The organism is Enterobacter cloacae complex sp. IR5412 (assembly GCF_049237385.1).
Classification (GTDB): Bacteria; Pseudomonadota; Gammaproteobacteria; order Enterobacterales; family Enterobacteriaceae; genus Enterobacter; species Enterobacter intestinihominis.
In genome coordinates this window covers 285,441-343,111 of record NZ_JBMKHQ010000001.1, presented here as the reverse complement: position 1 = coordinate 343,111, position 57,671 = coordinate 285,441, and the positions used below count along the sequence as shown (strand labels likewise).

Annotated in this window: 47 protein-coding genes, 4 tRNA genes, 2 pseudogenes and 1 other annotated feature; of the genes and pseudogenes, 23 read left to right on the top strand and 30 right to left on the bottom strand. The window is 56.6% G+C overall.

Annotated elements, in window-relative coordinates; translation table 11 throughout:
- Positions 1-7 precede the first annotated feature (7 nt).
- Positions 8-1,323 (top strand): annotated as a pseudogene (locus ACOTX2_RS01750) (IS4 family transposase).
- Positions 1,324-1,360: 37 nt separating this feature from the next.
- On the opposite strand, the gene ACOTX2_RS01745 reads toward ACOTX2_RS01750, so the two are convergent.
- The gene (locus ACOTX2_RS01745; protein WP_023300532.1) at positions 1,361-2,365 is read right to left on the bottom strand and encodes an NAD-dependent epimerase; all 1,005 of its coding nucleotides are present in this window, start codon (positions 2,363-2,365) and stop codon (positions 1,361-1,363) included.
- Between the two features lie 192 nt (positions 2,366-2,557).
- Between ACOTX2_RS01745 and wzzB the strand changes: the two genes are divergently transcribed.
- On the top strand, positions 2,558-3,538 hold the full coding sequence (gene wzzB, locus ACOTX2_RS01740) for an LPS O-antigen chain length determinant protein WzzB (RefSeq protein WP_063147739.1): 981 nt from the start codon (positions 2,558-2,560) through the stop codon (positions 3,536-3,538).
- 39 nt (positions 3,539-3,577) lie between these two features.
- Here the strand turns inward: wzzB and hisIE are convergent, their stop codons facing one another.
- From hisIE to hisL, 9 genes are all read right to left on the bottom strand, one after another.
- Entirely contained in the window at positions 3,578-4,189 is a 612-nt protein-coding gene (gene hisIE, locus ACOTX2_RS01735) for a bifunctional phosphoribosyl-AMP cyclohydrolase/phosphoribosyl-ATP diphosphatase HisIE (RefSeq protein WP_063147740.1), read from the bottom strand.
- Positions 4,183-4,959 (bottom strand): imidazole glycerol phosphate synthase subunit HisF, encoded by a 777-nt coding sequence (hisF, locus tag ACOTX2_RS01730; protein ID WP_063147741.1) that lies wholly within the window; start codon positions 4,957-4,959, stop codon positions 4,183-4,185. The genes hisIE and hisF overlap by 7 nt, the downstream gene beginning before the upstream one ends.
- Complete coding sequence (gene hisA, locus ACOTX2_RS01725) at positions 4,941-5,678, bottom strand: 1-(5-phosphoribosyl)-5-[(5-phosphoribosylamino)methylideneamino]imidazole-4-carboxamide isomerase (RefSeq protein ID WP_063147742.1); 738 nt, start codon at positions 5,676-5,678, stop codon at positions 4,941-4,943. The genes hisF and hisA overlap by 19 nt, the downstream gene beginning before the upstream one ends.
- On the bottom strand, positions 5,678-6,268 hold the full coding sequence (hisH, locus tag ACOTX2_RS01720) for an imidazole glycerol phosphate synthase subunit HisH (protein ID WP_003859485.1): 591 nt from the start codon (positions 6,266-6,268) through the stop codon (positions 5,678-5,680). Before hisH ends, hisA begins: the two co-directional genes overlap by 1 nt.
- Positions 6,268-7,335: a bifunctional histidinol-phosphatase/imidazoleglycerol-phosphate dehydratase HisB gene (hisB, locus tag ACOTX2_RS01715; protein WP_063147743.1), complete on the bottom strand. Its 1,068-nt coding sequence runs from the start codon at positions 7,333-7,335 to the stop codon at positions 6,268-6,270. The genes hisH and hisB overlap by 1 nt, the downstream gene beginning before the upstream one ends.
- On the bottom strand, positions 7,332-8,393 hold the full coding sequence (gene hisC, locus ACOTX2_RS01710) for a histidinol-phosphate transaminase (protein WP_022648605.1): 1,062 nt from the start codon (positions 8,391-8,393) through the stop codon (positions 7,332-7,334). Before hisC ends, hisB begins: the two co-directional genes overlap by 4 nt.
- Complete coding sequence (hisD, locus tag ACOTX2_RS01705; RefSeq protein ID WP_023300525.1) at positions 8,390-9,694, bottom strand: histidinol dehydrogenase; 1,305 nt, start codon at positions 9,692-9,694, stop codon at positions 8,390-8,392. Before hisD ends, hisC begins: the two co-directional genes overlap by 4 nt.
- Positions 9,695-9,699: 5 nt before the next feature.
- Positions 9,700-10,599 carry an ATP phosphoribosyltransferase gene (gene hisG, locus ACOTX2_RS01700; protein WP_032623983.1) on the bottom strand — a complete coding sequence of 300 codons (900 nt, stop codon included), beginning with the start codon at positions 10,597-10,599 and terminating at the stop codon, positions 9,700-9,702.
- Between the two features lie 45 nt (positions 10,600-10,644).
- Positions 10,645-10,768: a sequence feature (His leader region), on the bottom strand.
- Positions 10,744-10,794, bottom strand: a complete 51-nt coding sequence (gene hisL, locus ACOTX2_RS01695; protein WP_099516347.1) for a his operon leader peptide — start codon at positions 10,792-10,794, stop codon at positions 10,744-10,746. It overlaps the preceding feature by 25 nt.
- Before the next feature lie 172 nt (positions 10,795-10,966).
- Here hisL and ACOTX2_RS01690 point away from each other — a divergent pair, with 172 nt between their 5' ends.
- The 4 genes from ACOTX2_RS01690 (at position 10,967) to ACOTX2_RS01675 (ending at position 14,392) form a co-directional block, all read left to right on the top strand.
- Positions 10,967-11,791: an SDR family oxidoreductase gene (locus ACOTX2_RS01690; RefSeq protein ID WP_006811206.1), complete on the top strand. Its 825-nt coding sequence runs from the start codon at positions 10,967-10,969 to the stop codon at positions 11,789-11,791.
- 41 nt (positions 11,792-11,832) lie between these two features.
- Entirely contained in the window at positions 11,833-12,762 is a 930-nt protein-coding gene (locus ACOTX2_RS01685; protein WP_022648603.1) for a LysR substrate-binding domain-containing protein, read from the top strand.
- 219 nt (positions 12,763-12,981) lie between these two features.
- A complete protein-coding gene (gene yoeI, locus ACOTX2_RS01680) occupies positions 12,982-13,044 on the top strand; it encodes a membrane protein YoeI (RefSeq protein ID WP_099458931.1) in 63 nt (20 codons plus the stop codon).
- Positions 13,034-14,392 (top strand): APC family permease, encoded by a 1,359-nt coding sequence (locus ACOTX2_RS01675; RefSeq protein WP_022648602.1) that lies wholly within the window; start codon positions 13,034-13,036, stop codon positions 14,390-14,392. The genes yoeI and ACOTX2_RS01675 overlap by 11 nt, the downstream gene beginning before the upstream one ends.
- Before the next feature lie 129 nt (positions 14,393-14,521).
- Here the strand turns inward: ACOTX2_RS01675 and sbcB are convergent, their stop codons facing one another.
- Positions 14,522-15,958 (bottom strand): exodeoxyribonuclease I, encoded by a 1,437-nt coding sequence (sbcB, locus tag ACOTX2_RS01670; protein ID WP_400175058.1) that lies wholly within the window; start codon positions 15,956-15,958, stop codon positions 14,522-14,524.
- A gap of 191 nt (positions 15,959-16,149) precedes the next feature.
- On the opposite strand from sbcB, the gene dacD reads away from it, so the two are divergent.
- The 4 genes from dacD to ACOTX2_RS01650 all read left to right on the top strand — a co-directional run bounded on the left by dacD (position 16,150) and on the right by ACOTX2_RS01650 (position 19,547).
- A complete protein-coding gene (gene dacD, locus ACOTX2_RS01665) occupies positions 16,150-17,322 on the top strand; it encodes a serine-type D-Ala-D-Ala carboxypeptidase DacD (RefSeq protein ID WP_139153925.1) in 1,173 nt (390 codons plus the stop codon).
- 118 nt (positions 17,323-17,440) lie between these two features.
- A complete protein-coding gene (gene sbmC / locus ACOTX2_RS01660) occupies positions 17,441-17,914 on the top strand; it encodes a DNA gyrase inhibitor SbmC (protein ID WP_063146273.1) in 474 nt (157 codons plus the stop codon).
- Positions 17,915-18,005: 91 nt separating this feature from the next.
- Positions 18,006-19,064 (top strand): FUSC family protein, encoded by a 1,059-nt coding sequence (locus ACOTX2_RS01655; protein WP_022648598.1) that lies wholly within the window; start codon positions 18,006-18,008, stop codon positions 19,062-19,064.
- A gap of 147 nt (positions 19,065-19,211) precedes the next feature.
- Positions 19,212-19,547, top strand: a complete 336-nt coding sequence (locus ACOTX2_RS01650; RefSeq protein WP_000450410.1) for a DUF496 family protein — start codon at positions 19,212-19,214, stop codon at positions 19,545-19,547.
- Positions 19,548-19,683: 136 nt separating this feature from the next.
- Here ACOTX2_RS01650 and ACOTX2_RS01645 read toward each other — a convergent pair.
- Positions 19,684-19,759: transfer RNA gene (locus ACOTX2_RS01645), tRNA-Asn, on the bottom strand.
- Between the two features lie 226 nt (positions 19,760-19,985).
- Between ACOTX2_RS01645 and emmdR the strand changes: the two genes are divergently transcribed.
- On the top strand, positions 19,986-21,404 hold the full coding sequence (emmdR, locus tag ACOTX2_RS01640; protein WP_063147746.1) for a multidrug efflux MATE transporter EmmdR: 1,419 nt from the start codon (positions 19,986-19,988) through the stop codon (positions 21,402-21,404).
- Between the two features lie 103 nt (positions 21,405-21,507).
- Positions 21,508-21,583: transfer RNA gene (locus ACOTX2_RS01635), tRNA-Asn, on the top strand.
- A 143-nt stretch (positions 21,584-21,726) separates the two neighbouring features.
- On the opposite strand, the gene ACOTX2_RS01630 is transcribed toward ACOTX2_RS01635, so the two are convergent.
- From ACOTX2_RS01630 to shiA, 3 genes are all read right to left on the bottom strand, one after another.
- Positions 21,727-23,499 (bottom strand): aminopeptidase P family protein, encoded by a 1,773-nt coding sequence (locus tag ACOTX2_RS01630; protein WP_063147747.1) that lies wholly within the window; start codon positions 23,497-23,499, stop codon positions 21,727-21,729.
- Positions 23,500-23,514: 15 nt separating this feature from the next.
- Positions 23,515-24,969 (bottom strand): AMP nucleosidase, encoded by a 1,455-nt coding sequence (locus tag ACOTX2_RS01625; protein ID WP_022648595.1) that lies wholly within the window; start codon positions 24,967-24,969, stop codon positions 23,515-23,517.
- A 76-nt stretch (positions 24,970-25,045) separates the two neighbouring features.
- On the bottom strand, positions 25,046-26,362 hold the full coding sequence (gene shiA / locus ACOTX2_RS01620; RefSeq protein ID WP_063147748.1) for a shikimate transporter: 1,317 nt from the start codon (positions 26,360-26,362) through the stop codon (positions 25,046-25,048).
- Between the two features lie 256 nt (positions 26,363-26,618).
- Here shiA and pagP point away from each other — a divergent pair, with 256 nt between their 5' ends.
- Positions 26,619-27,194 (top strand): lipid IV(A) palmitoyltransferase PagP, encoded by a 576-nt coding sequence (gene pagP, locus ACOTX2_RS01615; RefSeq protein WP_023300518.1) that lies wholly within the window; start codon positions 26,619-26,621, stop codon positions 27,192-27,194.
- Here the strand turns inward: pagP and ACOTX2_RS01610 are convergent.
- From ACOTX2_RS01610 to ACOTX2_RS01600, 3 genes are read right to left on the bottom strand one after another with little or no spacing between them, the layout of a single operon-like run.
- Positions 27,191-28,114, bottom strand: coding sequence for an acyltransferase (locus ACOTX2_RS01610; protein ID WP_160863192.1), 924 nt, complete (start codon positions 28,112-28,114; stop codon positions 27,191-27,193). The genes pagP and ACOTX2_RS01610 overlap by 4 nt on opposite strands.
- Before the next feature lie 38 nt (positions 28,115-28,152).
- Positions 28,153-31,215, bottom strand: coding sequence for an efflux RND transporter permease subunit (locus ACOTX2_RS01605; RefSeq protein ID WP_063147749.1), 3,063 nt, complete (start codon positions 31,213-31,215; stop codon positions 28,153-28,155).
- Positions 31,215-32,300: an efflux RND transporter periplasmic adaptor subunit gene (locus tag ACOTX2_RS01600; protein WP_063147750.1), complete on the bottom strand. Its 1,086-nt coding sequence runs from the start codon at positions 32,298-32,300 to the stop codon at positions 31,215-31,217. Before ACOTX2_RS01600 ends, ACOTX2_RS01605 begins: the two co-directional genes overlap by 1 nt.
- Before the next feature lie 472 nt (positions 32,301-32,772).
- Here ACOTX2_RS01600 and ACOTX2_RS01595 point away from each other — a divergent pair, with 472 nt between their 5' ends.
- From ACOTX2_RS01595 to ldtA, 3 genes are all read left to right on the top strand, one after another.
- The gene (locus ACOTX2_RS01595) at positions 32,773-33,204 is read left to right on the top strand and encodes a universal stress protein (RefSeq protein WP_023300514.1); all 432 of its coding nucleotides are present in this window, start codon (positions 32,773-32,775) and stop codon (positions 33,202-33,204) included.
- Positions 33,205-33,251: 47 nt separating this feature from the next.
- On the top strand, positions 33,252-35,945 hold the full coding sequence (locus tag ACOTX2_RS01590; RefSeq protein WP_038416342.1) for a cation-transporting P-type ATPase: 2,694 nt from the start codon (positions 33,252-33,254) through the stop codon (positions 35,943-35,945).
- A 62-nt stretch (positions 35,946-36,007) separates the two neighbouring features.
- Positions 36,008-36,940, top strand: coding sequence for a L,D-transpeptidase (gene ldtA / locus ACOTX2_RS01585; RefSeq protein ID WP_063147751.1), 933 nt, complete (start codon positions 36,008-36,010; stop codon positions 36,938-36,940).
- Between the two features lie 83 nt (positions 36,941-37,023).
- On the opposite strand, the gene ACOTX2_RS01580 is transcribed toward ldtA, so the two are convergent.
- Positions 37,024-37,099, bottom strand: a tRNA-Asn gene (locus ACOTX2_RS01580).
- 320 nt (positions 37,100-37,419) lie between these two features.
- On the opposite strand from ACOTX2_RS01580, the gene nac reads away from it, so the two are divergent.
- From nac to ACOTX2_RS01560, 4 genes and pseudogenes are all read left to right on the top strand, one after another.
- On the top strand, positions 37,420-38,337 hold the full coding sequence (nac, locus tag ACOTX2_RS01575) for a nitrogen assimilation transcriptional regulator NAC (RefSeq protein WP_022648585.1): 918 nt from the start codon (positions 37,420-37,422) through the stop codon (positions 38,335-38,337).
- Between the two features lie 96 nt (positions 38,338-38,433).
- Complete coding sequence (gene cbl, locus ACOTX2_RS01570) at positions 38,434-39,384, top strand: HTH-type transcriptional regulator Cbl (protein ID WP_063147752.1); 951 nt, start codon at positions 38,434-38,436, stop codon at positions 39,382-39,384.
- Positions 39,385-39,569: 185 nt separating this feature from the next.
- Positions 39,570-39,922, top strand: a pseudogene (locus ACOTX2_RS01565) (type II toxin-antitoxin system RelE/ParE family toxin).
- Positions 39,923-39,926: 4 nt separating this feature from the next.
- Positions 39,927-40,229: a helix-turn-helix domain-containing protein gene (locus tag ACOTX2_RS01560; protein WP_017383313.1), complete on the top strand. Its 303-nt coding sequence runs from the start codon at positions 39,927-39,929 to the stop codon at positions 40,227-40,229.
- Positions 40,230-40,274: 45 nt separating this feature from the next.
- Here the strand turns inward: ACOTX2_RS01560 and ACOTX2_RS01555 are convergent.
- From ACOTX2_RS01555 to ACOTX2_RS01530, 6 genes are all read right to left on the bottom strand, one after another.
- Positions 40,275-40,350, bottom strand: a tRNA-Asn gene (locus ACOTX2_RS01555).
- 167 nt (positions 40,351-40,517) lie between these two features.
- Positions 40,518-42,707 carry a TonB-dependent siderophore receptor gene (locus ACOTX2_RS01550; protein WP_048966154.1) on the bottom strand — a complete coding sequence of 730 codons (2,190 nt, stop codon included), beginning with the start codon at positions 42,705-42,707 and terminating at the stop codon, positions 40,518-40,520.
- Positions 42,708-42,733: 26 nt separating this feature from the next.
- Positions 42,734-44,059, bottom strand: coding sequence for a lysine N(6)-hydroxylase/L-ornithine N(5)-oxygenase family protein (locus ACOTX2_RS01545; RefSeq protein ID WP_023306541.1), 1,326 nt, complete (start codon positions 44,057-44,059; stop codon positions 42,734-42,736).
- Positions 44,056-45,798 carry an IucA/IucC family protein gene (gene iucC / locus ACOTX2_RS01540; protein ID WP_074136340.1) on the bottom strand — a complete coding sequence of 581 codons (1,743 nt, stop codon included), beginning with the start codon at positions 45,796-45,798 and terminating at the stop codon, positions 44,056-44,058. Before iucC ends, ACOTX2_RS01545 begins: the two co-directional genes overlap by 4 nt.
- Entirely contained in the window at positions 45,795-46,742 is a 948-nt protein-coding gene (locus tag ACOTX2_RS01535; RefSeq protein WP_058646942.1) for a GNAT family N-acetyltransferase, read from the bottom strand. The genes iucC and ACOTX2_RS01535 overlap by 4 nt, the downstream gene beginning before the upstream one ends.
- Positions 46,742-48,484, bottom strand: a complete 1,743-nt coding sequence (locus ACOTX2_RS01530) for an IucA/IucC family protein (RefSeq protein ID WP_063147753.1) — start codon at positions 48,482-48,484, stop codon at positions 46,742-46,744. Before ACOTX2_RS01530 ends, ACOTX2_RS01535 begins: the two co-directional genes overlap by 1 nt.
- Positions 48,485-48,622: 138 nt before the next feature.
- Between ACOTX2_RS01530 and ACOTX2_RS01525 the strand changes: the two genes are divergently transcribed.
- Positions 48,623-49,831, top strand: coding sequence for an MFS transporter (locus tag ACOTX2_RS01525; RefSeq protein ID WP_022648579.1), 1,209 nt, complete (start codon positions 48,623-48,625; stop codon positions 49,829-49,831).
- Here the strand turns inward: ACOTX2_RS01525 and mtfA are convergent.
- Entirely contained in the window at positions 49,828-50,625 is a 798-nt protein-coding gene (gene mtfA / locus ACOTX2_RS01520; protein WP_063147754.1) for a DgsA anti-repressor MtfA, read from the bottom strand. The two genes, ACOTX2_RS01525 and mtfA, sit on opposite strands and share 4 nt — an antisense overlap.
- A 266-nt stretch (positions 50,626-50,891) precedes the next feature.
- On the opposite strand from mtfA, the gene ACOTX2_RS01515 reads away from it, so the two are divergent.
- A complete protein-coding gene (locus tag ACOTX2_RS01515; protein WP_023300505.1) occupies positions 50,892-51,794 on the top strand; it encodes a LysR family transcriptional regulator in 903 nt (300 codons plus the stop codon).
- On the opposite strand, the gene ACOTX2_RS01510 is transcribed toward ACOTX2_RS01515, so the two are convergent.
- The 3 genes from ACOTX2_RS01510 to ACOTX2_RS01500 all read right to left on the bottom strand — a co-directional run bounded on the left by ACOTX2_RS01510 (position 51,766) and on the right by ACOTX2_RS01500 (position 55,418).
- Positions 51,766-52,554 carry a substrate-binding domain-containing protein gene (locus ACOTX2_RS01510; protein ID WP_063147755.1) on the bottom strand — a complete coding sequence of 263 codons (789 nt, stop codon included), beginning with the start codon at positions 52,552-52,554 and terminating at the stop codon, positions 51,766-51,768. The genes ACOTX2_RS01515 and ACOTX2_RS01510 overlap by 29 nt on opposite strands.
- A 6-nt stretch (positions 52,555-52,560) precedes the next feature.
- Positions 52,561-53,862, bottom strand: coding sequence for an MFS transporter (locus tag ACOTX2_RS01505; RefSeq protein ID WP_023300503.1), 1,302 nt, complete (start codon positions 53,860-53,862; stop codon positions 52,561-52,563).
- Positions 53,863-54,122: 260 nt separating this feature from the next.
- On the bottom strand, positions 54,123-55,418 hold the full coding sequence (locus ACOTX2_RS01500) for a serine hydrolase domain-containing protein (RefSeq protein ID WP_063147756.1): 1,296 nt from the start codon (positions 55,416-55,418) through the stop codon (positions 54,123-54,125).
- 95 nt (positions 55,419-55,513) lie between these two features.
- On the opposite strand from ACOTX2_RS01500, the gene ACOTX2_RS01495 reads away from it, so the two are divergent.
- Positions 55,514-56,419: a LysR family transcriptional regulator gene (locus tag ACOTX2_RS01495; RefSeq protein ID WP_063147757.1), complete on the top strand. Its 906-nt coding sequence runs from the start codon at positions 55,514-55,516 to the stop codon at positions 56,417-56,419.
- Here ACOTX2_RS01495 and ACOTX2_RS01490 read toward each other — a convergent pair.
- A partial coding sequence (locus tag ACOTX2_RS01490) for a FumA C-terminus/TtdB family hydratase beta subunit (protein WP_421625869.1) occupies positions 56,408-57,671 on the bottom strand: 1,264 nt, incomplete at its 5' end. The genes ACOTX2_RS01495 and ACOTX2_RS01490 overlap by 12 nt on opposite strands.

The following is a 57,671-nucleotide window of genomic DNA, read 5'->3' as shown; positions in this document are numbered from 1 at the left end:
ATTTTTTATGCTTCTAAGTCAGGCTCTCAACACCGTTCATAATTTTACGCCGGTGGCGTTTTCTGCGCTTTCTGAACTACTCTCACCTGAACTTATTGATGAATGTCTCACTGATACCGGTATCGTCACTATCCGCAAACGTCGGCTTCCGCTGGAGATGATGGTCTGGGCTGTAACCGGGATGGCATTGTTTCGTTCCCTGTCCATGAACCAGATAGTCTCACGCCTCGATATTCTTCTTCCCGGTAAACGTCCCTTTGTGGTGCCCAGCGCCGTTGTTCAGGCTCGTCAGTGGCTGGGGGCTGATGTTATTCGCCGGGTCTTTGAAAAAACGCGCCAGCTCTGGTTTGAAAAAACACCCTTGTCACACTTGAATGGACTCACGCTGCTGGCAGTGGATGGAACGTTATGGCGAACCCCAGATACACCAGAAAATGATGCCGCCTTCGGACGCACGGCGAATGCCAGTTCCCGCTCTGAGTGGCCCCAGGTTCGCATGGTCTGCCAGATGGAAGTCACCAGCCACCTTCTGACGGGAACGGCTTTCGGCAGCGTATCGGCGACCAGCGTAATTGACCTTGCGGCACGGCTCGCGGAGCGAACGCCGGAACATACGCTGACGCTCATGGACAAAGGCTTTTACGCTCTGGGACTGATGCACCACTGGCAGTCATTGGGTGTGGAGAAACACTGGTTAATCCCGCTCAAAAAAGACGGCAGTATCAGGTAATACAGAAACAGGGCAAAGGGGATGACATCGTGGAGCTGAATGTATCTCCAAAGGCGAAACGCAAATGGGACGGCGTACCGCCAGTACTGACGGCGAGGCTGGTCAGTAAAGAGGTAAACGGGAAGATGGTGCGTATCCTGACGTCAATGAATGACCCGCTGAGATACCCTAAAGCAGACATTACCGAGCTGTACGGGCATCGTTGGGAAATAGAGCACGGGTTCAGGGAGATGAAGCAACATCTTCTGAATAATGAACAGGTGCTGAGAAGCCGGAAACCGGAACTGGTGGAGCAGGAACTGTGGGGCGTGGTGCTGGCCTATAACCTGCTGCGATTTATGATGGCGCAAATGATGTATAATCTGAAAGGGATAGAGCCATATCAGATAGATTTTAAGCAGGCGAGTCTGTATCTGTCGGCCCAGCTAAGTCTGTTACCAGCGGTCTCACCGGGTAAAATCCCGAAGATAATAAATGAGATACTGGCCATGGCGGAAAGTTTTGTGCTACCGGGACGCAGGAAGAGGCATTACCCACGAGCAGTAAAAAAGAAGCCGCAACGCTACGCGTTACGGCAATCTTCAAAAGCTTAACTGACAAGCATTAGGCAATCTGCCGGGTTTTTTGTTTTTAAACGTTATAGAAGTTGCGGTACCAGTCGACGAAGTTTTTCACGCCTTCTTTGACTGAGGTTTGTGGTTTAAACCCAATAACGTCATACAGCGCTTTGGTGTCCGCACTGGTCTCCAGCACGTCCCCCGGCTGGATCGGCATCATATTTTTCACCGCTTCTTTGCCCAGCGCCTCTTCAAGCGCAGTGATGTAATCCATCAGTTCGACAGGTGAACTGTTACCGATGTTATACACGCGATACGGGGCAGAGCTGGTTGCTGGCGAACCGGTTTCGACTGTCCAGTCTGCATCGGCCTGAGGAATGACGTCCTGTAGGCGAATAATCGCCTCCGCAATATCATCAATATAGGTGAAGTCGCGCTTCATCTTGCCGTAGTTGTAGACGTCGATGCTGTTGCCTTCAATCATGGCTTTGGTGAATTTGAACAGCGCCATGTCCGGGCGTCCCCATGGGCCATAGACGGTAAAGAAGCGCAGGCCAGTGGTCGGCAGATTGTACAGATGCGAATAGGTATGCGACATCAGCTCATTGGCTTTTTTGGTTGCCGCATACAGGGAAACCGGATGGTCTACGGAGTCGTCAGTAGAAAACGGCATCTTACGGTTGAGGCCGTAAACAGAGCTGGATGATGCATACAGAAGATGCTGAACCTTGTTGTGGCGACAGCCTTCCAGCACGTTCAGGTGACCTACCAGGTTCGCATCTGCATAGGCATGCGGGTTTTCCAGAGAGTAACGCACACCCGCCTGGGCGGCAAGATGGATCACGCGGTCAAATTTCTCCTCAGCGAAGAGCGCGGCCATGCCCTCACGGTCCGCTAAGTCCAGCTTGTGGAAGGTGAAACTCTCGGATTTGAGCAGATCGAGGCGAGCGAGCTTGAGGTTTGGGTCATAGTAATCATTCAGATTATCAATCCCAACAACTTCATGCCCTGCATCAAGCAGGCGCTTGCTGACATGAGAACCGATAAAGCCCGCCGCGCCCGTAACCAGAAATTTCATAGCTTCCCTCATTCACAGTGTTCTTGTTGATGTCCCAGGACATCAGAATCCGTCTATGATAGCGCGTCGCACTTCACTTACATAACCCATCTTTCCGATATAACTCATCGGATTCTTATAGAAAAATCGCCAGCAACAGATACACTAAGGAAACAAGATTATTTTTGCCCTTTTTCATCTGTTAGGGATAGTATGACGCAAAACAACAACAACCTGGTCACACGCAACAATGACCCGGAGCAAATTGATTTACTGGATTTAGTGCTACAGCTGTGGCGTGGAAAGTGGGTGATTGGGGCATTCGTTGCTGCTTTCATTGTTCTCGCCGTTGTTTACATCACTGTAGCTAAAGAAAAATGGACATCCTCTGCCATCATAGCCCAGCCTGATGCGGCACAAATCGCCACCTATTCCAATGCGTTGAATATCCTCTATGGTGGCGCAGCGCCTTCCATGCTGGATATTCAGAATCGTGCTATTGGTCGTTTTAATTCCTCTTTCTCGGCATTAGCACAGGCGCTGGAGAATCAGGAAGATCCGGAAAAACTGACTATTGAGCCTACCGTAAAAGGGCAAAGTTTACCTTTAACCGTAAGCTATCAGGGCGAATCCGCTGATGCAGCTCAAAAGCAATTAGCTCAGTATATTCAGCAGGTTGATGAGCAGACGGCTAAAGAACTGACGCTTGACCTCAGAGATAACCTCAAGCAGCAGATCACAACCCTGAACGACTCCCTTCAGAACCAGGAGAAAGTAGCACAGGAGCAGAAAGATCTGCGTATCAAACAGATCTCTGAAGCTTACAAGAATGCGGAAGCAGCTAAGATTAGTACTCCACAGCTCCAGCAAACGCAGGATGTCACTCAGGAAACCATGTTCCTGCTGGGTACCGTAGCGCTCAAGTCAATGATTGATAACGAAGCGTCACGTCCGCTGGTCTTTTCAGGCGCTTACTACCAGACCAAACAAAACTTACTGGATATTCAGAACCTCAACGTTAACCCAGACACTATTCACGTCTACCGTTACGTCATGAAGCCGAACCTACCTATCCGACGTGACAGCCCTAAAAAGGCCATCACCCTCATCCTTGCCGTTCTCCTCGGCGGGATCATCGGTTCTGCTGTCGTTCTTGGCCGTAACGCGCTGAGAAACTACAAACCAAGAGCCTGATTTACACACAAAAAAAGACCGGGTTTCCCCGGTCTTTTTTTATTTATGCCGTTTCCGGAGATTCTCAATCACCGTCGTTAAATCCAGCTCCTGATCCTGAAGCAGCACCAGCAGGTGATACATTAAATCCGACGCTTCGTTCGTCAGCTCCTCACGGTCATGCACGGTGGCCGCCAGCGCCGTTTCAACGCCTTCCTCACCCACCTTCTGCGCAATACGCTTGGTGCCGCTGGCGTACAGCTTCGCCGTGTACGAGCTCTCGGGATCCGCTGATTTACGCTCTGCCAGCAGCTGTTCCAGCTGATAGAGGAACAGCCACTGATGGCTCGCCTCGCCGAAGCAGCTGCTGGTGCCTCTGTGGCAGGTCGGCCCAATCGGGTTAACCAGCACCAGCAGGGTGTCGTTGTCGCAGTCAGGCGTAATGCTGACCACGTTCAGGAAGTGACCCGAGGTTTCCCCTTTTGTCCACAGGCGCTGTTTGGTGCGCGAGAAAAACGTCACCTTGCCGCTGTCGATCGTTTTCGCCAGCGCCTCCTGGTTCATGTATCCCAGCATCAGCACTTCGCCTGAAACGGCATGCTGTACAACTACCGGCAGTAATCCGTCAGTTTTTTCCCAGTCCAGCTGTGCCTGTTGTTGTTCTGTTAACATACCCTGATCTCCACGCCCTGGTCGGCCAGGTACGTTTTTAACTCACCAATATTGATAATCTGTTTGTGGAACACGGAAGCGGCCAGCGCGCCGTCCACGTTCGCATCGCAGAAGGCTTCAAGAAAGTGTTCCATGGTGCCCGCGCCGCCGGAGGCAATCAGCGGAACCTGGCAGACCGCGCGCACTTTTTTCAGCTGCTCGAGGTCGTAACCGTTACGAACGCCGTCCTGGTTCATCATGTTCAGAACGATTTCACCCGCACCGCGTTTTTGCACTTCCTGCACCCAGTCCAGCGTCTCCCATTGGGTGACGCGCGTGCGGCTTTCATCGCCGGTGTACTGGTTAACGTGATATTTTCCCGTTGCGGCATCAAACCAGGTGTCGATCCCCACGACAATGCACTGCACGCCAAAGCGATCCGCCAGACGCGTAATCAGCTCCGGGTCGGCCAGGGCAGGGGAGTTAATGGAAATTTTGTCCGCACCGAAAGAGAGAATCTTCGCCGCATCGTCAGCAGATTTAATCCCGCCCGCCACGCAGAAGGGAATATCAATCACCTCTGCCACGCGCGCCACCCAGCTTTTGTCCACCACGCGGCCATCGCTGGAGGCGGTGATATCGTAAAATACCAGTTCGTCTGCGCCTTCATCGGCATAGCGTTTAGCCAGGGGAACGATGTCGCCAATGATCTCGTGGTTGCGGAACTGCACGCCTTTTACAACCTGACCATCACGCACGTCCAGGCAGGGAATTATCCGTTTTGCCAGCATTGAATCGCCTCCTTCACCGTAAATTTGCCTTCCAGCAGCGCGCGACCCACGATCACGCCGCGTACACCGCTTCCGCGCAGAGCGGCGATATCCGCCAGGTCGCCGATGCCGCCAGAGGACTGAAACGCCACCTGCGGATAACGCGCGCAAACCTCTTCATACAGCGAGACGTTAGAGCCTGCGAGCGTACCATCGCGTGAAATATCCGTGCACAGCACATGCTTTAGCCCTACGGGGAGATACATCTCAATCAGCTCTTCCAGCGTTACGCCGGAGTTTTCCTGCCAGCCGCTGACCGCGACCTGCTTGTTACCCTGTTCGTCAATGCGCACATCCAGCGCCAGCACCAGCGCATCCGCGCCGAAGCGGCGGAACCAGCCCTTGACACTCTCAGGATCTTTCACAGCGGTCGAACCGACTACCACGCGCGCCACGCCCGCGTCCAGTAAGGCGGCAACATCGGCTTCCGTACGCACGCCGCCGCCCACCTGCACCGGGACGTCCACGCCAGCCACCAGTGTTTTAAGCAGCGGGATCTGGCGTTTGGCCGGATCTTTCGCGCCGGTCAGATCGACCAGGTGCAACACCTCAGCGCCCTCCGCGGCGTAAGCCTGTAACCGCGGCAGCGGGTCGTTGCCGTAGTCGCGCTGCTGTCCGTAATCGCCCTGGTGGAGACGAACAACCGTGCCGTCAATTAAATCTAAAGCGGGAATTATCATCACATCTCCAGGAAATTTTTCAGCAGCTGCGCGCCGGCGGCGCCGGAGCGTTCCGGGTGAAACTGCACGCCGTAAAAGTTATCTTTCTGCACTGCAGCGGTGAACGCCTCGCCGTAATTGCACTGGGCGATGGTGTAGGTGTTCACGGGCATGGCGTAGCTGTGGACGAAGTAGAAGTACGCGCCGTCTTCGATTCCCTGGAACAGCCTGTTGCCCGCCTTCGGATAAACGCGGTTCCAGCCCATATGCGGCAGCGGCAGGCCGTGGTCGGTCATTTTCGGCACGTCTTCTTCTATAATGCCCAGCAGATCGACGCCGTTGCTCTCTTCGCTGCGGCGGCCAAGCAGCTGCATGCCGAGGCAAATGCCCAGCACTGGTTGAGTACAGGCTTTGATGAGATCAACCAGCTCGCGCTCGTGGATCTGATCCATCGCCGCCTGGGCGGTGCCTACGCCCGGCAGAAAGAGTTTATCCGCGCGCAGCACCACGTCCGGATCGCGGCTCACCACCGGCTCGTAGCCGTGGCGCATAATCGCCGACTGTACGGAGTTCAGGTTGGCGCATCCGGTGTCCAGAATCACCACGTTCATTACAGCACTCCTTTCGACGAGGGCAGGGCGTCACCTTCCACGCGGATCGCCTGGCGCAGGGTACGGCCAAAGGCTTTGAACAGGCTCTCGACGCGGTGGTGATCGTTTTTGCCTTTGGTTTTCAGATGCAGCGTCAGGCCCATAGTGTAAGAAAGCGAGCGGAAGAAGTGCTCCACCATCTCGGTGCTGAGATCGCCCACGCGCTGGTAAGTAAAGTCGGCTTTATATTCCAGGTGCGGACGTCCGGAGATATCCATCGCGCAGCGCGCCAGGCACTCGTCCATCGGCAGAACAAAGCCGAAGCGGTTAATGCCGCGCTTGTCGCCAAGCGCCAGCTTCAGGGCTTCGCCCAACGCCAGGCCGGTATCTTCCACGGTGTGGTGATCGTCGATATACAGGTCGCCCTTAACGGCGATCTCCATGCGGAAGCCGCCGTGAGTGGCGATTTGATCCAGCATGTGGTCGAAGAAACCGACGCCGGTGTGGATCTTGCTGCCGCCTTCACGATCGAGCCAGACCTTCACGTCGATCTGCGTCTCTTTGGTGTTGCGTTCTACGTGAGAATAGCGGTCGCGTCTGGTGAGCTGCTCGCTAATCATCGCCCAGTTTAGCGTGTCGCGGTTATAGCGCAGGCCTGCAATGCCCATATTTTCGGCCAGCGTGATGTCCGTGACGCGATCGCCAATCACATAGCTGTTCGCTTTATCCAGCGCCTCTTCGGCCAGATAACGCTCAACAAGCTTCACTTTTGGCTTGCGGCAGTCGCACTCTTCGGCAGGCATGTGCGGGCAGATCAGCACCTCGTCGAAGGCGATGCCCTGCGAGGTCAGCACCTGCATCATCAGGTTGTGCGGGCCGTCAAAGTCCGCCTGCGGGAAGCTGTCTGTGCCCAGACCGTCCTGGTTGGTGATCATCACCAGCTTATAGCCTGCTTTCTGAAGCTTCAGCAGCACCGGGATCACATCGGGTTCAAACGCCAGCTTGTCGAAACGATCGACCTGAAAATCGCTGGGTGGCTCCGAGATGATGGTGCCGTCACGATCGATAAAGAGATACTTCTGACTCATACTTTCTCCGCTTTCAGGGCGTCAATCACGCGCTGGCTCTCCGCGCGGGTGCCGACGGTAATACGCAGGCAGCCGCTCAGGGTAGGTTGTTTATTCTGGTCTCGTAAGATAATGCCCTGATCCCACAACGATTTAAATATCGCGCTTGAGGCGGTGAAGCGCACCAGGATGTAGTTGGTCTCCGAGTCGAACACCTGCTCCACGCACGGAATCGTTTTCAGTGCATCGACTAGATATTGACGCTCTTCCAGTATCTGCGCCACACGCTCGCGCATCGCGCTGATGCCCTGCGGGGCCAGTGCCTGTGCCGCAATATCGGCAACCGGCGTTGAGAGCGGATACGGGGCGATCACTTTTAGCAGCAGGTCGATAACCGCTTTATTTGCCAGCGTAAAACCGCAGCGAAGACCGGCGAGAGCGAACGCTTTGGACAGAGTGCGCAGCACAACGAGATGCGGATACTCTTCAAGCCAGCCTGCCAGTGTCGCCTGCGGGCAGAACTCAATGTAGGCTTCGTCGGCCACAACCAGCGCTTTGCCGCGCGTCATTTCCAGCAGGGAACGGATATCCTGCGGATTGATAATCTGCCCGGTCGGGTTGTTCGGGCTACAGACAAACACCACCTTCACGCCGTCAAGGTTATCGGCGATGCCCTGCAAATCCAGCTGCCAGTTGTCGAGCGCCTGTACGTTGCGGCAGGCCACGCCAAAGGTTTCGGCGCTGACGCTGTACATCCCGTAGGTGGGCTGGCAGTACATCACCGCGTCTTTACCCGGTTCGCAGAAGGCGCGGATCAGCAGCTCAATCCCTTCATCAGCCCCACGGCTGACCAGCACCTGCTCAGGCTTCACGCCTGCATACTGCGCATAGTTCTCGATCACCGCTTTCGGCTGACACTCCGGGTAGCGGTTCAGCGTCTGCTGCGAGAGCTCAAAGGCCACCGCCGTGGGGTATTCGTTGGCATTCAGCCAGACGTCGCCGTTCCCGCCGAGACGACGCGCAGACTGATAGGGCGTCAGGCGACGGACATTTTCGCGGGCTAATTCTTCGATGTTCATGCTTGCTCCTTCAGGGCGGCAACGCGCAGCGTCACGGCATTTTTGTGGGCAGTCAGGCGCTCGGCGGCGGCCAGGGTTTCGATGGTCGACGCCAGCGAGGCAAATCCCTCGCGGGAGAGTTCCTGCACGGTCATGCGCTTCTGGAAATCTGCCAGCCCCAGGCTGGAGCAGGTTGAGGTATAGCCATACGTGGGCAGCACGTGGTTGGTGCCGGAGGCGTAATCCCCGGCGGATTCCGGTGACCAGTCCCCGAGGAACACCGAGCCTGCGCTGGTTATGCTGTCGACCAGATCGCGCGCGTTGCGGGTCTGAATGATCAGGTGCTCAGGACCGTACTGGTTGGAGATGGCGATGCACTGGTCGATATCGCGAGCCACAATCAGTCGGCTGGCCGATAGCGCCTGACGCGCCGTTTCCGCACGCGGCAGGTCGGCCAGCTGACGCTCAACGGCCTCGCCCACGCGTTTTGCCATATCGGCATCTGGCGTCAGTAAAATCACCTGCGAGTCAGGGCCGTGCTCGGCCTGCGAGAGCAGGTCAGAGGCCACGAAATCAGGTGTAGCGCCGCTGTCGGCAATCACCAGCACTTCAGACGGACCGGCAGGCATATCAATCGCCGCGCCGTCCAGACGCTGACTGACCTGGCGCTTCGCTTCGGTAACGTATGCGTTGCCCGGGCCAAAGATTTTGTCGACTTTGGGAACAGACTCCGTCCCGAACGCCAGGGCGGAAATCGCCTGCGCGCCGCCCACTTTATAGATCGCCTGCACGCCGCACAGCTTCGCCGCATACAGGATCTCATCGGCGATCGGTGGCGGAGAGCAGAGCACCACCTTCTGACAACCGGCAATACGTGCCGGAGTGGCCAGCATCAGGACGGTCGAAAACAGCGGGGCAGAGCCGCCAGGAATATAGAGGCCAACGGACGCCACCGGGCGCGTCACCTGCTGGCAGCGCACGCCGGGCAGGGTTTCCACATCCACCGCCTGCAATTTCTGCGCGGTGTGGAAGGTATCAATATTTTTCACCGCGACGGCCATCGCCTGTTTGATCTCATCCCCAAGGCGGCTTTCCGCCCCGGCGATCTCCTGTGCGGTGACCTGTAACGCGTCGACCTCAGTTTTATCAAACTTCGCGCTGTACTCACGCAGCGCGTCGTCTCCGCGGGCTTTGACGTTATCGAGGATCTCCGCCACGGTGCGGGTGATGCTCTCCGAGGCGGAAATTGCCGGGCGCATCAGCAGCTCACGCTGTTGCGCGTCGCTACAGGTATTCCAGTCGATGATTGTGTTAAAGCTCATGGTCGTTACTCCATCATCTTCTCAATTGGCAGCACCAGAATGGAGCTCGCGCCCAGCGCCTTCAGTTTTTCCATCGTTTCCCAGAACAGGGTTTCGCTGCTCACCATGTGCATCGCCACGCGCTGCTGGTCGCCCGCCAGCGGCAGAATGGTTGGGCGCTCAGCACCTGGCAGCAGGGCAATCACTTCGTCCAGGCGCTCGGTTGGCGCATGCATCATGATGTATTTGGATTCACGCGCCTGAATCACGCCCTGAATGCGGGTCAGCAGCTTGTCGATGAGCTGCTGTTTAGCCTCCGCCATCTCGCCGTCGCGCTGGATAAGGCACGCTTTGGAGCGGTAGATCACCTCCACTTCGCGCAGGCCGTTGGCTTCCAGCGTGGCGCCGGTGGAGACGAGGTCACAGATGGCATCGGCCAGGCCCGCACGCGGCGCCACTTCAACAGAGCCGTTCAGCAGACAAGATTTAAACTGCACGCCTTTTTGATCGAGGTAACGCTTCAGCAGGTGAGGGTAAGAGGTGGCGATACGTTTGCCGTTCAGCGCGGCCGGGCCATCCCAGGCTTCATCAACCGGCGTGGCCAGCGACAGGCGGCAGCCGCCAAAGTCCAGACGACGCAGGGTAAAGTAGCGCGGATCTTCGCCCTGCGCGCGGCGGGTTAATAACTCTTCCTCCAGTACGTTTTCGCCGATGATGCCGAGGTCAACGACGCCATCCATGACCAGGCCCGGAATATCGTCATCACGTACGCGCAGAATGTCGATCGGCATATTTTCAGCCAGGGCGATCAGGCGCTGGGTGTGCAGGTTGATTTTAATCCCGCAGCGGGCCAGCAGTTCGCGTGAATCATCGCTTAAACGGCCTGATTTTTGAATAGCTATGCGTAAACGTGAGTTATCTAACATTCTGTGTTCCTCGTTAACCTGTTTTAACCTGTCTGAATGCGGTCCAAAAAAAAGCCCCCGGAAGAAGATCTTCCGGGGGCTTTTTCATGCGTTCATGCACCACTGGAAGATCCAAACGTCTTCCAGCACACATCGCCTGAAAGACTAGTCAGGATGATGGTGATGATGGTGGTTTTTAAAAGGAACGCGTGTCATATAAATTCTCGTTGAATGCTTATGCATTTGATGTCTTTTAACCTAAACCAGTTGTACGCCATAAAGCAAGGGCTTTTTTTGATCATTAATTCATTTCATATTGATGGTATGAATTGTGCGTTCCATAAGGCTGGCGTAGCCTTATAACAGGCGTCGTTAAGCGGAGAATGTCATGAAAAAGGTCGCGATTGTCGGATTAGGGTGGTTAGGAATGCCACTGGCGATGTCATTAGCCGCAAAAGGCTGGCAGGTGACAGGGAGTAAGACCACGCGGGACGGGGTTGAGGCGGCGCGCATGTGCGGCATTGATGGTGTCGAGCTGCGTCTCGAACCCGAGCTTATCTGCGATACCGACGAGCTGGATGAACTGATGAATGTGGACGCGCTGGTCATTACCTTACCAGCGCGGCGCAGCGGGCCGGGCGAGACGTTTTACCTGCAGGCGGTGCAGGAGATTGTCGACAGCGCCCTGGCGCACCATATTCCGCGTATCATTTTCACCAGCTCGACCTCCGTCTATGGCGATATCGACGGTACGGCGAAAGAAAACACCGAGCGCCGTCCGGTGACCGCCAGCGGACGGGTACTGAAAGAGCTGGAAGACTGGCTGCACAATCTGCCTGGCACGCAGGTGGATATTTTACGCCTCGCCGGGCTGGTGGGGCCGGGGCGTCATCCGGGACGCTTCTTTGCCGGTAAATCCGCGCCGGATGGTCAGCACGGCGTTAACCTTGTACACCTTGAAGATGTTATCGGTGCAATAGAGCTGCTTTTACAGGCTCCGAAAGGGGGGCACATCTATAATATATGTGCGCCTTCGCATCCGCCACGCAGCACCTTTTATCCGCTGATGGCGCGCCAGCTGGGTCTGGCGCCGCCGGTGTTCAGTGAGGCGCAGGGGGAGCGCAAAGGCAAAATTATTGATGGCAATCGTATTTGCCATGAACTGGGATTTGAATATCAGTATCCCGATCCGCTGGTTATGCCCATGGAATAATTGCGCCGGCGGAGGCCATCGCACACCGCAAGGGGGCGAAGATGAAACCGCTGCTGGATGTTCTTGTTATTCTGGATGCGCTGGAAAAAGAGGGGAGCTTTGCCGCCGCCTCGGCGAAGCTCTATAAAACCCCTTCGGCTCTGAGCTACACCGTGCAAAAGCTCGAGAGCGATCTTAATATTCAAATTCTTGACCGCACTGGCCATCGCGCGCGTTTCACCCGTACTGGGCAGATGCTGCTGGAAAAAGGGCGTGACGTGCTGCATACGGTTCGCGAGCTGGAAAAACAGGCCGTCAAACTTCATCAGGGCTGGGAAAATGAGCTGGTGATTGGGGTTGATGATACTTTCCCTTTTTCGCTGCTTACCCCGCTTATTGAGGCGTTCTATCAGCGCCATAGCGTCACGCGGCTGGTTTTTATCAACGGCGTGCTGGGCGGCTCGTGGGATGCCTTAACGCAGGGCAGGGCGGATATCATCGTTGGAGCGCTGCATGAGCCTCCTCAACTGAGTGAATTTGGTTTCGCCCGGCTGGGCGTTCTGGAGCAGATCTTTGCCGTTGCGCCTCACCACCCGCTGGCGAATGAACCGGAGCCTGTTTCAAGACGCGTCATTAAAAACCATCGCGCCATTGTGGTGGGAGACAGCTCCCGCCCCGAGTGCGGCATTTCATCGCAGCTTCTGGATGAGCAGGAGGCCATCACCGTTTTTGATTTTAAAACCAAGCTGGAACTGCAAATAAGCGGCCTGGGGTGCGGCTACCTTCCCCGTTATTTAGCACAGCGCTTTATTGAAAGCGGCGCGCTGGTGGAAAAACAGGTTTTAGCGCAAAGCAGTAACGAATCGGTATGGGTGGGCTGGAATGAACAGACCGCCGGGCTTGCCAGCGCCTGGTGGCGAGACGAAATTTTAGCAAATAGTGCTATCGCGACAGTTTACACTCAGGCAGATGATGGGAAATCAACCAGTTAGTAAAATTAATTTATGGGCAGGTTTCTCAATGTATTGCCTTTTGTATCTGGAATAGGGCAAAATGCCGCCGCTGCAAACAAATGAATAATCGACGATATAAAAGGCGTCGGTTATTTTTTTTTGCATGTACGAAACGAAACTAAAAACCAAGAGGCCGGGCTTCGTACCGGATAGATATTTACTAAAATCCGACAGTTGTTGTCGCTGAGGAAGAAAGAAATGGGGCAATTTTTCGCTTACGTGGCGGTTATCACCGTAAAGGAGAATAACTATGTCGCATAACGCAACTCCAAACACCTCTCGCGTGGAATTACGTAAAACGCTTACGTTGATTCCGGTTGTTATGATGGGCCTTGCCTATATGCAACCGATGACGCTGTTCGATACATTCGGTATCGTATCAGGCCTTACTGACGGTCACGTTGCAACGGCGTACGCCTTTGCGCTGGTCGCCATTCTCTTTACAGCGCTGAGCTACGGTAAACTGGTTCGCCGTTTCCCGTCCGCAGGCTCTGCGTACACCTATGCTCAGAAATCCATTAGCCCGGCTGTTGGCTTTATGGTGGGCTGGTCATCACTGCTGGACTACCTGTTCATGCCGATGATCAACATTCTGCTGGCAAAAATTTACTTCGAAGCGCTGGTACCTTCCGTACCGTCGTGGATCTTCGTTGTAGCGCTGGTGGCCTTTATGACCATCTCTAACCTGCGCAGCATCAAGACCGTGGCTAACTTCAACACCCTGATCGTGATCCTTCAGATGGGGATTGTTGCGGTTATCGTTGGGCTGATCATCTACGGCGTTTCCCACGGTGAAGGCGCAGGTACGCTGACCAGCACCCGTCCGTTCTGGTCTGAAGGTGCGCACGTTGTGCCGATGATCACCGGGGCGACTATCCTGTGCTTCTCGTTCCTGGGCTTCGACGGTATCTCTTCTCTGTCTGAAGAGACCAAAGATGCCGAGCGCGTGATCCCGAAAGCGATTTTCCTGACCGCGCTGATTGGCGGCCTGATCTTCATCGGTGCGTCTTATTTCTTACAGCTGTATTTCCCGGATATCTCTCGCTTTAAAGATCCGGATGCATCGCAGCCTGAAATCATGCTGTACGTGGCGGGTAAAACCTTCCAGTGGGGCGTGCTGATCTTCTCCAGCGTCACCGTACTGGCATCCGGTATGGCAGCGCACGCGGGCGTTTCTCGTCTGATGTACGTGATGGGCCGTGACGGTGTGTTCCCAACTCGCTTCTTTGGTTACGTGCATCCGAAATGGCGTACCCCGGCGTGGAACGTGCTGCTGGTGGGCGCGATTGCCCTGCTGGCGATCAAGTTCGACCTGGTAACGGCCACTGCGCTGATTAACTTTGGTGCGCTGGTGGCGTTCACCTTCGTTAACCTCTCCGTGATTTCGCAGTTCTGGATCCGTGAGAAGCGCAACAAGACGCTGAAGGACCACATCAACTATCTGGTGCTGCCAGTGTGTGGTGCCCTGACGGTGGGCGCCCTGTGGATCAACCTGGAAGAGAGCTCAATGGTTCTGGGTCTGATCTGGGGTGCAATCGGTCTGATTTACCTGGCTTGCGTAACGAAGAGCTTCCGCAACCCGGTTCCTCAGTACGAAGACGTCGCGTAAGACTGTGTCGGGTGGCGGCTTCGCCTTACCCGATCTACGGACTTCTACACCGTAGGCCCGCGTAAGCGAAGCGCCACCGGGCAAAAAAAAAGCCGGAGACATCGCCTCCGGCTTTTTTGTACCCGCTACTCAGACAATTTCTTGCGCGTACTGGAACAGCGCTTTCAGCAGCGCCTGTTTCTCAGCATTCCCTTCATACTGGCCGTAAAGCATCTCCAGCTCCTGGGCGTAGCTATTAAGAAACTCAGGCGTAAACACGTTGCGCCGATGCTGTAACCAGCGCTCCTGCTCTGCTTCATCCAGCGAGCCTGGATAGTTGCGCGCACGGTAGTTAAACATCAGCTTCTCAATACGCTTATCTGCGAAGGTGATATCCAGCGCGGGCAGGTTACGCGGGTCGGTTTGCAGCACGATGTTCATCGCCGCGCGATCGGCATCGCTGAAGAAGCCGTTATAAAGCTGCGCATCCACATTATCAGACGGCACGAACGGCTCTGCTTCGGCAAAAATGGCGACGACTTTCTCGCGCACCTGCGGGTTGTCGCGCAGCACTTTCAGGTTATCGAGGCAGTGCTGACGGTTAATCCCCAGCCGGTCGGCGTCTTCCGGGCGCAGCGTGTTGGCCTGCGCAAGCACCGGGCATTTATTGATGTGCACCAGTTTTACCGGTACGGCTGGCAGGTCACCCAGCGCCTCTTTCGGCGTATAGAGCCGTTCACGTAAGGTGTCGCTGTCGAGCTCAAGCAGCGGCGAGATATCCCCGGCAAGATCCACCATGATGACGGCGTTACGGTTGTCCGGATGCCAGGCAAGCGGCGCCACCCAGCTTGTGTTCCCGCGCCACGCACCGAACATCCCTGAAATATGCACCAGCGGTTTCATCTGCGGCACGTCAATCAGCGTCATCAGCTTTTGCTTGCTGCGATGGCTCAGCAGATACTCAAACAGGCGAGGCTGCGCGGTTTTTACGAGCTTCGCCATAGCGATGGTCGCGTAGACGTCTGCCATCGCGTCGTGGGCGTTGCTGTGCTCAATGCCGTTGGCCCGCGTCAGGTGCTCGAGCCTGAAGCTCGGCAAGCCGTCGTCGTTCTCCGGCCAGTTAATTCCCTCCGGGCGCAGCGCATAGCAGGCGCGCATAATATCCAGCAAATCCCAGCGCGAATTGCGGTTCTGCCAGCTCCAGGCATACGGATCGTAGAAGTTGCGGTAGAAGATATTGCGCGTCACTTCATCGTCAAAACGGATGTTGTTGTAACCCACCACGCAGGTATTGGGCACCGTGAACAGGTCGTGGATGCGACGGGCAAATTCTGCTTCGCTAACGCCTTTATCCCGCGCTTCCTGAGGGGTGATGCCCGTCACCATCACCGCGCCCGGCTGCGGCAGATAGTCATCGGCGGGTTTACAGTAAAACACCTCGGGTTCGCCGATGACGTTAAATTCGTCATCGGTTCGGATAGCCGCAAACTGCGCCGGTCGGTCCAGCGCCGGATGGGTGCCAAAGGTTTCGTAATCGTGGAACAAAAAAGTCGGGCGCGCGGCAGAGTCAGACACCAGTAATCTCATCCTGTTAAAAATTGACGTCTCTATGGTAAACGATTGGGGTGAGCAGTCCGAATAAAAAGCACCTTCAGGCAAGAAATTTGCGAGATTTGTTCCGAAAAAATCTGCGTGCTGTCACATTTTTTTGCAATTAAGGCAGGTAACGACATCAGAACTCCCGTAAAAAGGTCATCGATTTTTACTGACCTGAGGATATACCGTTGAAACGCCGTCTGTTTATTGCTGTTTCTTTACTCGCTTCGAGTATTTCATCCGCGCTGGCTGCCGAGCCGCTGGATTTTTCACCTCAGCCGCCTGCCATCCAGGCTGGCTCCTGGGTATTGATGGATTACACCACGGGTCAAATCTTAACGGCGGGCAACGAACATCAGCAGCGTAATCCGGCGAGCCTGACCAAACTGATGACGGGGTACGTTGTCGATCGTGCTATTGATAGCCACCGCATCAGCCCCGATGACATTGTGACGGTCGGACGTGACGCCTGGGCAAAAGGCAATCCGGTCTTTGACGGTTCGTCGCTGATGTTTCTGAAGGAGGGCGATCGGGTTTCCGTGCGCGATCTCAGCCGCGGCCTGATTGTTGATTCCGGCAATGACGCCTGCGTGGCGCTGGCGGATCACGTGGCGGGCGGTCAGCCGCAGTTCGTCAGGATGATGAATGACTACGTTGAAAAGCTGAACCTGCGCGATACCCACTTCGAAACCGTACACGGGCTGGATGCACCGGGTCAGCACAGCTCCGCTTACGATCTCGCCGTACTTTCCCGGGCCATCATCCACGGCGAGCCTGAGTTCTACCACATGTACAGCGAGAAGAGTCTGACCTGGAACGGCATCACTCAGCAGAACCGCAACGGCCTGCTGTGGGATAAGACCATGAACGTGGATGGTCTGAAAACGGGACACACCTCGGGCGCGGGCTTTAACCTGATCGCCTCTGCGGTGGATGGTCAGCGTCGACTGATTGCGGTGGTGATGGGGGCAGACAGCCCGAAAGGACGTGAAGATCAGGCGCGCAAGCTGCTCCACTGGGGACAGCAAAATTTCGATACGGTGCAGATCCTGCATAACGGCAAAAAAGTGGGAACCGAACGCATCTGGTATGGCGATAAAGAGCAGATCGCGCTGGGCACGGATCAGGATTTCTGGCTGGCATTACCCAAAACGGAAGTGCCGAACATCAAGGCGAAATATGTAATGGATAAAAAAGAGCTGGAAGCGCCGATCGCCGCGCATCAGCGGGTAGGGGAGATCCAGCTGTACGATCGTGACAAGGTGGTAGCGCACTGGCCATTGGTTACGCTGGAGCGCGTTGAAAAGGGCGGCCTTTTCTCCCGCCTCGGCGATTATCTGCATCATAAACTCTAACCTTTTCGGGCAGACTGGCAGTGTTGCGAGTCTGCTCACATAATAAACACTCCTGGTTTGCCGATAATCTCGATTCTGCTTTATAGTGTATATATATACAGTAATAAACGGAGGCAGCATGGACTACAGCATCAGGCAGCAACAGAAACGTACGATCGCTGGCTTTCATCTCGTGGGGCCGTGGGAAAAGACGGTCAAGCAGGGATTTGAACAGCTGGTTATGTGGGTAGATGGACGTCATATTCAGCCGCAGGAGTGGGTGGCCGTTTATTATGACAATCCGGATGACGTACCGGCAGAAAAGCTTCGCTGCGTTACCGCCGTAACGGTAGTGGACGATTTCACTATCCCTGATAACAGCGAAGGGGTAATGCTGACCGAAATTGCTGCCGGAGAGTATGCTATTGCCGCCGCGCGCGTCGAAAATCATGATTTCGCCACCCCATGGTATCAGTTCTTCAACTCCCTGCTGGAAGACAGCAAATTCCAGATTGCGCCAAAACCCTGCTTCGAACGCTATCTGAACGATGGCAATGCTGACGGCTACTGGGATATTGAGATGTTTGTACCGGTAGAGCACAAAGTGGGATAATCCTGCGAAACGCAGGGTTTTTCAGCCGGGCGCGATCCACCCGGCTGAAAACACAGTACAATTGTGGTTTGCCGTAGAGCTGGAGACGGGTGTGCGCCCCGACAAGTCATTAACCCCTTTTGAAATTCGGTTATACAAACATTATCGCGTGGTGCACGGTTGCCGCATTGCGCTGGCGTTTGTGCTGACCTTCGTACTGGTTCGTTTGCTGGATATCCCGGAAGGAACGTGGCCGCTGATCACGCTGGTGGTGGTGATGGGGCCGATCTCATTCTGGGGGAACGTGGTCCCTCGCGCTTTCGAACGCATAGGTGGTACCGTTTTAGGCTCGGCGCTTGGGCTTATCGCCCTGAAGCTGGAGCTAATTTCATTTCCGTTCATGTTGCTGTGGTGCGCGGTGGCGATGTTTCTTTGCGGATGGCTGGCCCTCGGCAAGAAACCGTATCAGGCGCTGCTGATTGGCATTACGCTCGCCGTTGTGGTCGGCGCACCGGCGGGCGATATGACCACCGCATTGTGGCGAAGCGGGGACGTGATCCTCGGCTCGTTGCTCGCCATGCTGTTTACCGGCATCTGGCCGCAGCGCGCCTTCCTGCACTGGCGCATTCAGATGGCAAACTACGTCACGGCATTTAACCGGGTTTACCAGGCCGGGTTTTCGCCGAATCTGATTGAGCGTCCGCGGCTGGAAAAGCACCTGCAAAAAATCCTTAATGATGTGGTCAAAATGCGCGGGTTAATTACCCCGGCAAGCAAAGAGACGCATATCCAGAAAGCCATTTTTGAAGCCATTCAAACGGTCAGCCGTAATCTGGTCTGTATGCTTGAACTGCAAATCAATGCCCACTGGGCCTCACGCCCCAGCCATCTTCTGATGCTCAACGCGCATACGCTGAAAGAGACGCAGCAGATGACGCAACAGACCCTGCTGACCATCGCTCATGCACTTTACGAAGGTAACCCACAGCCGATACGGGCGAACAGCGAGCGGCTGAATGACATCGTCATCGAGCTCAAACAGCTGATGAATGAGCGTCAGGGCGACAATGTGTCGGAAACGCCCATCCACGGCTATGTCTGGCTGAGTATGGAGCTGGCGCGACAGCTGGAGTTGTTATCGCAGCTGATTTGCCGGGCACTGCGCAAATAAAAAGCGTATGTGATGCCTGCTGCTTCGATTCAGCAACAATTAGGGTTATGATGGTTTTAAACGATATACTCATTGTCATTCGCAGCCGCTGTCTGTTAAAACGGTTGCTTTAACGAATCCGAATCTCACATTATCAGGGGTGTAAAAATGGAAACTACCAAGCCTTCGTTCCAGGATGTTCTGGAGTTCGTCCGCCTGTTCCGCCGCAAAAACAAGCTACAGCGCGAAATCCAGGACGTAGAGAAGAAGATCCGTGACAACCAGAAACGTGTCCTGCTGCTGGACAACCTGAGCGACTACATCAAGCCAGGTATGAGCGTTGAAGCCATTCAGGGCATCATCGCCAGCATGAAGAGCGATTATGAAGATCGCGTTGATGACTACATCATCAAAAACGCTGAGCTGTCCAAAGAGCGTCGCGACATCTCCAAAAAGCTGAAAGTGATGGGCGAAATCAAAAACGTCGACGCTAAAGGCGAGTAATCGCACACTCTGTTGCCCGGTGGCGCTGCGCTTACCGGGCCTACAGGACCGTAGGTCGGGTAAGCGTAGCGCCACCCGACAATTTACGTGGCGCAGAAAAGCAAAAAGCCTGCTCTAAAAGCAGGCTTTTTAAATTTGGCTCCTCTGACTGGACTCGAACCAGTGACATACGGATTAACAGTCCGCCGTTCTACCGACTGAACTACAGAGGAATCGTTGTGGAGGCTTATCTTAGCGGCGAAAAAACTTTTGTCAAACCTGATCTCAGGCAAAAGTGATTGTTTGATGATTCTGTCGTCATTTTGTTGTAAATCCAAACATAATTTTATGGAAAATACTTTGCAGGATACGCATTTCTGCCCCATCATTTGAAATGGAGTTTCAACTTTCTCGTTAAGGCCCATTTTGAACGTCACCGCACCCCTGCGCCAGGCGATTATGCGCACGCCCTGGTATGCAAAACGTAAGAGTTATCGAGTTCTGTTCTGGCGTGAAATCACCCCCCTTGCTGTGCCTATTTTCCTGGAGAATACCTGCGTCCTGTTGATGGGGGTGTTAAGCACCTTCCTGGTGAGCTGGCTCGGTAAAGAAGCCATGGCCGGGGTAGGGCTGGCGGACAGTTTCAACATGGTTGTGATGTCCTTCTTTGCCGCTATCGATCTCGGTACAACGGTAGTGGTGGCGTTTAGTCTTGGGAAACTTGATCCAAAACGCGCCCGGGAGGCGGCCAGACAGTCGCTGATGATCATGACCCTCTTTTCGATCATCCTGGCGGCGGTTATCCATTATTACGGCAAAGAAATTATCGACATCGTCGCGGGTGAAGCGACAAGTGAAGTGAAGGATCTGGCGCTCACCTATCTGGAAATGACGGTGCTGAGCTATCCGGCGGCTGCCATCGCGCTGATTGGTAGCGGTGCGCTTCGTGGCGCAGGGAATACCAAAATTCCGCTGTTAATAAACGGCGGCATGAACATCCTGAACATCATTATCAGCAGCGTTTTGATTTACGGTGTCTTTTCCTGGGAGGGGCTGGGCTTTGTCGGCGCGGGATTAGGGCTGACCATTTCCCGCTATATTGGTGCGGCGGCGATAATCGGCGTACTGATGGCGGGAATTACGCCATCGCTGCGCCTGACGCTTAAAAGCTATTTCCGTCCGCTTAACTTCGCCATTATCTGGGAAGTGATGGGGATCGGGATTCCGGCCAGCATCGAATCCGTGTTGTTTAATGGTGGGAAACTGCTGACGCAGATGTTTGTTGCCGGGATGGGAACAGACGTCATCGCCGGCAACTTTATTGCTTTCTCCATCGCCTCGCTCATTAACCTGCCCGGAAACGCACTGGGATCGGCGTCGACGATCATCACCGGCAGACGCCTCGGAAAGGGGCAGATAGGGCAGGCGGAACGGCAGCTTCGGCATGTCTTCTGGCTTTCATCCATTGGACTGACGGCGATTGCGTGGGGAACTGCGCCTTTTGCCGGGCTGATGGCCTCGTTCTATACGCATGAAAATGACGTGAAAGAGGTCGTGAAGGTGCTGATTTGGCTCAACGCGGCGTTTATGCCAATTTGGGCCGCGTCCTGGGTACTTCCTGCCGGGCTGAAAGGGGCGCGCGATGCCCGGTTTGCGATGTGGGTCTCCATGCTCGGCATGTGGGGCTGCCGCGTCGTGGCGGGCTACACGCTGGGGGTAATGTTAGGTATGGGCGTTGTCGGCGTCTGGCTGGGGATGTTCCTTGACTGGGCCGTGCGCGGGGCGCTGTTCTACTGGCGCATGGTGAGCGGACGCTGGCTGTGGAAATATCCGCGAAAAAAACCGGAGCAGGAGGTTTCGGAAACGGCAAGTGCCTGACAAATGTGCGAAGTGGAGAATAAATCGGCAAACGATTGATAATCTGCATTCACCCTTTGACATCCTCAGGGCGCATCGATAATATGCGCCCCGTTCACACGATTCCTCTGTAGTTCAGTCGGTAGAACGGCGGACTGTTAATCCGTATGTCACTGGTTCGAGTCCAGTCAGAGGAGCCAAATTTGAAAAGCCTGCTTTTAAAGCAGGCTTTTTGCTTTGCTGCGTTCAGTAAAATTGTCGGGTGGCGCTCCGCTTACCCGACCTACAAAAACATCGAATCGTAGGCCGGGTAAGGCGAAGCCACCACCCGGCAAAAGCCGCACTATCCGTTCACACGAATTGGCGCCGTTGCCTCCACCAGCCACGGCCGCGCATCGCTGTCCACCCGGGGTGAAAGCGCCTCTCGTACCTGCTGGTGGTACTCATCCAGCCACTGTTTTTCTGACTCGCTCAACAGATGCAGCTCCACCTGGCTTAAATCGATTGGGATCAGCGTCAGCGAGGCAAACTTACAAAATCCCGGACGGCTTTCGACAATCTCCACCTGGTTTTCAATGCGAATACCGTGGCTATCGCCCAGGTAGTAACCCGGCTCAATGGTCATAATATTGCCCGCCACCAGCGGCCACGGGTTGACCTTTTGCGCAAAACGGTGCGGGTTCTCGTGGATCAGAAGCTGATGCCCTACGCCATGCCCGGTGCCGTGGTCGTAATCCAGTCCCAACTCCCACAGCGGACGGCGCGCAAAGGCATCCAACTGGTGCCCCTGAGTGCCGGACGGGAACTGAAGGGTAATCAGCGACAGGAAGCCTTTAAGCACTGCGGTGTAGTGCAAACGCTGCTGTGGATCGACCTTTCCCCAGGCCAGGGTACGCGTCGCGTCCGTGGTGCCGTTGCGGTACTGCCCCCCGGAATCATTCAGGTAAAAGTGGTCGTGGCCGATGGGCTTGTTGCTGGCCTCGCTTGAGTGGTAATGGCACATCGCCGCGTTACTCGCGGAAGCGGAAATGGTGGCGAAACTCGGCTCGACAAAGCCAGACTGTTGCAGGCGGAACGCAAGCTGTTTCGCCTGCACGTCAAGCTCGGTCAGCGGCATTCCCGACGCGGCCCGCTGAGGAACTTCCCGGCTCAGCCAGGCCAAGAAATTCACCCATGCCGCACCGTCCTGGTGATGACATTCACGATAGCCCGCCAGCTCCACCGGGTTTTTCGTAGCTTTCATCAGGGTGATCGGGTCGGTCTGCCAGATAATTTCCCCCTGAGGTTCAACCGCAAAGCGTAACGCCACCGGTGCGGAATCGGGATCGATCATGACCCGCTTACCCTGCGCAATCTGCCTACAGCGCGGGATAAAGGCTTCCTGAGGCGCAATCGTGAAGGCGTTCCGCACGGCATCCGGCAGCGCATTCAGCTTGCTATCATCCACAAACCATTCCACCGCACCCTCGCGGCTCAGCAGGGCAAACGACAGAGGCACCGGGCAAAAGGGGATATCTGAGCCCCGCACGTTCAGCAGCCAGGCGATATTGTCCGGCAGGGTAACGGCCAGATAATCCGCGCGGTGCTCTGCCAGCACCGCGGCGGCGCGCTGGCGTTTGGCGGCGCTGCTTTCGCCGCTGATGTCTACAGGCATCTCGCGGATAAGCCCTGCGGGGGCGGCAGGGCGGTCAACCCAGAGGGTATCGAACGGAGAGCGCGCGAGCGGTACCAGTTCGCACGGCGTGGCCGAGAGCCGCGTAAACTCTGCATTGGTCATCAGCAGCGTATCAAAGCCGATGCGCGTGCCGGCCGCAACGTTTTTCGCCAGCCACTCGGCCAGCGGCTCGTTGTGCAGATGGTGGATCTCCACCTCGTCGAGATTGACCTGTACGCGGGCCTGAACCTGATAGCGTCCGTCAACAAACAGCAGCGCTCTGTCTTTCAGTACCAGCGCAAGCCCCGCCGAGCCGTCAAAGCCCGTCAGCCAGGCCAGCTTTGCATCATACGGTGCGCAAGATTCGCTCTGCCAGGCATCGGCGCGCGGCACAATCATCCCGTCGAGCTGATTGTCCTGTAGCCACTGGCGCAGGGCCGTAAGCGGTGATGTGGTGTGCATATTGTGTCCTAAGTATCACCTAAACGGTGGCTCATTGAATGTGCGCAGCTTACGGGAATGTAGTTTGTCACCCTCTGCACGCAGTAAATCGATGGCGCGAATTCCAATCTGAAGGTGCTCTGAGATCGCCCCTTCGTAGAAACGGTTCGCCTGACCCGGCAGTTTGATCTCGCCGTGCAGCGGTTTATCGGACACGCACAGCAGCGTGCCGTACGGGACGCGGAAGCGGTAGCCCTGCGCGGCAATGGTGGCACTTTCCATATCGATCGCGACCGCACGGCTGAGATTGAAACGCAGGGCGGAGGCGGAATAGCGAAGCTCCCAGTTACGATCGTCGGTGGTGACGACCGTACCGGTACGCAGGCGCTGCTTCACCTCTTCACCCGGCATGCCGCTCACCTCTTTGGTGGCGTCGTACAGGGCGCGCTGTACTTCAGCGATACTCGGGATAGGAATGTCCGGCGGCAGAACCGCGTCAAGGACATGGTCGTCACGCAGATAAGCGTGGGCGAGGACATAATCACCAATCAGCTGGCTTTCACGCAGGCCGCCGCAGTGGCCGATCATCAGCCAGACGTCCGGGCGCAGAACCGCCAGATGGTCGCAGATGGTTTTCGCATTCGACGGGCCAACGCCGATGTTAATCAACGTAATGCCCTGACCGTCGGCGGTAACCAGGTGCCAGGCGGGCATCTGGTGCTTTTTCCACGCCAGGTCGGAGATGGCCTCTTCCGGTGCTTCGGTTTCGGCGGTGATCCAGATCCCGCCCGCGCAGGAGAGAGCGATGTAAGGGCTGTCCGGGTCAAGGATCTGGCTACAGCCCCAGCGGACAAATTCGTCTACATAGCGGGTGTAGTTGGTAAACAGTACGAACGGCTGGAAATGTTCGGCTGGGGTGCCGGTGTAGTGGCGCAGGCGTGCCAGCGAAAAATCGACACGGCGGGCATCAAAGTGCGACAGCGGTGAAAACTCTGCCGGGTGATAGATCCCGTCCGCCGTCTCATCGCCAATCTGCGACAGCTCAGTGGTCGGGAAATGGCGGGTCAGCCCCGCGCTCATGGAGCGATCCAGCGTCAGCGCTGAGCCGTCTATCACGTACGGGTAGGGGATCTCGTGCAGGGACGGTTCAACGCTGATATGCGCGCCGTAATCCTGATACAGCAGGGTAAGCTGCTCTTCCAGGTAGGGGCGGAACAGCGCAGGACGCGTGATGGTCGTGCTGTAACAGCCGGAGTGGGTGAAACGCGCATAGGCGCGGGTTTTCGGATTGCTGCTGGCGCTGCCGTCCCAGGTGACAGAGAGCGATGGATAAACAAAAAGGCCCTGGGTTCTGGCCTTTTCATCGGGAAGTTTCCCTGTTTCGATATAGTCACTGATGGCGCTGCGTAGTGCATTGACGGACTGTTCATACAGCGCGTCGAGTTTTTCCAGCGCCTGAGCCGGGGTCAGGCTGGAGCCCTTATTATTCATGTCTGTCTCCTTGTTCCACAGATGTGCGGCTATACCCGATAGTATGTCACACGCCTGTGAAACAAAAGTGAGGAGATCAGCTGTGCGCGGTTTCCTTCATCAACAGGGCGGTGGCAGCAGAAAGCAGGCAACCTGCCAGCAGATAAATCGCCACGCTATGCCAGTTCCCGCCGGAGAACGTCACCAGCGCGGCGGCGATAAACGGCGTAAACCCGCCGCCGACCACGCTCGCCACCTGATATCCCACGCCCGCGCCGCTGTAGCGGTAGCTTGCGCCAAACAGCTCGGTAAACATCGGCTGCTGCACGCAGACCACCATATCGTGAGCGATGTTCGCAAGCATGATCGCAAAGAAGACAATCCAGAAGACCGACTGGGCCTCCAGCGCCATAAAGAACGGCCAGGCGCTGAGTGTGCCGATAAGCGCCCCGGTGATATACACCCGTCGACGACCAAAGCGATCCGCCAGCCAGGCGAAGCAGGGGATGGTCAGGCAGCTGATCCCGCCCACCACCAGGCCAATATTCAGGAACAATTCCCGCGGCAGGCCGAGGTTTTGCGTGGAGTAGTTGAGGGCGAAGGCGGTGACGATATACATCGTCAGCAGTTCGCACAGGCGCAGGGCGATAATTTTCAGAAAAGCGCCAGGGTGCTGCACCAGCGCTTCCATCACCGGCAGCCGTTTTTTTGCGACCGGTTTTTCGCGCTTCTGTTGCTCAAACTCAGCCGACTCTTCCATGCCGTTACGGATCCACAGGGCCACCACGACCAGCACAATGCTGAAGATAAACGGAATACGCCAGCCCCAGCTCAGGAACTGCTCGTCTGTCGTGAGCTGGCTTATGAGCGACACCAGGCCCGTGGAGAGCAGCAGACCCACGCCATAACCTACCTGCACGCCGCTGCTGTAGAACGCTTTCTTGTTCTTCGGCGCGCTTTCCACGGACAGCAGTGCCGCGCCGCCCCATTCGCCGCCGACGGCAAAGCCCTGAATGGCGCGAAGCGTCACCAGCAACACCGGGGCCCACCAGCCAATCGATGCAAAGGAGGGCAAAATACCGATCAGCGCGGTGGCAATGCCCATCATCCAGACGGTGAGCATCAGCATGCGCTTACGGCCAAGGCGATCGCCGAAGTGGCCGAAAATTATCCCGCCCAGCGGACGAAACAGAAAACCGACGCCGAAGGTGGCAAACGCAGCAAGCGTGCCCATGGCGGGGCTGATCTGAGGAAAGAATTCACGGTTAAAGACCAGCGCAGCGGTAATACCGTAGAGCAGAAAGTCATACCAGTCGACGACGGCGCCTGCGAAGCTACCTAAAGCGGCGCGGCGGGCGCGGTTAAGCGAAGGTGTCTCCTCGTTGCGGCGAGCGGAGATGAGGGTGGAGTCCATAGTTGTCCTGTCTGTACTGATTTTTAATTATTGGTATAAGAAAAGGTCACTCACGTTGCAGCCGTCATATTGACGGAACGTATGAGACTACCGCGACAGACGGCCTGAGAAAACGTTTTTATCTTTCCTGAAAGCGCAGAATCAATAAATTTCATCTTATCGGGTCCCAATATAAATCAGCCTGTTTGGCTCCGGTTAGGGCTGAATGGTTTACAGTAATAATGATCGCTGTGTGACGTAAGCTGAGGGAATAACGATGCAACGCCTCTTTCCTGCACTCTGGGTAGTCCTGTTTTTGGTGGCTTCGCCGCTGCATGCGGAGCCAAAAGTCTACGGCGAACAGCGCATCCACCGCTGGTGGGATGCGGTAACAGACGATATTTCCCAGACCTGGGAGCAGCCGGATCGTTACGATCTCTACCTGCCGTTTCTGAGCTGGCATGCCCGCTTTATGTATGACAAAGAGAAAACGGATAACTACAACGAAATGCCGTGGGGCGGCGGACTGGGCGTTTCTCGCTACAACGACGAGGGCAACTGGAGCGCACTCTTTGCCATGATGTTTAAAGATTCACATAACGAGTGGCAGCCCGCGATGGGCTACGGCTGGGAAAAGGGCTGGTATCTGGATAACGCAAAAGATTTCCGTCTGGGTCTGGGAGCCGCCGCGGGGATCACCGCGCGCGACGACTTTGCTAACTATGTCCCGCTGCCGTTTATCTTCCCGCTTTTCTCTGCCGGATATAAGCGCGTCACCGTCCAGTTCACCTATATTCCCGGAACCTACAACAACGGCAACGTGCTGTTTGCCTGGCTGCGCCTGGGCTTTTAAAGGGTGATCACTTTTTTGGCCACTGCGTTGGACAGAATCAGCAGCGAAAACAGGACCGACGTAACAAAGGTGAGCACAATCAGAGCAAGTTTGGTGCTCAGGGACGTTACCGGAATGAGCGCCGTCAGCAGGTGAAACACCGAGTAGTGCATGATATAGACCCCGGTCATCGTTTTGCTAATGGCGGCCAGCACGGACTCTTTAAACTCCGCATTGCGGCGAAAACGTACGCCGTTGGCCGCAATCACCAGGGCAATAATCAGGATGTAGATTTGCGATCCGGTGAGGATAAAGGCGTTTCTGTCCGCTTTAAATAGCGCAAAAAAGAAATGCCGTTCGTAAAACCACGTGAAGAGATAGATAAACGGTATGGCAATCACCGCTGCCCTGACCACATTTTTGCGGCCGATCCACGCCGCAATCTGCGGATCGCAAAAGAGCTGCCCCGTCAGATAAAACAGCAGCCACGTCCACAGGCGATACTGCGGCGACAATGAAAGCACGTGGACATCAGGATAGAGGGCTGACAGCAAATCGTACCCGTATGAGAAAAGCAGCAGGGTGACAATCACCCCGCAAAACAGCGTTCGCCGCTGGCTGAGCCACTCCACCGCCGGATGAAAAGTGTAAATCACGACAAACGCGAACACGAACCAGGGCTGGATCAGATATCCGCGCTGATAGGGCTCCCACAGGTAGTAAATGGTTACCCAGAACAGAAAGACGATCACCAGGCTTTTGATCTTATCCAGCTGCCAGCGCGTGCCGTGTCGGGATTGCCCATCCAGATACCCTGCAACCACAAAAAACAACGGCGTGGCGATGGTCGAAATGAAGGTTAAAAAACCGAGGATCCAGTGATAGTCATAATCGTAATGGTCCCAGGTGTTGTAGATGGTGAAGAAGGTGACCGCTGTCATACAGCCCAGCGTCTTGATGATGTTCAGCCCTGTCGCATTCATTGTTGTTCAGCTTCGTCCTTACGATGAAAACACGCGTAAATTACGGGGAGTACCAGCAGCGTCAGGATTGTAGCAAACCCAAGCCCAAACATAATCACAACGGCCATGCTCTGGAAGAACACATCCAGCAGCAGGGGGGCGAGGCCAAGCACGGTCGTAAAGGCGGTGAGCAGGATGGGACGCAGGCGCGACGTGGCGGCGTAAACGATCGCACTGTGCTGATCCTGCTGCGCTTTCTGCTGCTCTATCTCTTCCACCAGCACAATGCCGTTGCGGATCAGCATCCCGCTCAGGCTCAGCAGGCCAATCAGTGCCATAAAGCCAAAGGGGATCCCGGTAAGTAAAAAACCGGGCGTAACGCCGATCAGCGCCAGCGGCACGGTCAGCCAGATAGCGACGGCGTTTTTCACCGAACTGAACATCAGCACCGTGATCACAAACATCACCAGATACCCGAGCGGCAGCGTGGTAAATAGCCCCTGCTGCGCTTCGCTGGAGTTCTCCGCGTCCCCGCCCCATTCGATGCTGTAGCCGTGGGGCAGAGGCAGGGCATCTATTTGCGGCTTCACGCGGGCGAGAATATCGCCGGACGTTTGCTGGCTTAGCGGGTCAGGGTCGGTCTGCACGGTCAGCACGCGCGAGCGGTCGCGACGCAGGATCAGCGGATCTTCCCACTCCAGCGCGAAGCCGCTGACGACGTTGCTCAGCGGAATATACTGCTGACGGGTCTGGCTCCATACCAGGACGTTATTCAGGTGATTGGCGTCCAGCCGTTCACTTTCCGGCGGGCGCACCACCACGGGTAACAGGTCGCTTCCTTCTCTGTACAGTCCCGCCCGGCTGCCGGAGAAATTCATCTCCAGGGCGTTATCGACGTCTTGCTTATCCACGCCAAGCTCACGTCCCAGCGCGGTGACGTACTGCGGGCGGATCACTTTGCTGCGGTTTTGCCAGTCGTTCCTGACGCTGTCCGTCGCCGGATCGCGCGTAAGAATGTTGTCTACCTGGCTGGCGATCAGACGCAGCCTGTCCGGATCGGGGCCCTTAATACGTATTTCAATGGCGCTGTCACCGGAGGGGCCAAACATCACCCGTTTCGTGCTGGCGTTAACCTGCGGGTAGTTCCGTGCAATGTACTCATCAACGTGGCGGGTCAGGGCGGGGATGTTACGCTGGTCGTCCATTCTCACCATGATTTGTGCATAGTTGCTGTACTGCCGCTGTCCGCTGTAGGTCAAAATAAATCGCATACTTCCCTGACCAATCGTCGAGACCGTAGTTTCCACGCCAGGCTGACCGTTAATGGTTTTCTCGATATCACCGGTCATCTTCTCGGTCCAGTTAATGTCGGTCCCGTAAGGGAGCCAGAGGTCGACAAAGAAAATTGGCGTACTGGATGAGGGGAAGAAGTTCTGCCGCACCGAGCCAAAGCCCCAGATGGCGGCAGCCAGCAGTGCGGCCATCACCATCAGCGTTGGCGCTTTACGCCGTAACAGCGCATTGAGCAAACCCCGGTAGATCCGATAGATGCGTTTGTCGTAGGGATCCGTTTTGTCGGCGTCTGGCGGTGCAGCGTCATGTTTAAACAGCCACCATTTAATCAGCACCGGCGTAATGGTGAGGGCTGAGAACCAGCTCAGCATCAGTGAAATCAACAGCACCTGAAACAGCGACTTACAGTATTCGCCGGTGGAGTCCTGTGACAGCCCGACGGGCGCAAAAGCCAGGATGGCGATGACCGTCGCACCCAGCAGCGGCAGCGCAGAGCGGCGAATAATCGCGTTAATGGCGTTAAGCAGGGGCGAGCCCTGCTGCCGGGCTATCAGTACCCCTTCGACAACCACGATGGCGTTATCGACCAGCATACTGAGGGCGATGATCAGCGCCCCCAGTGAAATACGCTGTAGTTCTATGCCCCAGAGATACATGATCAGCAGCGTGCCCAGCACGTTGAGCGCGAGGGAAAAGGCGATAATGAGCCCGCTGCGTAAGCCCATAAAGATCAGCAACACACCGACGACAATCGCCAGCGCCATCAGGAAATTAATGATAAATCCGTTGACGGAATGCCCGACCTCCGCCGCCTGATCGTAAAACAGGTCGATATGGATACCTGCCGGTTTCTCGGCTGACATCTGCTCAAGCTTCGCCTCCAGGGCATGTCCCACGTCGATCACGTTAACGCCGGGGATAAAGGAGACGCCCATGGTGACGGCTTTTCTGCCGTTGGCATGGTAGATGCTGGCAGGGGACGCATCCAGCCCGCGTGACAGGGTGGCAATATCCCGTAAACGGGTAGCCGCCCCAACGCCGGGCGGGGTCACTATGACATCGGACAGCTCGTCAATACTTTCGAATTCACCTGTAGGATGCAGACGAATTGACTCAGTACCGGAGGGGATCTCTCCCGCGCTGGAAACCACGTTCAGCCTGCTGAGCTGGGCAGAAAGCTGGTTAAGCGTAATCCCGCGCGCGGCCATTTTGCTCAGAGAAATGTCCACGTTAATCTGCTGGGTGAGGGCTCCGCCGATGGCCACTTTGCCCACGCCCGGCACGAGGACCAACTCCCGGCGCAGCTGCTCGGCATACCGGACCAGTTCCGGATTGCTGAATTCATCGCCGGAAATGGCAAAGAAAAAGCCGAACACATCGCCAAAATCGTCATTCACAAACGGGGTCACTACCCCCGGTGGAAACTGTCGGGCGGCATCTCCCACCCGGCGACGCAGTTCATCCCAGATTTGCGGCAGCGCATTTGAGTGGTAGCGCGAGGCTATATTGACCGTGATCTGCGACAGGCCGCTGGAGGAGATGGAGCTGACGTTATCCAGGTAAGGTAACTGCTGAAGCGCGTTTTCCAGTGGCAGGGTGACCTCTTCCTCAACCTGCTGCGCCGACGCGCCCGGATAATGAGTGATTACCACCGCCGTTTTGATGGTAAACGCCGGATCTTCCAGTCTGCCGATGTTCAACAGGGCAATAATGCCACCTACGCCCAGCAGCACAATAGTCAGCCAGACGCGAACCGGGTTGCTGATAAACTGACGAGAGATATCCATTACAGTCCCCGTTCACGCGTCCAGATACGTACCGGCTGGTTGGGATGTAACTCCCCAACGCCTGCGGCCACCACGCGTTCACCCGCCTTAAGCCCACCGACGATGACGACCCCCTCAGCGCTGACTTGCCCGACGCTGACCTTACGATCTTCCAGGTGCAACGTATCGCCTTCGCCCGTCACCACCCAGACGTGTGGCTCATTGCGCGGGCGGTTATCCGGGTTAAAGACCGCTTCAACTGGCACCACCAGCGCCTCATTGCCCACGCCCGCCGGTAGGTTGGTTAAATTGATGGTGACCGTTCCGCTTACGCCGCCCACGACGGGAAAATCATCCGGGCGGGGCATGGTTAAAATCACCTGCCAGGTCAATGTGTTGCTGTCGCTACTGCCTGAGTGCTCTTTGTACACAGCGGTAAACTCGCGACCGGGCAGGGCGTTGATCCTCACTACCGGTTTGTACTGCGCATTGCGGATATCGAAGGTGTTAAACAGGTTCTCTGGAAGGCTGAACACCACGTCCAGCAGGTCGGTACGGGTCAGGGTGACGACGGGCTGGCCGGCTGAGACGACCTGATGATTTCGCACATGTACGCTGGCCGCTGTCCCGCTAAAGGGGGCGACGAGCGTCATCTGGCTTAATTCCTCGCGAGCAATCTGTAGCGCGGCGTTTGCAGAATCGCGGTTTGCGCGCTGGACATCCATCTCGGCCTTCGACACGGCCTGGCGTCCTGCCAGGGTCTGGAAGCGGTCGAATTGCCGCTGAGCCAGGGTCGCCGCCGTTTGCCTGTCGTTCAGACGCTGCCGGGCTTCGCGATCGTTAAGACTGGCGAGCCTTTGCCCCTGTTTGACAACGGCACCCTGGCGAATGTCCAGGGTCTCAATCTGCCCGGCACGTTTGAACGCGAGATCGGTGGCGTCGCCGGATTCGATACGCGCGGGAAATACGCGCTGCTGCGCGTTGCCGGCCTTGACCACCTCTGCGACTTTTACCATTTTTGGCAGGGGCGCGGCGCGGTCGGGTTTGGGGTCGCACGCCGTCAGCAGCAATAAAACAGCAGGCAGAAGAGAGAGGTAGCGCTTCACAGTATTCCCCTGATAATAATTGTTTTATTTATTTCGTCATCAATGCTGGGGTGGCACTATTCCGCCAGGGCCGAGACGACCACATAGGTAAATAAACCGATTGCTGTGCTGGCGATAATGGCAAGCGCAATAAACAAACCAAGGCGAATCAGGCTTAAACCGTACATGCATTCCTCCATGAGGTTGAAGGTGGCGCGGGATAATGAGAATGAACGTGTTGCATGTCTGACTATGAGCATAGTCGGTGAATAAATAAATGTTAAATAACCATTATTAGTGGCATGACATACTCAGGCGAAACAAGCGATACGATAGCGTATCCCCTTTGAATAACATCCTGATATTCCTGTGCTACGTTTAATAGCATCCATTCCTTTTTTCCGTAAAAGGCATTCACGCCTGTACCCATGGGTTTGATGCGATCTCTCCTGATTCACTCACTGTTGTGTTGGTTATAAAAAGGATGCTTGATATGTATAAAACGATTCTGGTGCCGGTGGATGTATACGAAACAGCGTTGTCTGATAAAGCGCTACAGCATGCCCAATTCCTGGCGCAAAGCGCATCGGGTAATGTCCATCTGCTGTACGTTATGCCAAAGTTCTCGGCGGAACTGACCCGCGGTTTTATTGCAGACGCGAGAAAGATGGATGAATATATGATTAATAATGCTAAAGAAAAACTGGCCGCGCTGGTAAAAAAAATCAGCCTGCCGGAAGCAAATGTCCATCTACATGTTCGCAGCGGGAATATACGTGATGAGGTAATCAAACTGGCGGATGAACTTAACGTCGGCGCGATTATTGTGGGGTCGCGCAATCCCAATATTCAAACCCATTTATTAGGGTCAGAGGCGGCGAGTATCGTTCGTTATGCACATGTTCCTGTTTTCGTTATTCGTTAATGACATGAAAGCAAGGTGATTTCTGAAAAGAACCCGAGGAAGGAACGATGATAACAGAAAAGCCTCACCATCCGTATTATCAACAGACCGTTGATGAAACCCTGACAAATATCCAATCCAGCCTGGACGGACTTACCAGTGCAGAAGCCACCGCCAGACTGGAAAAATACGGTGAAAATGCCTTACCGCAAAAACCGGGTAAACCTGGCTGGCTGCGCTTTCTGGCCCATTTCAACGATGTCCTTATTTACGTCCTACTGGCGGCGGCGCTGCTGAAGCTGATAATGGGACACTGGGTGGATATGTTTGTCATTCTTGGGGTGGCCATCATCAACGCCCTGATTGGACATATTCAGGAGAGCAATGCGGAGAAATCGCTGCAAAGCATTCGTAATATGCTCTCCAGCGAGGCTGTGGTCATCCGGCAGGGCAACCATGAAACTATCCCGACGACAGCGCTGGTGCCGGGAGATATCGTGGTGATACGCGCCGGGGATCGCATTCCTGCCGACCTTCGCGTAATAGAGGCGCACAACCTGCGGGTGGAAGAAGCTATTCTTACCGGCGAATCCACGGTAGTGGAGAAAAGCAGCGATGCGCTCCACGGGGAGTTGCCGTTAGGCGACCGTTACAACCTGCTTTATTCTGGCACCACCGTCAGCTCCGGCGGGGGAAAAGGGCTGGTGGTGGCGACCGGTGGGGAGACCGAACTCGGCCATATCAACCAGATGATGTCGGACATTGAAAAACACCGTACCCCGCTGATGGTGCAAATGGACAAGCTCGGCAAGACCATTTTTATCACCATTCTGGTGATGATGCTGGCGCTGTTCGTTTTCAGTCTTATCTTCCGTGATATGCCCGTATCAGAGCTGGTGCTGTCGCTGATTAGCCTTGCGGTGGCGGCGGTGCCGGAAGGTTTACCGGCCATTATCTCTATCATCCTCTCGCTGGGCGTGCAGGCGATGGCGCGTCGCAAGGCGATTATTCGCAAGCTGCCTACCGTGGAAACGCTGGGGGCGATGACGGTGATCTGCTCGGATAAAACCGGCACCCTGACCATGAATGAGATGACGGTAAAAGCGGTGATTACCGCGGACACCACCTACCGCGTGGAGGGAGACAGCTACGAGCCGGTGGGCAATATTCACCCTGTTGACGATCCAACACCGGTAACCGTGACCCAAGGGTCTGTGCTGGAGCGCTATCTGCGCACCGTCGATCTCTGTAATGACAGCCAGCTGATCAAAGATGAGCAGGGGCTGTGGAAAATCACCGGCGGGCCTACCGAAGGCGCGCTGAAGGTGCTGGCGGCAAAAATCCCGCTTCCGCCAATTGACGCAGAATTGCGCAGTAAAATCCCATTCGATTCGCAATATAAATACATGTCCACCCTTTATCGCCTGGGCGACGAAGAGGTGATGTTAATCACCGGTGCGCCGGACGTCCTTTTCCGTCTTTGCCAGCACCAGCAGACTCAAAACGGGCTGGAGCCGTTCAACCTGCACTATTGGGAAGAGAAGATTGAAGAGTATGCGCGCGAAGGATTGCGCATGGTGGCTGCGGCCTGGAAACCGGCCGCCAGCGGGCAGCGCGAGCTGACGCATGCGGATCTGCAAGAGGGGGTCATACTGCTCGGCATTGCGGGCATGATGGATCCCCCGCGTCCGGAAGCCATTTCGGCCATTGCCGACTGCTTGCAGGCGGGCATTCGCGTGAAAATGATTACCGGGGATCATCCACAAACGGCGATGAGCATTGGTCAGATGCTGGGTATTGGCAACGCGGCGAGCGCCATTACCGGGCGCGAACTGGAGGCGATGGACGACCACCAGCTGAGCGAGGCGGCGCAAAAATACGATATCTTTGCCCGAACCAGCCCGGAAGATAAATTCCGTCTGGTGCAGGCGCTGCAAAGTAAGCAGGAAGTGGTCGGGATGACCGGGGACGGCGTGAACGATGCGCCTGCGCTGAAGCGGGCGGATGTCGGCATCGCTATGGGGATCAAAGGTACTGAAGTCACCAAAGAAGCCGCCGATATGGTGTTAACGGATGATAACTTTGCCACCATTGCCCGGGCGGTCCATGAAGGGCGTCGGGTCTACGACAACCTGAAAAAGACCATTCTGTTCGTTATACCGAGCAACATCGCCCAGGCCCTGCTGATCATTATTGCCCTGCTGGCGGGGAACCTTATCCCGTTAACACCGGTACTGATCCTGTGGATGAACATGGCAACCTCGGCAACGCTGTCGTTTGGTCTGGCGTTTGAAGCGGGTGAGAAGGACATCATGAACCGGCCGCCGCGTAAGTCTAACCTGCACGTGATGGACGGTTACGCCATCTGGCGCGTGGTGTTTGTCGGCCTGATGATTGCCATCAGCGCCTTTGTGCTGGAGGCCTGGCTGCAACCGCGCGGTTACTCGGCGGAGTTCATCCGCACCGTGTTGCTGCAAACGCTGGTCACTGCCCAGTGGTTTTACATGCTCAACTGCCGCGTCACCGACGGCTTCTCCCTGAGTAAAGGTCTGCTGGCTAACAAGGGCATATGGATCGTGAGCGGCGTACTTCTGGCCCTTCAGCTTCTGATCGTCTATGCGCCGTTTATGCAGATGTTGTTCGGTACCGAAGCGCTGCCGTTCCGCTACTGGATCATTACCTTCCTGATCGGGTTCGCAATGTTCATGATTGTTGAAGCGGAAAAAGTCCTTACCCGGAGATGGCGCACGACGAAAGGATAACTGAATGAGTAAGCTAAGCCTGCCCACCGGCAGGCTTTCTCTTTGACCGAGTACAGAACACTATGATTCGATTTGCCGCGTTCGTTTTTACGCTTTGTATACTGGTTCCCGCTGCATCTGCTGTAACCTACCCACTCCCTCCCGAGGGGAGCCGCCTGGTGGGAGCGCCGATAACTGTCACCGTACCTGAAGGCAATACCCTGCCGCTTGAAGCGTTTGCAGCGCAGCACGGGCAAGGGTTAAGCAATATGCTGGAAGCTAACCCGGGGGTAGATCCGTTTTTACCACGTGACGGTACAGCGCTGGTGGTGCCGCAACAGCTAATTTTGCCGCCAACGGTGCGTGAAGGGATTGTGGTGAACGTCGCGGAAATGCGTCTTTACTATTATCCACCCGGCAGCAACACGGTTGAGGTGCTGCCTATTGGCATTGGTCAGGCCGGGCGCGAAACGCCGCGTAACTGGGTAACCGCCGTTGAGCGCAAACAGGAAGGCCCAACCTGGTCACCCACGCCAAATACGCGACGTGCTTACGCGAAAGAGGGGAAAACGTTGCCCGCGTTCGTGCCCGCCGGGCCGGATAACCCGATGGGGCTGTATGCCCTTTATATCGGCAGGCTGTACGCGATCCACGGTACCAACTCAAATTTCGGCATTGGCCTGCGCGTCAGCCAGGGCTGCATTCGCCTGCGTAATAACGATATCAAATACCTGTTCGATAACGTTTCGGTGGGGACGCGGGTACAGCTTATCGATCAGCCCGTAAAAATGACCACCGAGCCGGATGGTAGCCGCTGGCTAGAGGTTCACGAGCCGCTTTCACGCAATCGCGCGGAATTTGAATCAACCCGAAAAGTGCCGCTGCCCATTTCGGCCGCGCAAAGGACGCAGCTGATAAGTGAAGGGGCGGGCGCTGAGCTGGAACGGCGGTCGGGGATGCCGGTGAGGCTTGCAATGCCCGGTGGCGTTGCGCTTTCCGGGCCTACAGGACCGTAGGTCGGATAAGCAGAGCGCCACCCGACAAACTTACCAAACGCAGAAAAGCAAAAAGCCTGCTTTTAAAGCAGGCTTTTCAAATTTGGCTCCTCTGACTGGACTCGAACCAGTGACATACGGATTAACAGTCCGCCGTTCTACCGACTGAACTACAGAGGAATCGTGTGAACGGGGCGCATATTATCGACCTGCGTACGCCTTGTCAAAGGATGGATCGCCGACTTTAGACTGTTTGCTGACAAAAACAGCAAACTGACGTTTTTGCCAACGTAATGCACCATTATTGTGCAGATATACCCCGAATGGGGCAGATCGGAATCCGTTGTCACTGTCTGAAAACAGGCACCAGCGATTGGCTTTCCTTATTTTCAGCCGCTTAGCAAAGATATTTATTCGCTGCCAAAACCTGGCATCCATATTGCAAAACCTGTTTAACAACACAGCCGTTACCGGCACGCTATTTTCGAACAGGGGGCAACATGAACTTAAGACGACTGAAATACTTCGTAAAAATCGTCGATATCGGCAGCCTGACCCAGGCGGCTGAAGTGCTGCATATCGCGCAGCCTGCGCTGAGCCAGCAGGTCGCGACTCTGGAAGGCGAAATGGACCAGCAACTGTTGATCCGCACCAAGCGCGGCGTAACGCCTACCGAAGCGGGAAAAATTTTATATACCCATGCCCGTACGATCCTGCGTCAGTGCGAACAGGCGCAACTGGCCGTGCACAACGTAGGTCAGACCCTGAGCGGGAATGTCTCCATCGGCCTGGCGCCGGGAACGGCCGCATCGTCGGTAACCATGCCGCTGCTTCAGGCGGTGCGCGCGGAGCTACCGGAAGTGCTGGTTTATCTGCATGAGAACAGTGGTTCCGTGCTCAATGACAAACTGCTCAACGGTCAGCTGGATATGGCGGTGCTGTACGATCGCTCACCGGTTGCCGGGATCACCAGCCAGCCGCTGCTTAAGGAAGATCTTTATCTGGTCGGGACCCGTGATTGCCCCGGCCAGAGCATTGATTTAACCGCCGTGGCAGAGATGAACCTGTTCCTGCCGCGCGACTACAGCGCCGTGCGCGTTCGCGTTGACGAAGCGTTCTCGCTGCGCCGTCTGACGGCGAAGATTATCGGGGAGATTGATTCCATCTCCACGCTGACTGCCGCCATTGCCAGCGGCATGGGGGTAACGGTACTGCCCGAGTCTGCCGCACGTTCACTGTGCAGCGCGGCGAATGGCTGGATGGCCCGCATCACCACGCCATCCATGAGCTTACCGCTGTCGTTGAATATGTCCGCGCGCGGCTCCCTGTCACCGCAGGCGCAGGCGGTGAAAGAGATCCTGATGTCTCTGGTCAGTAAGCCGTCGCTGGAAAATCGCGAGCTGCAACTGGTCAGCTGATATTCCAAATAAGCATAAGATGCTGGTTTTTATTATTTGTTCTTCAGCCCGGCTGACTCTAACAATAGCCTTATGTCAGATGCGCCGGAGTGAATCGTGAATTTCCAGCAACTTAAAATTATTCGTGAGGCGGCCAGGCGGGATTACAACCTGACCGAGGTCGCCAACATGCTTTACACCTCCCAGTCAGGCGTCAGCCGACATATCCGCGAGCTTGAGGAGGAGTTAGGCATTGAGATTTTTATCCGTCGCGGCAAGCGCCTGCTGGGCATGACGGAGCCAGGCAAGGCATTGCTGACCATCGCTGAGCGCATTCTCAACGAGGCCAGCAACGTTCGTCGGCTGGCAGATCTCTTTACCAACGACGCGTCAGGTGTGCTGACAATCGCCACCACCCATACGCAGGCGCGCTACAGTCTTCCGACCGTTATCAAAGCATTTCGTGAGATCTTCCCGGACGTACGTCTGGAACTGATCCAGGGCACGCCGCAGGAAATCGAAGTGCTGCTGCATAACGGTGGGGCAGATATTGGTATCGCCAGTGAACGGCTGAGCAACGACTCGCTGCTGGTGGCGTTCCCGTGGTTCCGCTGGCATCACAGCCTGCTGTTACCCGCCGATCACCCCCTGAATCAGGTTTCGCCGTTGACATTGGAAGAGATCGTCAAATGGCCGCTGATTACCTACCGGCAGGGCATTACCGGACGCTCGCGCATTGATGAAGCGTTCAAGCGTAAAGGGCTCACACCGGACGTGGTGCTGAGTGCACAGGATTCCGACGTGATCAAAACCTACGTCGAGTTAGGGCTGGGGATTGGCCTGGTGGCCGAGCAGTCTGGCGGAGAATATGAAGCCGGAAATCTGGTGCGCCTGGATACGCGTCATCTTTTCGACGCGAATACCGTCTGGCTGGGGCTAAAGCGCGGGCAGCTTCAGCGCAACTACGTGTGGCGATTTATCGAGTTGTGCAATGCAGGGCTGTCCGTGGATGAGATCAAACGCCAGGTGATGGAGCCGGAAGAGGTGGCGATTGATTATCAGATTTAACTACGCGTCTGCCCGGTTGCGTTTTCCGGGCTTGTATTCCCCCTTCACCCTGTTTCTCCTTTATTTCTGAAGACGGCTTCCATATTTTGCATCCTTAACCTGCATACCAGCCAATCTGTCTGCATAATCGGCACTATAGTTTTGCATCTATATAGTTTTTGATCTATGTTGCACAAGGAGGTCCCGTGTGGGCGATTAAAACTACGGACAGGTTTGACGACTGGTTCACCTCATTAAACGATAGCGAGAGAGCCAGTGTACTGGCTGCGCTACTTGTTTTGCGGGAGAAGGGACCGGGTCTGTCCAGACCGTATGCCGATACGCTGAAGGGCTCCCGCCACAGCAACATGAAAGAGTTGCGTATCCAGAGTAAGGGTGATCCGCTGAGGGCATTTTCGCTTTCGATCCGAACCGTACGGGTATTGTACTGTGTGCGGGCAATAAGGTCGGTAATGAAAGGCGATTTTACGATGAGATGCTCCTCGTTGCGGATCGGGAATACACTCGCTGGCTGAACACATTAAAAGAGAGGAATTAACGCGATGGGCAGAACCCTGGAGCAGCTTATTGCAGATGAAAAACCTGAGGTTGTTGCCAGCGCACAGGCAATGGCAACGGATATTTTGCTCAATATCCATCTGGCCGAGTTACGTGAAAAAGTGCAAAAAACGCAGGTAGATATGGCCAGGGCGTTGGGTATTAAACAACCTACTGTCGCCGTCATGGAAAAGGCAGGACGCGATATTAAGCTTTCTTCTTTGAAACGCTACGTTGAGGCCGCCGGAGGGAAGCTACGGCTGGATGTAGAACTGCCCGATGGTTCTCATTACGAGTTTGTGTTGTAACCCACAAAAGCAAAAAGCCTGCTTTAAAAGCAGGCTTTTCAAATTTGGCTCCTCTGACTGGACTCGAACCAGTGACATACGGATTAACAGTCCGCCGTTCTACCGACTGAACTACAGAGGAATCGTGTGAACGAGGCGCATATTATCGACCTGCGTGCGCCTTGTCAAAGGGGAAAACACCGTTTTTGTTCGTTTGCCGACAATTTCAGCAAACCGATGATTTAATAGCAAATTTGCTTTCAAATTGCACAGCAAATCGCGCCGCCCGCAGACAGGCGGCGCGCAGGATCAGAACAGAACGGAGTAGTTCAGACCAAACGTACGGCCACGGCCTTTATAAGTATAAAGACCCGGTGCACCGTAGGTTGGACTATACAGCCCCGGTGCGCGCTGGCCCCAGGCGGTGGTGTAGTCTTTGTCCAGCAGGTTCTCCACGCTGAAGCTGACTTTGCCCACCGGCAGGGCGTAGCTGCCCAGGAAATCAACGGTGTTATAGCCATCGATCTTCTTACCGTCGGCGTCAGACACGTCGAAGGTTTGTGTGCTCTGCACGCGCAGGGCCCAGTCGCCCGGCGCCCAGTTCACCCATGCGCTGGCTTTCGACGGGCTGGCGCTGTCGACCGTCAGCTTCTCCCATTTCCCGTTTTCACGCGTTTCGGACTTGATGGCGTTAAAGTTCGCCCCGGTGCTCCAGTCGCTGTCGGTGAAGAAATAATCCACCTGGCCTTCAATCCCGTAGATACGACGTTTGTCGTCTTCCAGGTTGATGGTCATGTCACTCTTGTTGATGGTGATGGTTTTATCCGAGAGCGAGTAGTAGGCCGCCACCTGGGTACGCAGGTTATCGCCGGTGAAGCGCCAGCCCAGCTCGTAAGCATTGACCTTAATACCGTCCAGCGTTGAGTCGTTCACGTTCACGCTGTTTTGCAGGCGATAGTGACCATCGACCAGCTGATAGGTGCCGGAGCCGTAGTACTTCGCCAGGTCTGGAATTTCGAAGCCCTGGGAGAAGTTAAACCACAGCTGTTGCTGTTCGGTCAGACGTCCAAGGATCCCGGCGTTAAACAGGAAGTTGTTGTAGTCGGTTTTCCCGCCCGGCACCGCGTCAGCGGAGGTGGCTTTGCCCGTGGCGATTGCCTGCTGCTGGGCGTAACCGACAAAATCGTCCACCTTGTTTTCGGTGTACTGGTAGCGCACGCCACCGCTCAGGGTGATAGCGTCAATGTCATAGCTGGCTTGCAGGAACGGCGCGAGGTTGGTAATGCTGTATCCCGGGTAACGGCCCACGTTGTAGGCGTTGTCCAGCTCCATGCCGCCGCTCGCCGCCGCTTTGCTTAAGTCGAAGAACTGCTGGTTGGCGTCGAACGTTTCGTGATCGGCATCCACACCCCAGGTGAGGGTCAGGTCGTCCATCGGCTTGCTGTTTAGCGTCAGCTTGCCGCCGTAAAAATCGGTTTTCTGCTGGGACGCGCCAATGCTGGTCACCGCGCCTTTGCTCAGCGTCGGGAACGGGTAGTAGGTCAGGCTCTCATCACGGTAGTAAATCTGCGCAACCAGATCCTGCCCCCAGAAGTCGGTGTTCGAGTACTGCAGGTTGATCAGGTGACGCTCTGTGCCCGGGATACGGTCAGAGTCCAGGTTGTCTTTGTTATAGGCTTTGGCATCGCCCGTGACCGCAGCGAAATTCTCTCCGAGGAACAGCCCGTGTTTGCCGTCGGATTCGCTCTTGTAGTACTGAGTGGTTAACTGGAGCTGCTGATGATCGTCGATGTTGATGGTGCCCGTTCCCATCACGTCGATACGGTCGGAATACTGCAAGCCGGTCTGGGTGTTATCGATAATCACCTCGTCGCCGTTGCCGTCATACCAGCCGCCGTAGCGCTGATAGGAGACCGACAGACGTCCAGAGGCGTTGTCGTTGCCGCCGCTCACGGCTGCTGAGACGTTCTCATCATGGTCGTTATGGCTGTTAAACCCGCTTTTTGCCCCGGTCTGGAACTCCACTTCGGTCTCCGGCTGGCCTTTTTTGGTGACGATGTTCACCAGACCGCCGGTACTGCCGCCGCCGTACAGCGAGGTGGCGCCGGAAATGACTTCGATACGGTCAATGTTGAACGGATCGATAGAGTCGAGCTGGCGGCTGTCGCTGCGGGACGAGTTCAGGCGCACGCCGTCCACCATCACCATCATGGAGCGACCGCGCAGGTTCATGCCGTAGTTGGTACGTCCCTGGCTGCTGACGTCCATGCCGGGGATCAGCTGGGCCAGCACCTCTTTAATCTCTTTCCCGCCCTGAACCTGCTGCTCAATTTCCGCCCGCTCTATAACCCAGGTGGTTTGCGCCATCTCTGCCACGCTGCGATGTGCCCGGCTGGCAGAGACCACAATATCTTCTTCCTTTTGTTCTTCCGCCCACGCAGAGGTAGAAAGCATGGCAAGCAAGCACGGATTTAAAACCCAAAGATGAGAACGTTTCATTGTTATGTTGATCCTGAATGTGTGTGTCAGTACTCGGTGGTCTTCATTAATGATTTAAAAACCTGGCTGCTCTCCGGGCTGGTGGTGCTCCGCCAGTGGATCACGCCGGGGGTGGTTGCCAGTTCAAACGGCTCGTCATCGTGAGCGCGATTCAGAATTCGCGCCGCGCGCCAGGCCATCAGGCTGAGCTGGGGTTCGGCAATACCGAGACGGTGCATCCCGGCATTGACGGCAAACAGGCGGTTGCTCTGCGGGCCGTCCCATTCAAGGGTAAAATCGTTGTTGATGCAGAAGGCTTCATCCTCATCCAGACGCAGTCGGGAAGAGAGCGGGGCGAGAAACGCGGGCTGTACGGCGCGGTAGCCGGTGGCGAAAATCACCACGTCGCTCTCCAGCTGTTCGCGACCGCCGTCCAGGTGATGCTGGATGCTCAGGCGCTGCCCGTTCTCCTGGCGCGTCAGCGCCGTCACCGAGCGGGACGGCATAAGGTGCGCCCAGGGTTTTTCCCGCAGCACTTCGAAGCGGTGATACATGGCACGATAGATGGCCAGCAGCGACTCCGTGGTGATCCCGTCGGAGGTCATCTTCTGCTCCTGCAACATCTGGCGACGGGCGTCGTCACCGAGGGTGGAGAAGCTGTCCACATACTCCGGCGTGAAATACTCGTTAGCAAACGCGGCTTCATCCAGCGCGTTGTAGTTGTTGCGACGCGAGATCCAGTTGAGGCTCAGCGGCTGGCCCCATTCCCCACGGAAGATATTCAAAAACAGATCCGCACCGCTCTGGCCGCCGCCGACGACGGTGACGCGCTTGCCTGCTAAATCCGGCGTGCGCAGCATCATTTCGCTGGCATGGAAGCAGGTGTCGTCCTGCGCGGTGACGCAGTCTGGCAGATTGATCTGCTTCCCAATCCCCACGCAGACGTGGCGCGCCAGGAAGCGATCCCGCTGGGTCACGACCTCAAACAGACCGTTTTGCTCATCAAAGCTGACCTGCTGCACCTGCTGGCTGAAGGCCAGATTAGTCAGGTTATCCGCCGCCCAGCACAGGTAGTCGGCAAACTCCTCGCGCGAGACGGTGCGCTGCTCGGTAGTGAGGAAACGGTAGAACTTTTTGCGCTGTACCAGGTAGTTCAGGAAGCTGTGGCGGTTGGTTGGCTCCACGGCGCTGACCAGATCCTTCAGGAAGCTGGTCTGCATGTGGCAGTCCGGTACCATCATTCCCGGGTGCCAGGAGAAGTGCGGCTTGCGTTCAAGAAACAGCGAGCTAAAACCGTCCAGCCCCTCTGCCAGCGCGGCAATACTGAGGTTGAACGGACCGATACCAATGCCGATGAAATCATAGGTTTTCATTGCGCTGACTCCTGGGAGACCAGAAAAAGAGGGTTATCAAGATCGCAGACGTAGTTCGGCAGCATGCGGCTGCCGCCATCGTGTTCAGAGAAGGTCAGTTTGACCGGGTTGAGGATCACGCGAATAATCTGCGGCTTAAACAGGTCGAACTTCGCGAAGCGCGCCGCAAGATCCGGATGGGCGGCCATATAGCGACGTAACACCTGCGCCAGGATCAGATAGAAGCGGGTTTCGCTCACGCCGCATTGCAGGGTGAGACGGGAAATAAAGCGCAGCACCGTGACAAAGTTGCCGGTTTGCAGGTCGTGGATGATGTAATCCGCACTGAGGCGTGCGGTGACGGCTTTTACCTGCTCCGGCAGGCTCTGCGCCTGCGGGAAATCCTCGTCCACCAGGCGCATGTCGCCCTGGAAATCCTTCAGCAGAATGCGCTGTGGGACGTAATCTTTCATCACCAGCGTGACGTTCTGGCCGTGGGCGATGAGCGCCACCCCGTAGCGGCAGAGCAGGTGATAGAAGGGGATCACCGTCGCCTCAAACAGCTTTTCCAGCCATGCGTCTGCGGTTAACCCCGAGCGTTTGATCCATGCGTCAATCAGCGGGCGCCCGTCGTTATCGGTTTCCATCAGCGCGGCCATCAGCACCGCCTGTTCGCCATCCTGTAAATAGCAGGATGGGTTCTCGCGCCAGATCACCCCCAGCATCTCCTGATAGCGGTACGGCGCCTCAGGCAATGCGGCATAACCCGGATGCGACAGATATCCGGCTGCGGGTTCGCCAAGCACCTGCGCCCCGGAGTGAATCAGCGTGGCATCGCTGGCGAACTGCTGCTGTAGCCAGCGCGAGGCCAGCGGACCGGCGGCAATATACTTGCCCGGAATACCGCGGTAGCAGGAAGTGTTGTAGATGGTCAGCGGCAGCTTGATGTCATACGGCGCGCGACGGCTGGCATTGGTCAGCGTGCGCAGGGACTGCTGCGCCAGATACTCATCGCCGAACTCTCCCAGCTCCACCATCTCACCGCGCGCGAGCTGTGCCAGGAAATGAATGGCAATTTTTTGCTGCCACTGCCACGGATGCAGCGGCACCGGCAGCCAGCTGTCGTCCAGATCCAGTTCCTGCCAGCGGGCGTCGAATCGGGTGCGCTCGGCATCATCCATGGCGCTGGCGAGCAGGGTGTTGATATCGCAACCAACCTCACTGCTCCAGACAAGGTGCTCCCGCTGCACGGCGACCCAGTGGAGGCGGAAACGCCCACGATATTCCGGCGCGTACAGGCGCAGGGCATCCAGCCCCCAGCCGCGGCGTCCCTTGTTGAAAATAAACTTCGGGTGACCGCGCATAAGGCACTGTAGTTCGTCCGGGTCGAGGTGGATCAGCGCATCGGCATCCAGCGTGTCACGCGCCTGCAACAGCTGCATGTCGCCCCGCAGCGTGGCGTAGAGATCTTCCATGTGCTCCGCCGTTTGCGCGTCGCTCATCTCCAGCACGGTGGCCAGTTGCAGCAGCGCGTTTTCCGCTTCGACCGCCGCGCTGCTGGCGGTGGTCAGGGTATCAGGGTCAATATGCAGCCAGCCCCAGATCCCACGCGTGGCGCTAAACTGCCAGGTCGCGTTGCCCATACTGATGCGCCAGTAGTCCGCCGAAACCGGCTCGGCGCGCAGGGTGCGTTCATATTCCAGTTCAGCGAGGATCTTCGCCACCATCTCGCGGTTCACTTTCTGCCAGAGCGCGTTCACAGTTCCACCTCATGGAAGAAGCGGTGCCGCTCGCTCATGATGAGACGGGAGCGTTTGTGCGGGAAGTCGAACTCTTTCACCGTGTCAAAACCGGCGGGCGCCAGATGGCGGAACAGACGCTGGTTGTCGAAGCGCGGTTCCGCCACAATGCGCGCCGTACGCGGTTCATCGAGATACAGATAGTGGCTGAGGCCACGCAGCCAGCTGCGGATATACTGCGCCCCGCGCCAGTTCTCTTCGCCCACCAGCATATGTAGCCCGCGGTCAAACGGCTGCCAGCGGTAGTGGCGGCCAATGCGGTCTTCCGCCGCCCAGTAGAGTTCAAAATAGCCGAACGGCTGGTCGTCAAAACAGCCGATCACCGGGTAACAATAGGTCGAGTCGAGCTGACGGCGCAGGTAGTTTTCCTGCTCGGCCTGCGGGCCCGCCATCTCCCAGAAGGCGTTCACGCGTGGGGTGTTCATCCAGCGGGTAAAACGCTCGCCGTCCAGCGCCACGTCCGCCACGCGGAAGCTCAGGGTGCGCTTAATCTGCGGATCGTAACGGCGATACACTTCGCCCTGCGGACGATGAGGGCGCAGCGGGAAGTACAGCTGACGGCTTTCATCAAACTGCATTCCGCCGCTCGCCTGCGGACGTTCGCCTTTCAGCCACAGCGGCAGCTGCCAGAATATTTCGCGCGCCAGATAATCCCCGTTTGCGAGGCTAAACAGCGCCTGCGCCTGAGGTTCATCCTGCCAGGCGGCCCACGGCAGGGTAATGCCGGTCAGGGCGGGGGAGGCTACAAACAGCTGGTCGAGGGCGTCCACCAGCCAGCCGTCCGGGAGCCCGGCCAGACGCGCAAGGACCGCGCTGCCGTCAAGACCCAGCGTCAGCGGCAGGTTTTGTTCCGTGGCCGTACAGCGAAAGCCGTAGCCGGAATGGACGATGTTCGCGTTTGCCATCACGCCTTCTCCTTATAAAACGGGTTGCTAAAGTCGAAATAGATCACCGCCGGATCGACGATGGTGTTTTCGTTGCGATCGTGCAGGTAGCAGAAGAAGTTGCCTTTGCAGTTCCAGGTCGGGCTGTCGAGCACATAATCAAGGCAGCGGGTCTGCTTCGCCTTCATGCGCAGTTTGGCCAGCGCGTCACGCACGCGGGGCATCAGGTTCTCTTCGCTGTCGAAGCCGGCAGCGGCGAGCGCGGCGGTGACGGCAAGGGTAGAGTTCAGCAGCAGGTAATAAGGGAAGTAGCGCAGCAGCTGGCTCTCACCGAAGCGGTTTTCCACCTCGGTTTCGCCTGCCTCTTTCAGCCACGCGTCGGCCCCTTCGGTCCAGGCGCTGCCCTGACAATCGCGGTAGATCAGCCCAACGGGGAAATCCTGCTGCATCTCAACGAGGATATTTTGCTGGTGGGCCAGCAGGACCAGACCGTAGTCCGCCTCGGCGCTGAACAGCGGAAGCAATACGCGGTCGCAGTAGGCGTCCAGCCAGCAGCGCGCGGCCTGGGCGAGCGGGAGATCCAGACGCTGGCTCAGACGGCGCACCGCTGCCGCCAGCAGGCTGTCGCCGCCGTCCGGTGCCGCCTGGGTCAGGCTCACCAGCACGTTGGTTTGGGTATCTGGCGTATCAAACAGCAGGTTGACGCGCAGGGCCATCAGGCTCTCTTCCTGAATGACGCCGCTTTCATCGCGCAGCCCGGCCCAGCCGTCTTCCTGCATCACGCGCATGGTCGGGTAGCGCGCCTGGAGCTCCTGCCAGCGTGCCGTTTTCGCCAGCCGCGCCAGGCGCATGCCGCGCTTAACTTCTTTGACCGACAGCGTGCGCACGGAGTTGGTCAGCCGCACGCTGAGGGAAAACTTAATCATGTCGCTATTGGTTTCGCTGTACAGCGAGCGGGAAGAGCTGGTAGGCAGCCACTGTGCGCCCGCCTCGCCAAGATCCCGCAGGGCGCCTTTTTCAACCAGACGCTGGCACCACGGCTGCTCCAGCAAATAGGCAGCCTGCCACGGATGCATCGGCAGCAGCCAACGGGTGTCGGTGAAGTGGCCGAGAAGATCCGGCGCACTCTGGGCCGCGAAGCGCAGCAGACGTTCACGCAGGGAGACGTTCAGGCTGTCCCCGGCAATCAGTTCATGCTCAACCGCAAACCAGCGCAGCGGGAAGCGCGAGGCGAAATCCGGCAGATAGCGGCGCGCCTCGGCCTCGTTAAACGGCTCGTGCGATTTTGGGGCAGGATGAAAAGCATGGCCGACCAGCAGCGCCTGTTCCGCTTCGGCAAAGGTCAGCGGCTTATCGCGCAGGTTTGCCCAGTTGTGGCGTAAATCAATGGCCTGCCAGGTGTGCGCATGGCTCTCCAGGACGCGCTGCTTAAAGCGCGCCAGCGTATCGGCGTCCAGAGCGCCTTTTACTGTCTCTTTTTCAAGTATGAAATCAATCAGTTGATGGAATGTGACCGTGTCACCGCCGTCGCTGTCGGCCTGAATCAGCGTGGCCGGGAAACAATACTGGTGATGCTGCGTGGGAGAGAAATAGCGTACCGGAACCCGGATGGCCTGGGTTGGTGAGAGCGGGATATGTATCTGCGATAACTCATCCGCACGGGTTGCGGGAAGATAGTGCCAGTCCTTCGTTTCGCGCAGCAGCGCGTTCAAAAAACACTGGGCCGCAACATCTGTACCGGCGGAGCGGGGCAGAGCACGCATAGATGTACCTCATTCCATGACTGATAATAATTCTCGTTATGATATTCATTCTGTTTACAGCCGCAACTATTTTTGCAATATTTGTTTTCATAAACTTCATAATTTCCACACATTTATTGACATTATCTTCACAATTCTATGCGCACCTGTACTGAGAACATCACAGACAATATGGCCCCGAAGGCAAACTGGCCCCTTGCACTGGGCGCCGGTTTATTGGGTATCGGACAAAACGGTTTGCTGGTCATGCTGCCGCAGCTGGTCTCCCTGACCGGACTGTCGCTCTCCGTCTGGGCCGGGCTGCTGATGTTCGGCTCGATGCTCTTTTTGCCCGCATCGCCCTGGTGGGGACGCCAGAGCGAGCGGCACGGCTGTAAGGTCGTGATGCTGGCCTCGTTAGGCGGCTATCTGGCGAGCTTCGTCCTGATGGCGCTGGTGGTCTGGGCGATGGCCAACGGCGCGCTGAATGCCCTCTGGGGAATGGCGGGCCTGGTTCTGTCGCGCATGCTGTACGGCCTGACGGTATCGGGGCTGGTGCCTGCGGCCCAGACGTGGGCCATTCAACGCGCGGGGCTGGATAAAAGGATGGCGGCGCTGGCAACGATTAGCTCTGGCCTTAGCTGCGGGCGTCTGCTGGGACCGCCTCTGGCCGCGCTGATGCTCAGCGTCAGCCCGGTCGCACCGCTCTGGCTGATGGCGCTGGCGCCGTTTATCGCGCTGCTTCTGGTGCTGCGCGAAGCCGCCGATCCCCCGCTGCCGCCGGTGGCGCACCAGTCGACGCGGTTACAGGCCTCTATGATGCCTTTCCTGCTGCTGGCGCTGCTGCTGGCGGCGTTGGTCAGCCTGATGCAGCTTGGTTTATCGCCGCATCTTCATCCGTTATTTAATGGCGATGCCGTGCAAATCAGCCATCATGTCGCCCTGCTGCTGAGCCTGGCCGCGCTGGCGACCCTGGCGGCGCAGTTTCTGGTGGTACGCCCGCAGCATTTTAGCCCGAGGGTTTTACTCTTAATTGCCGCGGTCTTGATGGTGGCGGGGCTTGGGCTGATGTGTCTCGCCAGTTTAGCCCTGTTCTACGTGGGCATTGTCATCACCTCGCTGGGTGCCGCCATGGCCACGCCGGGATACCAGCTTTTGCTCAACGATCGGCTGACGACGGGCAAAGGGGCAGGGGTGATCGCCACCAGCCATACGCTGGGGTACGGGGCCAGTGCGCTGCTGGTACCCGTGGTGACGCGCTTTTACGGTGAGCAGTTTTTGATTACTGCCGCATGGGGAATGGCGCTGCTGTTTCTTGCGGTGAGCGTATGGGTACGATCGACCGATCGTACCCCTGCTGAACATTAGTGGAACGGATGAGAGGAGGTGCTGGCTGCGTCCTCACTTTGCCGCAGACGCTGGAGCGGATCCTGCTGGTAAAACTGGCAGAAACGCTGCCACAGCGCCGGGAAGCGTGGGGCAAAAAGCTCAGGTGCGCTAAAGAAATACTCGGACAGCACCGCGAAGCACTCGGCGGGATCGGTCGCGGCATAGGCATCAATGCTGGCCGCGCTTTCACCCACCAGGTCTATCTCATCCTGAATGTTTTCCATCGCCGCGTGCAGGTCGTGCTCCCATCCCGCGACTTCACGCAGCGGGATCAGCGGCACGCCGCTGGCGCGATCGCCGTTGCGGGTATCCAGCTTATGCGCTACTTCGTGAATGATCAGGTTGAAGCCCGAGGCATCGAACGAGTCCTGGATATCCAGCCAGTTGAGGATGATCGGCCCTTGCTGCCAGCTCTGCCCGGACTGCACCATACGCTGGTTGTGCACCAGCCCGATGTCATCCTCCCACTCATCATCGACGATAAACGGCGCCGGGTAGATCAGCACTTCATGGAAGCCATCCAGCCATTCGATACCCAGCTCCAGTACCGGTAAGCAGAAGAGCAGGGCGATGCGCGAATTTTTAAGCGGATCCAGTTCGAAGCCCTGTAGCGGCACAAGCCGTTTTTGCTGTAAAAAACGCTCGGCCAGCTGAATCAGCTTTGATTGCTCTTCATGCAAGAGATTCGCCAGCACGGGGATCGCCAGAGCCTCATCCCAGGGCAGCGCCATATTTCGACCAGCTTCGTTCGTTTTCCAGGGCCACTTAATCATCGCTTTGCTCGTTACTCGCACGTGAACAAAATGGAAAGGTCAGGGGCTGTTAGCATGCCAACATACTCTGTTAAGCAGTATGACACTCCTCTTCGGCGGCATGCAGACTGGCAGCCTGTTTAAGAGGAATCCAGCCCGCATAAACTATCACTATGTGCCGTCAGGTTGATAGCGCTTTAGGGGTATCCCCTTCATTTTGTGAAGTATGTCGTACGCGGCTATGATAAATCTCTTCTTACCCTACCGTGCTTAAGGATCCCGTCAGTATGCCCGTCAATTTTGACCTCAACGATCTCTACGCCTTCCGCGCTTTACTGGAATACGGCAATTTCCGTCTTGCGGCAGAATCTATTTGCCTTTCCCAGTCGGCGTTGAGTCGAAGAATTGAAAAGCTGGAGGCGGCACTGGGGACAAAACTGTTCGACAGAACCACCCGGCGCGTCACGCTGACCCTGTATGGACAGACCTTTGCCGACCGGTGCGGGCAACTGCTTGTCGACGTGGAGTCCATGCTTTCGGATATCGATAAGGCCAGCGAGGAGCGCACGGGATTAATCACCGTGGCGACGGTGCCGTCTGCCGCCTGTTACTTTATGCCGGATGTGATCCGCCGCTTTCAGTCCCGTTACCCCCGCGTGCGCATTAAACTTATCGACAGCAGCGCCGGAAATGTTATCGAGGCCGTCACCCGCGGACAGGCGGATTTTGGTATCTGCTTTGCCCGGAGTTTACAGCCCGACATCGAGTTTGTCCCGCTGGTGGAGGACGTCTACGTGGCCGCCTGCCGACGAGACAGCCCGCTTGCAAAAAGAAAAAGCCTGACGTGGCAGGCTTTTTATCAGCAGGATTATATCGGTCTGGATAAGACCTCCGGCAACCGCAATCTTCTCGACCAGCGGGTCGGACATATTCGGCCTGAGCGCCCCAGCATCTGCGAAACGCGGCACGTGACGACTATGCTCGGGATGGTTGAAGCCGGGATCGGCATTGCGGCCGTTCCCGCCATGTCAATGCCCCGCGCAGAGCATTCGCTGCTGACGTCGGTGCCTTTAACCGAGCCAGAGGTCAGGCGAACCGTGGGGTTGATTCGCCGCCGCGGGCGGATCCAGTCCTACATTGCTGCCGAACTCGAAACGCTGATCACCGAGCAGTATCGCGAGGTGCACTGACGGGCGTTAAGCCCGTTGCCGTAATGACGCTGGCCGCCTGTGGCGAGGAGAGAAAGGCCAGCAGCGCTTTTCCCTGCTCAGGATGGTCGGCCTTCTGCGTTACGGCTCCGGCGAAACGGGTAATGTACTGTATGTCGTCAGGCAACTTACCCACAAACGTCACGCCCGGGACCGGCAGAAGCTCGCTCACCTGCTGAAAGCCGAGATCGTATTTCCCTTTTGCCACTTCAGACGCCACCGGGATGCGCTCAACCCGGTGCGCTTTATTTTGGACCTGGCCGTCGATGCCCAGCTTACGGAACAACTGGCTCTCAACATACCGGCCGCTGGCGCTGTCGGAATAAGCCATGGAATGCGCCTTCAGCAGCGTTTGCCGCAGGGCGGGTACCGTACTGATATCCGGCACCGGCGCGCCCGCTTTGACGACCATCCCGACGGGCGAATCCGCCAGCTCCACGCGGGAGCCCGCCGCCGTCCTGCGATCCTGTTCCAGTTTCGCCAGCGCATCTCCAACCATAATCACCACGTCCGCTTTTTCGCCCCGGGCGAGCCGGGCCGGAATGGCCTGCGGTGTTTTGCCCATCGACGGGCCGGAGACCACAATGAGCCTGTCGCCGCTTTGCGCTTCGTACTGCGGCGCCAGCTTCTCCAGCGCCGCTTTGAAGCCGCCAGAAATCATCACCGTCACCTCCTGCGCAAGCGCGCCCGCGCTGAGGGTGGCGAAGGTCAGGGCGGCAATCACCGTTCTGAATGTAAGCATGAGGGATCACTCCTTAACGGCGGTTTGCAGGATTAACGTGCGACGACGATAGAGATAAAGCGTTGCCAGCAGGGCGCAAACGGCGGCAAAGCTCATCCAGTAGCCCGGGGAGGCTTTATCGCCGGTGTACTCAATTAAGGCGGTAGAAATCACCGGCGTGAAACCGCCAAAGACCGCCGTTGCGAGGCTATAAGCCAGCGAGAAGCCCGCCACACGCACCTCTGCTGGCATGATCTCCGTCAGGGCCGGGATCATCGCGCCGTTATACAGGCCGTAGAGGAAAGAGAGCCACAGCAGCACGGTCAGCATCATGGAGAAACTCGGGGCTGCCGCCAGCATCGTCAGTGCCGGATAGCTGGTCGCCAGCGCCAGCAGCGTCATGGCGATCAGCACCGGTTTGCGTCCGAAGCGGTCCGACAGCGCGCCGCCAATCGGTAGCCAGATGAAGTTAGAAATGGCTACCAGTAGCGTGACCAAAAGACTGTCCGAGGCGCTGAGCATCAGGACTTTTTTACCGAAGGTCGGTGCGTAAACGGTGATCAGGTAAAACGCGGTGGTGGTCATCGCCACCATCAGCATGCCCGCGATGACTACTGGCCAGTTGGCGAGCAGCGTTGTGAAGACCTGACGCATCGCCAGATGGTGGCGACGGGCGCTGAATTCCTCGGTCTCCTCCAGCTTGCGGCGCAGGAAAAAGATGAACGGCACAATCAGACAGCCAAACAGGAACGGAATACGCCACCCCCATTCGCGAATGGCACTCTCTTCCAGCACCATATTCAGCGCAAAGCCCATCGCCGCCGCGATCATAATGGCGACCTGCTGGCTACCCGACTGCCAGCTGGTGTAGAAACCCTTGCGGCCCGGCGTGGCGATCTCCGCCAGATAAACCGAAACCCCGCCCAGCTCGGCGCCTGCCGAAAAGCCCTGCAACAGGCGGCCAGTCAGCACCAGTAGCGGCGCCCAAAGGCCAATGCTCTGATAAGAAGGGATCAGCACAATCAGAAAGGTTCCGGCGGCCATAATCGACAGGGTGACGATCAGCCCTTTACGGCGGCCCACTTTATCAATGTAAGCCCCCAGCACAATGGCCCCGATCGGACGCATCAGAAAGCCCGCGCCAAAGACGGCGAAGGTCATCATCAGTGACGCAAATTCACTGCTTGCCGGGAAGAACGTGTGGGCGATGTAGGTGGCATAAAAGCCGAACAGAAAGAAGTCGAATTGCTCAAGAAAGTTGCCCGACGTGACGCGGAAAATCGCGCCCGCTTTCGAACGAACCGTTGCAGGTGAGGTTGAGGAAACCATGATTATCTCCAGTTTTATAGTGACGTTATGCTCGTCTGTTTCTGAAAACTGGATCAGGAAGTGGAAATTGATAAGCGCAAATCGCGCATGGACTGATGCGTGTGGTGCATTAATGACAAAGCGTTGACCAGTATTTACATATTCAACAATAACTTAACATTTCAGTAATCTGTTATTTACCACATATCGCTAAGTTGCTGATATATCAGTTTTGTGACACCGCGCAGGTGAGAAGCCAGGCGGGGCCTGGCTTGGGATTATCAGCGCAGCGCGTTCGCAATCGCGCTAAACATCAGCGACGCTTCCAGCGGCTGGGCGCTGAATGACGGCTCTGCCTGCGGCCAGGTGGACCACTGGACGATAACCAGATTTTCTTTCTGATTAACCACGATCATCTGACCAAAAATACCCAGCGCCCACAGGGAATCCTTCAGCGAATTTTCGACTTTCGGCTCCACGTTTGTGGCGGTGGCCGGCACTTCGTTGTTCCACCACTGGTAGCCGTACAACCCCTTCGGATGCGCCTCGGACACCGATCCTTTGGCCTGTGTCCAGGCTGAGGACTGTTTCACCCAGCCCTCGGGGAGGATCTGCTTTCCGTCCGGCAGTGTACCGTTATGCAGGATAAACTCCCCGAAACGCCCCCAGTCTTCCAGCGTGGCGTTAAATCCATGCGCACCCACGTCGTGCTGGCCTTTGCTGTAGGCATGCCACACGCCGTCGCTCGCCATGCCGTACGGCTGCCAGATGCTTTTCTCCAGATACGCCGCGAGCGTCATGCCGGTGGCGCGCTCAAGCACATCGCCTAACAGCCAGGCGCCACCCGAGGAATAGGACCAGTTTTCACCCGCCGGGTGTTCACGGTGTAATCCTTTCACCAGGGTGCGCACGCAGTCGTAGGTGCCCGGTTTCGCTTCGCATTCGGTAAGCCGGGCGAAGTCTGACTGCGGGTTAGTGTAATCTTCGTTCCACGCCACGCCCGAGGTGTGGGTGATGAGCTGTTTTAGCGTTACGCCCTCCCAGGCGGTGCCTTTTAAATCCGGTTCGTACTGGGTGATGAGGTCGTCCAGGGAGTGGATTTTACCCTCTTTTATCGCAACGCCCACCAGCGCGGAAACCACCGATTTGCCCACGGAACGCGACGTCCAGAGCGTTGAGTTGGTATTGCCTTCTCCCAGGTATTTATAGGCCACTTTGCCATTTTTCAGCACCAGCATGCCGCTGACGTTCTGGCGCTTCAGGTAATCCTGAAGATTGTAAATCTTACCCTTCACCTGATAGCGGGCATCGGTGAGCGGTTTTTCTGCGGGCAGCAGCGGCGTTGCGTTGCCGTGGCGGAACACATCGCCCGCGTAGTTGCGGTAGTCATTGCGAAAGCCCACCACGCGATCGGCCTGGCTCCAGGTGAGCATGGTATGTGCGTCCGGGAGTCTGGCATCGAAAGGCGCCGGACAGGTCGTAAGGTCGGTACCGTTGCAGGCCGCCATGACGGCGGGCGAGAGCAGGCTGCTGACAACCAGCGCCGCGAGCAGCGTGCGGTTTGTTTTGATTTTCATATTTATCTCGTTTGGCTCAGGAAGGACTTCAGTTTAAGAACCTGCGGCCTATAATAAAAAACGCGTTATGGGGGAAAATCCCCCGGAAAAATCGCGTGGAGAATGACGTGGCATCACTGATCTATTCCTTTGCCCAACTTGAGGCGTTCACCGCCGTCGCTGAGCACGGCAGCCTGATGAAGGCGGCCAGTAAACTCGGCAAAGATCGTACAACCTTGCGGGATCTGATCGATTTTCTTGAGGATGGGCTGGGCTACGCTCTGTTCCTGCGGGAGGGGCGCAGCCTGCGCCTGACGCCGGAGGGGGAGCAGCTTCAACGGCAGGCGCACCTGCTGATGCGGCAGGTCAAAGCATTTGAGGCGTTTGCCCGATCGGTGCCCGACAGCGCCACGCAGGACATTGCCCTCGTTTACGATCCGTTCACCCCCAGAGCTTTTTTACAGGCGCTGATTGCCACACTGGCGGCGAAAAAGATCCGCCTGAGCCTGACCAGCGCATCGCGCGATGAGGCGGAAGCCATGCTGGCGAACGGTCAGGCCAATCTGGGGATCTGCCAGGCGCGCAACCGCAGCGTGGGCAATGAGATGGAGTGGCGGGCGCTGGGGGCGATCGAAATGGATTTTTACGCCGCAACGACGCTTTTTGCGGAGGTTGCGTCGCCGGTGTCGCTGCTCGATCTCTCTCTGGTTCCGCAGGTGATTATGCATGCCGCGTCAGACGAGCCGGTTGCCCGTCGCCTGCAAATTTCAGGGCACACGCTTTTCACTAACGAACTGGAGATGCTGCGCGGCCTGCTGGAGCAGGGCTGCGGCTGGGGGTTTTTGCCGACCCATCTTCACGCAACGCAGTGGAAAAATGTAAAAAGGCTGCCCACCGAAGTGGGCAGCCAGGGGATCGGTCAAACGATGGTGACGATCTGGAAACCGGGCAGCGACAAGCGCGGGTTAATTAATGAAACGCTGTCGCTGCTGCCGTCATTGTGGAAAGACTCAGCGCTGTGAACAGCCTTTGCACTGCTTGTTCTGGATCTGCTGGAAGAAATCGTTGCCTTTGTCATCCACCAGGATAAACGCCGGGAAGTTCTCCACTTCAATTTTCCAGATCGCTTCCATTCCCAGTTCCGGATACGCCACGCACTCCAGACTCTTGATGCTGTTTTGCGCCAGCACCGCCGCCGGGCCGCCAATGCTGCCGAGGTAGAAGCCGCCGTGTTTATGGCAGGCGTCCGTCACCTGCTGGCTGCGGTTACCTTTCGCCAGCATGATCATGCTCGCACCGTGGGATTGCAATAAGTCCACATAGGAGTCCATACGTCCCGCAGTGGTCGGGCCGAGTGAGCCAGACGCGTAACCTTCTGGCGTTTTGGCCGGGCCTGCATAGTAAATCGGGTGATCTTTGACGTACTGCGGCAGTTCTTCCCCGTTGTCGAGCAGCTCTTTCAGCTTCGCATGGGCGATGTCGCGCGCCACAATAATGGTGCCATTCAGCGACAGGCGGGTGGAGACCGGGTGCGCGGAAAGCTGCGCCAGAATATCGGGCATCGGCTTGTTCAGATCAATGCTTACCACGTCGCCTTCTCCCTGCTGGCGCAGGGATTCAGGAATATACTGGCCCGGATTGTGCTCCAGCTTCTCAATCCAGATCCCGTTGCGGTTGATTTTCGCTTTGATATTACGGTCAGCGGAGCAGGAGACGCCCATGCCGATTGGACAGGAGGCACCGTGGCGCGGCAGACGGATCACGCGAATATCGTGCGCGAAGTATTTCCCGCCAAACTGTGCGCCAAGGCCGAGGTTTTGCGCTTCCTGAAGCAGTTCCTGCTCGAGCTGGACGTCGCGGAACGCCTGGCCGTGCGCGTTGCCTTCGGTTGGCAGGCTATCGTAGTCGCGCGCAGAGGCGAGCTTGACGGTTTTCAGCGTGGCTTCCGCTGAGGTGCCGCCGATAACGAAGGCGATATGGTAAGGCGGGCAGGCCGCGGTGCCGAGGGTCCGCATCTTCTCAACCAGATAATTTTTTAGCTTCGCCGGGGTGATCAGCGCTTTGGTTTCCTGATACAGATAAGTTTTGTTGGCGGAACCGCCGCCTTTCGCCATGCAGAGGAATTTGTACTCGTCACCATCCACGCTGTAGAGGTCGATCTGCGCGGGCAGGTTGGTGCCAGTATTCACCTCTTTATACATATCCAGCGCCGCATTCTGCGAGTAGCGCAGGTTGTCTTCAATATAGGTGTTATACACGCCCTGGCTCAGCGCG

Coding starts and splice junctions, on each gene's coding strand:
- ACOTX2_RS01745 (WP_023300532.1), bottom strand. CDS start 2,365: ATGAAATTTCTGGTTACGGGCGCGGCGGGCTTTATCGGTTCTCATGTC.
- wzzB (WP_063147739.1), top strand. CDS start 2,558: ATGACGCAAAACAACAACAACCTGGTCACACGCAACAATGACCCGGAG.
- hisIE (WP_063147740.1), bottom strand. CDS start 4,189: ATGTTAACAGAACAACAACAGGCACAGCTGGACTGGGAAAAAACTGAC.
- hisF (WP_063147741.1), bottom strand. CDS start 4,959: ATGCTGGCAAAACGGATAATTCCCTGCCTGGACGTGCGTGATGGTCAG.
- hisA (WP_063147742.1), bottom strand. CDS start 5,678: ATGATAATTCCCGCTTTAGATTTAATTGACGGCACGGTTGTTCGTCTC.
- hisH (WP_003859485.1), bottom strand. CDS start 6,268: ATGAACGTGGTGATTCTGGACACCGGATGCGCCAACCTGAACTCCGTA.
- hisB (WP_063147743.1), bottom strand. CDS start 7,335: ATGAGTCAGAAGTATCTCTTTATCGATCGTGACGGCACCATCATCTCG.
- hisC (WP_022648605.1), bottom strand. CDS start 8,393: ATGAACATCGAAGAATTAGCCCGCGAAAATGTCCGTCGCCTGACGCCC.
- hisD (WP_023300525.1), bottom strand. CDS start 9,694: ATGAGCTTTAACACAATCATCGACTGGAATACCTGTAGCGACGCGCAA.
- hisG (WP_032623983.1), bottom strand. CDS start 10,599: ATGTTAGATAACTCACGTTTACGCATAGCTATTCAAAAATCAGGCCGT.
- ACOTX2_RS01690 (WP_006811206.1), top strand. CDS start 10,967: ATGAAAAAGGTCGCGATTGTCGGATTAGGGTGGTTAGGAATGCCACTG.
- ACOTX2_RS01685 (WP_022648603.1), top strand. CDS start 11,833: ATGAAACCGCTGCTGGATGTTCTTGTTATTCTGGATGCGCTGGAAAAA.
- ACOTX2_RS01675 (WP_022648602.1), top strand. CDS start 13,034: ATGTCGCATAACGCAACTCCAAACACCTCTCGCGTGGAATTACGTAAA.
- sbcB (WP_400175058.1), bottom strand. CDS start 15,958: ATGAGATTACTGGTGTCTGACTCTGCCGCGCGCCCGACTTTTTTGTTC.
- sbmC (WP_063146273.1), top strand. CDS start 17,441: ATGGACTACAGCATCAGGCAGCAACAGAAACGTACGATCGCTGGCTTT.
- ACOTX2_RS01650 (WP_000450410.1), top strand. CDS start 19,212: ATGGAAACTACCAAGCCTTCGTTCCAGGATGTTCTGGAGTTCGTCCGC.
- emmdR (WP_063147746.1), top strand. CDS start 19,986: ATGCGCACGCCCTGGTATGCAAAACGTAAGAGTTATCGAGTTCTGTTC.
- ACOTX2_RS01630 (WP_063147747.1), bottom strand. CDS start 23,499: ATGCACACCACATCACCGCTTACGGCCCTGCGCCAGTGGCTACAGGAC.
- ACOTX2_RS01625 (WP_022648595.1), bottom strand. CDS start 24,969: ATGAATAATAAGGGCTCCAGCCTGACCCCGGCTCAGGCGCTGGAAAAA.
- shiA (WP_063147748.1), bottom strand. CDS start 26,362: ATGGACTCCACCCTCATCTCCGCTCGCCGCAACGAGGAGACACCTTCG.
- pagP (WP_023300518.1), top strand. CDS start 26,619: ATGCAACGCCTCTTTCCTGCACTCTGGGTAGTCCTGTTTTTGGTGGCT.
- ACOTX2_RS01610 (WP_160863192.1), bottom strand. CDS start 28,114: ATGACAGCGGTCACCTTCTTCACCATCTACAACACCTGGGACCATTAC.
- ACOTX2_RS01605 (WP_063147749.1), bottom strand. CDS start 31,215: ATGGATATCTCTCGTCAGTTTATCAGCAACCCGGTTCGCGTCTGGCTG.
- ACOTX2_RS01595 (WP_023300514.1), top strand. CDS start 32,773: ATGTATAAAACGATTCTGGTGCCGGTGGATGTATACGAAACAGCGTTG.
- ACOTX2_RS01590 (WP_038416342.1), top strand. CDS start 33,252: ATGATAACAGAAAAGCCTCACCATCCGTATTATCAACAGACCGTTGAT.
- ldtA (WP_063147751.1), top strand. CDS start 36,008: ATGATTCGATTTGCCGCGTTCGTTTTTACGCTTTGTATACTGGTTCCC.
- nac (WP_022648585.1), top strand. CDS start 37,420: ATGAACTTAAGACGACTGAAATACTTCGTAAAAATCGTCGATATCGGC.
- ACOTX2_RS01560 (WP_017383313.1), top strand. CDS start 39,927: ATGGGCAGAACCCTGGAGCAGCTTATTGCAGATGAAAAACCTGAGGTT.
- ACOTX2_RS01550 (WP_048966154.1), bottom strand. CDS start 42,707: ATGAAACGTTCTCATCTTTGGGTTTTAAATCCGTGCTTGCTTGCCATG.
- ACOTX2_RS01545 (WP_023306541.1), bottom strand. CDS start 44,059: ATGAAAACCTATGATTTCATCGGCATTGGTATCGGTCCGTTCAACCTC.
- ACOTX2_RS01535 (WP_058646942.1), bottom strand. CDS start 46,742: ATGGCAAACGCGAACATCGTCCATTCCGGCTACGGCTTTCGCTGTACG.
- ACOTX2_RS01530 (WP_063147753.1), bottom strand. CDS start 48,484: ATGCGTGCTCTGCCCCGCTCCGCCGGTACAGATGTTGCGGCCCAGTGT.
- ACOTX2_RS01525 (WP_022648579.1), top strand. CDS start 48,623: ATGCGCACCTGTACTGAGAACATCACAGACAATATGGCCCCGAAGGCA.
- mtfA (WP_063147754.1), bottom strand. CDS start 50,625: ATGATTAAGTGGCCCTGGAAAACGAACGAAGCTGGTCGAAATATGGCG.
- ACOTX2_RS01515 (WP_023300505.1), top strand. CDS start 50,892: ATGCCCGTCAATTTTGACCTCAACGATCTCTACGCCTTCCGCGCTTTA.
- ACOTX2_RS01510 (WP_063147755.1), bottom strand. CDS start 52,554: ATGCTTACATTCAGAACGGTGATTGCCGCCCTGACCTTCGCCACCCTC.
- ACOTX2_RS01505 (WP_023300503.1), bottom strand. CDS start 53,862: ATGGTTTCCTCAACCTCACCTGCAACGGTTCGTTCGAAAGCGGGCGCG.
- ACOTX2_RS01500 (WP_063147756.1), bottom strand. CDS start 55,418: ATGAAAATCAAAACAAACCGCACGCTGCTCGCGGCGCTGGTTGTCAGC.